Annotated in this window: 49 protein-coding genes and 1 riboswitch (1 of these 50 cut by a window edge); of the genes, 24 read left to right on the top strand and 25 right to left on the bottom strand. The window is 62.3% G+C overall.

The features are described 5' to 3' along the window. Window positions 1-480 precede the first annotated feature (480 nt). From ptsP to metZ, 6 genes are all read right to left on the bottom strand, one after another. Window positions 481-2,721, bottom strand: coding sequence for a phosphoenolpyruvate--protein phosphotransferase (ptsP, locus tag FGE21_RS01235; protein ID WP_139660966.1), 2,241 nt, complete (start codon window positions 2,719-2,721; stop codon window positions 481-483). Between the two features lie 397 nt (window positions 2,722-3,118). After that, window positions 3,119-4,357 carry an aspartate kinase gene (locus FGE21_RS01230; RefSeq protein ID WP_139660965.1) on the bottom strand — a complete coding sequence of 413 codons (1,239 nt, stop codon included), beginning with the start codon at window positions 4,355-4,357 and terminating at the stop codon, window positions 3,119-3,121. A 138-nt stretch (window positions 4,358-4,495) separates the two neighbouring features. Further along, window positions 4,496-5,944 carry a TrkH family potassium uptake protein gene (locus FGE21_RS01225; RefSeq protein WP_139660963.1) on the bottom strand — a complete coding sequence of 483 codons (1,449 nt, stop codon included), beginning with the start codon at window positions 5,942-5,944 and terminating at the stop codon, window positions 4,496-4,498. Window positions 5,945-5,990: 46 nt separating this feature from the next. Further along, on the bottom strand, window positions 5,991-6,935 hold the full coding sequence (locus FGE21_RS01220; RefSeq protein WP_139660961.1) for a hypothetical protein: 945 nt from the start codon (window positions 6,933-6,935) through the stop codon (window positions 5,991-5,993). Window positions 6,936-7,170: 235 nt separating this feature from the next. After that, window positions 7,171-8,274, bottom strand: coding sequence for a GTP cyclohydrolase FolE2 (folE2, locus tag FGE21_RS01215; protein WP_139660959.1), 1,104 nt, complete (start codon window positions 8,272-8,274; stop codon window positions 7,171-7,173). 147 nt (window positions 8,275-8,421) lie between these two features. After that, a complete protein-coding gene (gene metZ, locus FGE21_RS01210; RefSeq protein WP_139661052.1) occupies window positions 8,422-9,609 on the bottom strand; it encodes an O-succinylhomoserine sulfhydrylase in 1,188 nt (395 codons plus the stop codon). A gap of 66 nt (window positions 9,610-9,675) precedes the next feature. Then, window positions 9,676-9,753, bottom strand: a riboswitch (SAM riboswitch). 401 nt (window positions 9,754-10,154) lie between these two features. On the opposite strand from metZ, the gene FGE21_RS01205 reads away from it, so the two are divergent. After that, a complete protein-coding gene (locus tag FGE21_RS01205) occupies window positions 10,155-11,090 on the top strand; it encodes an alpha/beta hydrolase (protein WP_139660957.1) in 936 nt (311 codons plus the stop codon). Between the two features lie 59 nt (window positions 11,091-11,149). Here FGE21_RS01205 and FGE21_RS01200 read toward each other — a convergent pair whose 3' ends face one another. Beyond that, window positions 11,150-11,806 carry an inner membrane-spanning protein YciB gene (locus FGE21_RS01200; RefSeq protein WP_139660956.1) on the bottom strand — a complete coding sequence of 219 codons (657 nt, stop codon included), beginning with the start codon at window positions 11,804-11,806 and terminating at the stop codon, window positions 11,150-11,152. Window positions 11,807-11,878: 72 nt separating this feature from the next. After that, the gene (locus FGE21_RS01195; protein ID WP_139661050.1) at window positions 11,879-12,784 is read right to left on the bottom strand and encodes a DMT family transporter; all 906 of its coding nucleotides are present in this window, start codon (window positions 12,782-12,784) and stop codon (window positions 11,879-11,881) included. A 95-nt stretch (window positions 12,785-12,879) separates the two neighbouring features. On the opposite strand from FGE21_RS01195, the gene FGE21_RS01190 reads away from it, so the two are divergent. Further along, window positions 12,880-13,371 carry an MgtC/SapB family protein gene (locus FGE21_RS01190; RefSeq protein ID WP_139660955.1) on the top strand — a complete coding sequence of 164 codons (492 nt, stop codon included), beginning with the start codon at window positions 12,880-12,882 and terminating at the stop codon, window positions 13,369-13,371. Window positions 13,372-13,374: 3 nt separating this feature from the next. Here the strand turns inward: FGE21_RS01190 and ftsY are convergent, their stop codons facing one another. Continuing rightward, on the bottom strand, window positions 13,375-14,454 hold the full coding sequence (gene ftsY, locus FGE21_RS01185) for a signal recognition particle-docking protein FtsY (protein ID WP_139660953.1): 1,080 nt from the start codon (window positions 14,452-14,454) through the stop codon (window positions 13,375-13,377). 165 nt (window positions 14,455-14,619) lie between these two features. On the opposite strand from ftsY, the gene FGE21_RS01180 reads away from it, so the two are divergent. Further along, window positions 14,620-15,084, top strand: a complete 465-nt coding sequence (locus FGE21_RS01180; RefSeq protein WP_255731209.1) for a hypothetical protein — start codon at window positions 14,620-14,622, stop codon at window positions 15,082-15,084. A 38-nt stretch (window positions 15,085-15,122) separates the two neighbouring features. Here the strand turns inward: FGE21_RS01180 and xseA are convergent, their stop codons facing one another. Beyond that, entirely contained in the window at window positions 15,123-16,715 is a 1,593-nt protein-coding gene (xseA, locus tag FGE21_RS01175; RefSeq protein WP_139660952.1) for an exodeoxyribonuclease VII large subunit, read from the bottom strand. 123 nt (window positions 16,716-16,838) lie between these two features. Here xseA and purD point away from each other — a divergent pair, with 123 nt between their 5' ends. Continuing rightward, entirely contained in the window at window positions 16,839-18,101 is a 1,263-nt protein-coding gene (gene purD, locus FGE21_RS01170; protein WP_139660950.1) for a phosphoribosylamine--glycine ligase, read from the top strand. Window positions 18,102-18,119: 18 nt separating this feature from the next. Further along, window positions 18,120-18,599 (top strand): N-acetyltransferase, encoded by a 480-nt coding sequence (locus FGE21_RS01165; RefSeq protein WP_139660949.1) that lies wholly within the window; start codon window positions 18,120-18,122, stop codon window positions 18,597-18,599. A 119-nt stretch (window positions 18,600-18,718) separates the two neighbouring features. Here the strand turns inward: FGE21_RS01165 and FGE21_RS01160 are convergent, their stop codons facing one another. Both FGE21_RS01160 and FGE21_RS01155 read right to left on the bottom strand, forming a co-directional pair. Further along, a complete protein-coding gene (locus FGE21_RS01160; RefSeq protein WP_255731207.1) occupies window positions 18,719-19,543 on the bottom strand; it encodes a VCBS repeat-containing protein in 825 nt (274 codons plus the stop codon). A gap of 14 nt (window positions 19,544-19,557) precedes the next feature. Beyond that, a complete protein-coding gene (locus tag FGE21_RS01155; RefSeq protein ID WP_139660945.1) occupies window positions 19,558-19,881 on the bottom strand; it encodes a 2Fe-2S iron-sulfur cluster-binding protein in 324 nt (107 codons plus the stop codon). Window positions 19,882-20,155: 274 nt separating this feature from the next. Between FGE21_RS01155 and FGE21_RS01150 the strand changes: the two genes are divergently transcribed. From FGE21_RS01150 to FGE21_RS01140, 3 genes are all read left to right on the top strand, one after another. Further along, entirely contained in the window at window positions 20,156-20,572 is a 417-nt protein-coding gene (locus FGE21_RS01150; RefSeq protein WP_255731220.1) for an OB-fold nucleic acid binding domain-containing protein, read from the top strand. 67 nt (window positions 20,573-20,639) lie between these two features. Then, complete coding sequence (locus FGE21_RS01145) at window positions 20,640-21,359, top strand: peptidoglycan-binding protein (protein WP_255731206.1); 720 nt, start codon at window positions 20,640-20,642, stop codon at window positions 21,357-21,359. A gap of 287 nt (window positions 21,360-21,646) precedes the next feature. Then, the gene (locus tag FGE21_RS01140) at window positions 21,647-22,318 is read left to right on the top strand and encodes a Crp/Fnr family transcriptional regulator (RefSeq protein ID WP_139660942.1); all 672 of its coding nucleotides are present in this window, start codon (window positions 21,647-21,649) and stop codon (window positions 22,316-22,318) included. A 542-nt stretch (window positions 22,319-22,860) separates the two neighbouring features. On the opposite strand, the gene FGE21_RS01135 is transcribed toward FGE21_RS01140, so the two are convergent. The 5 genes from FGE21_RS01135 to rpiA form a co-directional block, all read right to left on the bottom strand. Next, a complete protein-coding gene (locus FGE21_RS01135) occupies window positions 22,861-24,357 on the bottom strand; it encodes a Do family serine endopeptidase (protein ID WP_139660940.1) in 1,497 nt (498 codons plus the stop codon). A 458-nt stretch (window positions 24,358-24,815) separates the two neighbouring features. Beyond that, a complete protein-coding gene (gene hflC, locus FGE21_RS01130) occupies window positions 24,816-25,712 on the bottom strand; it encodes a protease modulator HflC (RefSeq protein WP_139660939.1) in 897 nt (298 codons plus the stop codon). Beyond that, a complete protein-coding gene (gene hflK / locus FGE21_RS01125; protein WP_139660937.1) occupies window positions 25,712-26,860 on the bottom strand; it encodes an FtsH protease activity modulator HflK in 1,149 nt (382 codons plus the stop codon). Before hflK ends, hflC begins: the two co-directional genes overlap by 1 nt. Before the next feature lie 108 nt (window positions 26,861-26,968). Further along, window positions 26,969-28,324, bottom strand: a complete 1,356-nt coding sequence (gene gor, locus FGE21_RS01120; RefSeq protein ID WP_139660935.1) for a glutathione-disulfide reductase — start codon at window positions 28,322-28,324, stop codon at window positions 26,969-26,971. A gap of 296 nt (window positions 28,325-28,620) precedes the next feature. After that, window positions 28,621-29,409 (bottom strand): ribose-5-phosphate isomerase RpiA, encoded by a 789-nt coding sequence (gene rpiA / locus FGE21_RS01115; protein WP_139660933.1) that lies wholly within the window; start codon window positions 29,407-29,409, stop codon window positions 28,621-28,623. Window positions 29,410-29,678: 269 nt separating this feature from the next. Between rpiA and FGE21_RS01110 the strand changes: the two genes are divergently transcribed. The 3 genes from FGE21_RS01110 to FGE21_RS01100 all read left to right on the top strand — a co-directional run bounded on the left by FGE21_RS01110 (window position 29,679) and on the right by FGE21_RS01100 (window position 33,081). After that, entirely contained in the window at window positions 29,679-30,425 is a 747-nt protein-coding gene (locus FGE21_RS01110; RefSeq protein ID WP_139660932.1) for a glutathione S-transferase family protein, read from the top strand. Next, the gene (locus FGE21_RS01105) at window positions 30,426-31,811 is read left to right on the top strand and encodes an L-serine ammonia-lyase (protein ID WP_139660930.1); all 1,386 of its coding nucleotides are present in this window, start codon (window positions 30,426-30,428) and stop codon (window positions 31,809-31,811) included. 301 nt (window positions 31,812-32,112) lie between these two features. Next, entirely contained in the window at window positions 32,113-33,081 is a 969-nt protein-coding gene (locus tag FGE21_RS01100; protein ID WP_139660928.1) for a DMT family transporter, read from the top strand. Here FGE21_RS01100 and FGE21_RS01095 read toward each other — a convergent pair. Continuing rightward, window positions 33,023-33,718: a thiamine diphosphokinase gene (locus FGE21_RS01095; RefSeq protein ID WP_139660927.1), complete on the bottom strand. Its 696-nt coding sequence runs from the start codon at window positions 33,716-33,718 to the stop codon at window positions 33,023-33,025. The genes FGE21_RS01100 and FGE21_RS01095 overlap by 59 nt on opposite strands. Before the next feature lie 222 nt (window positions 33,719-33,940). On the opposite strand from FGE21_RS01095, the gene FGE21_RS01090 reads away from it, so the two are divergent. Continuing rightward, on the top strand, window positions 33,941-36,355 hold the full coding sequence (locus FGE21_RS01090; protein WP_255731204.1) for a chemotaxis protein CheA: 2,415 nt from the start codon (window positions 33,941-33,943) through the stop codon (window positions 36,353-36,355). 352 nt (window positions 36,356-36,707) lie between these two features. Here FGE21_RS01090 and FGE21_RS01085 read toward each other — a convergent pair whose 3' ends face one another. Together FGE21_RS01085 and FGE21_RS01080 are read right to left on the bottom strand one after the other, a co-directional pair. Further along, window positions 36,708-36,956: a DUF2842 domain-containing protein gene (locus FGE21_RS01085; RefSeq protein WP_139660924.1), complete on the bottom strand. Its 249-nt coding sequence runs from the start codon at window positions 36,954-36,956 to the stop codon at window positions 36,708-36,710. Continuing rightward, the gene (locus tag FGE21_RS01080) at window positions 36,956-38,251 is read right to left on the bottom strand and encodes an adenylosuccinate synthase (RefSeq protein ID WP_139660922.1); all 1,296 of its coding nucleotides are present in this window, start codon (window positions 38,249-38,251) and stop codon (window positions 36,956-36,958) included. Before FGE21_RS01080 ends, FGE21_RS01085 begins: the two co-directional genes overlap by 1 nt. Window positions 38,252-38,504: 253 nt before the next feature. Here FGE21_RS01080 and FGE21_RS01075 point away from each other — a divergent pair, with 253 nt between their 5' ends. From FGE21_RS01075 to FGE21_RS01055, 5 genes are all read left to right on the top strand, one after another. Then, complete coding sequence (locus FGE21_RS01075; RefSeq protein WP_139660921.1) at window positions 38,505-39,071, top strand: hypothetical protein; 567 nt, start codon at window positions 38,505-38,507, stop codon at window positions 39,069-39,071. A gap of 201 nt (window positions 39,072-39,272) precedes the next feature. Then, window positions 39,273-39,638 carry a preprotein translocase subunit SecG gene (gene secG / locus FGE21_RS01070; RefSeq protein WP_139660919.1) on the top strand — a complete coding sequence of 122 codons (366 nt, stop codon included), beginning with the start codon at window positions 39,273-39,275 and terminating at the stop codon, window positions 39,636-39,638. Between the two features lie 198 nt (window positions 39,639-39,836). After that, on the top strand, window positions 39,837-41,480 hold the full coding sequence (locus tag FGE21_RS01065; protein WP_139660918.1) for a CTP synthase: 1,644 nt from the start codon (window positions 39,837-39,839) through the stop codon (window positions 41,478-41,480). A 291-nt stretch (window positions 41,481-41,771) separates the two neighbouring features. Beyond that, entirely contained in the window at window positions 41,772-42,197 is a 426-nt protein-coding gene (locus FGE21_RS01060) for a hypothetical protein (RefSeq protein WP_139660916.1), read from the top strand. 356 nt (window positions 42,198-42,553) lie between these two features. Further along, on the top strand, window positions 42,554-43,456 hold the full coding sequence (locus FGE21_RS01055; protein WP_139660914.1) for a fructose bisphosphate aldolase: 903 nt from the start codon (window positions 42,554-42,556) through the stop codon (window positions 43,454-43,456). A 221-nt stretch (window positions 43,457-43,677) separates the two neighbouring features. On the opposite strand, the gene FGE21_RS01050 is transcribed toward FGE21_RS01055, so the two are convergent. Then, entirely contained in the window at window positions 43,678-44,499 is an 822-nt protein-coding gene (locus tag FGE21_RS01050) for a crotonase/enoyl-CoA hydratase family protein (protein WP_139660912.1), read from the bottom strand. Between the two features lie 135 nt (window positions 44,500-44,634). Between FGE21_RS01050 and FGE21_RS01045 the strand changes: the two genes are divergently transcribed. Beyond that, window positions 44,635-45,747, top strand: a complete 1,113-nt coding sequence (locus FGE21_RS01045; RefSeq protein ID WP_139660910.1) for a pyridoxal phosphate-dependent aminotransferase — start codon at window positions 44,635-44,637, stop codon at window positions 45,745-45,747. 112 nt (window positions 45,748-45,859) lie between these two features. Beyond that, the gene (locus FGE21_RS01040) at window positions 45,860-46,072 is read left to right on the top strand and encodes a hypothetical protein (RefSeq protein ID WP_139660909.1); all 213 of its coding nucleotides are present in this window, start codon (window positions 45,860-45,862) and stop codon (window positions 46,070-46,072) included. A gap of 344 nt (window positions 46,073-46,416) precedes the next feature. Here the strand turns inward: FGE21_RS01040 and FGE21_RS01035 are convergent, their stop codons facing one another. After that, on the bottom strand, window positions 46,417-47,634 hold the full coding sequence (locus FGE21_RS01035; RefSeq protein ID WP_139660907.1) for an alanine--glyoxylate aminotransferase family protein: 1,218 nt from the start codon (window positions 47,632-47,634) through the stop codon (window positions 46,417-46,419). A 234-nt stretch (window positions 47,635-47,868) separates the two neighbouring features. Here FGE21_RS01035 and FGE21_RS01030 point away from each other — a divergent pair, with 234 nt between their 5' ends. The 3 genes from FGE21_RS01030 (at window position 47,869) to FGE21_RS01020 (ending at window position 51,348) form a co-directional block, all read left to right on the top strand. Next, window positions 47,869-49,731 (top strand): ABC transporter ATP-binding protein, encoded by a 1,863-nt coding sequence (locus FGE21_RS01030; RefSeq protein WP_139660906.1) that lies wholly within the window; start codon window positions 47,869-47,871, stop codon window positions 49,729-49,731. A 135-nt stretch (window positions 49,732-49,866) separates the two neighbouring features. Then, window positions 49,867-50,643, top strand: coding sequence for a folate-binding protein YgfZ (locus FGE21_RS01025; RefSeq protein WP_139660904.1), 777 nt, complete (start codon window positions 49,867-49,869; stop codon window positions 50,641-50,643). A 144-nt stretch (window positions 50,644-50,787) separates the two neighbouring features. Next, a complete protein-coding gene (locus FGE21_RS01020) occupies window positions 50,788-51,348 on the top strand; it encodes a hypothetical protein (protein ID WP_255731202.1) in 561 nt (186 codons plus the stop codon). A gap of 313 nt (window positions 51,349-51,661) precedes the next feature. Here FGE21_RS01020 and efp read toward each other — a convergent pair whose 3' ends face one another. Continuing rightward, on the bottom strand, window positions 51,662-52,225 hold the full coding sequence (efp, locus tag FGE21_RS01015) for an elongation factor P (protein WP_139660901.1): 564 nt from the start codon (window positions 52,223-52,225) through the stop codon (window positions 51,662-51,664). Between the two features lie 227 nt (window positions 52,226-52,452). Here efp and FGE21_RS01010 point away from each other — a divergent pair, with 227 nt between their 5' ends. Together FGE21_RS01010 and FGE21_RS01005 are read left to right on the top strand one after the other, a co-directional pair. Beyond that, entirely contained in the window at window positions 52,453-52,770 is a 318-nt protein-coding gene (locus FGE21_RS01010; RefSeq protein WP_068242366.1) for a DUF6280 family protein, read from the top strand. A gap of 244 nt (window positions 52,771-53,014) precedes the next feature. Beyond that, the gene (locus FGE21_RS01005; RefSeq protein ID WP_139660899.1) at window positions 53,015-54,469 is read left to right on the top strand and encodes a cobyric acid synthase; all 1,455 of its coding nucleotides are present in this window, start codon (window positions 53,015-53,017) and stop codon (window positions 54,467-54,469) included. A gap of 238 nt (window positions 54,470-54,707) precedes the next feature. Here FGE21_RS01005 and FGE21_RS01000 read toward each other — a convergent pair whose 3' ends face one another. Both FGE21_RS01000 and FGE21_RS00995 read right to left on the bottom strand, forming a co-directional pair. After that, window positions 54,708-55,382, bottom strand: coding sequence for a hypothetical protein (locus tag FGE21_RS01000; protein ID WP_139660898.1), 675 nt, complete (start codon window positions 55,380-55,382; stop codon window positions 54,708-54,710). A gap of 615 nt (window positions 55,383-55,997) precedes the next feature. Next, on the bottom strand, window positions 55,998-56,994 hold the 3' portion of the coding sequence (locus FGE21_RS00995; protein WP_139660896.1) for a TolC family outer membrane protein. Its footprint extends 425 nt past the window's final position; only the last 997 of its 1,422 coding nucleotides appear in the window; the start codon falls outside the window, past its right edge; it ends in the stop codon at window positions 55,998-56,000.

Below are 56,994 nucleotides of genomic sequence, written 5' to 3'. Positions count from 1 at the left end.
ATGCCCTCTCTGATCGCATATTGGGCCATTCCCTCAATGTGGATAAGTCAGAGTGTTTCAGTCGACTGCAGGCCGGGAGCCATCTGGGCGCGGACCGCGCCAGATCAAAACCGCTTTTGCCGCGATTGCAACGCGATCTCTGTGTTTCGCGCCACGTCGTCGCCATGTCGCAGTGCGCAGCCTGCCGCGAATATCTCGATGAAGCGGCTCTTGGCGAGCTCCGGGCTGGTGAGAACCCCACAACATGAAAAATCCGGGAAATGTACGCATATCTAAATTTTTTATCCCATTAATTGATATTTGTTCTCATTTTTATTGCTTATCTTACACTCCAACATCACTGATATCTCAGCCATTTGTGAAGGAAATGTCCCACTAGGCAAAGCCACGCCCGCGAAAAAGGCGATGCCAAAGTGACATCGCCGTTCCCCTCAACGCCGGAAAGGTTCAAAAGCACCGGTAAGGTTCAGAACGCTTGAATTAGATCTCGCGCAGGTACTCCATAACGGCAGCCCTCACGCTTTGATCGCCGCGGTGACGCGCGTCGGCAATGATCTTGCGGACCTCGCCCAAATCCACTCTCATTAACAATGACTTAACAGGCCCAATTGAAGCAGGGCGCATCGAAAGGGTTCGAATGCCCATGGCCGCAAGACACACAGCCTCGATCGGTCGGCCTGCATCTTCACCACAGAAACTCAGCGGCGTGCCGGACATATCGCAACGTTCAACAATGCGCTCGATGAAGCTCAGAAAGCTCACATTCAACGTGTCATACCGCTGGCGCACCCGCTCGTTTTCCCGATCAGCAGCAAAAAAGAACTGCTTCAGATCATTGCCGCCGATGGAGAGAAAATCCACCTCCTCAAAGAACTTCAGCGGCGCGAAGCCAAGCGATGGCGTCTCCAGCATCGCGCCGATTTCAAGACTGGAGGGCAGCGCATGGCCCAGGCGTTTTTCCCGCTCGATGGTTTTGTTCACCTCCTCACGCGCCTGTCGGTATTCCTCGAACTGGGCCACGAAGGGGAACATGACGCTGAGCGGTCCGCCATTTGCCGCCCGGATCAAGGCCTGCAACTGCATGCGCATCACGCCCGGCTTGTCGAGCCCAACCCGGATCGCCCGCCAGCCGAGCGCCGGGTTCGGCTCATCCGTTGGCTTCATATAGGGCAGCACCTTGTCTGATCCGATGTCCAGCGTCCGGAACACCACCCGTTTCCCCCGCGACGCTTCCAGCACCCGCTGATAGAGCACCACCAGTTCAGATCGCTTTGGCATCTTGTTGTGGATCAGGAATTGCAGCTCTGTCCGAAACAGCCCCACCCCCTCGGCGCCGGAATTCTGCAGCGACGGGAGATCCGCCATCAGACCGGCGTTCATCATGAGATTTACCCTTTGCCCATCCATAGTTATGGCGGGTTTCTCACGGATCGAAGTATAGCGCTCCTGGGCGTGGGCCTGCATGGCAATCTTGTCGCGGAACGCGTTGACGACGGGATCATCCGGCCGCAAATGCACCACGCCCTGATCCCCGTCCACCAACACATGATCACCATTCAGCCCTTCGGTGGTGATCCGGCTGGCGCGGACCACCAAGGGGATCGCCAGCGCCCGCGCCACGATTGCCGCATGCGAGCCGACAGAGCCCTCCTCCAGAATGATCCCCTTCAGCTTGCGGCCATACTCCAGCAACTCGGCGGGGCCGATGTTGCGCGCCACCAGAATCGGGTCATCCGGAAGCTCTGCCCCGGTGTCACGCCCCTGCCCTGTCAGAATGCGCAGCAAGCGATTGGACAGATCGTCCAGATCGCTCAACCGTTCACGCAGATAGGCATCCTGCACCTGAGCCATACGCCCACGGGCCAGGGACTGCTCTTTTTCCACTGCCGCCTCGGCGCTGAGGCCGCGGGCAATGTCTTCTTCCATACGCCGCATCCAGCCTTTGGAATTTGCGAACATACGATAGGTTTCAAGGACTTGCGCCTGCTCCTTGTCGCCGCCAGACGACACCTCAAGCATTTTATCAACGCCCACACGCAATTCTTCCACGGCTTCCTGCAGCCGTTCCAACTCGCGATGTGGATCATCGGCGATCGGGTTTGTCACGACCACGCGGGGCTCATGCAGCCAGATATGGCCCTCCGCGGCCCCTTCCTGCGCCATTGTCCCCTTCAGCAGCACGGATTGCTGGTGAAGCGGCGACATCGCCGAGCCTTCGCCGACAAAAGCGCCCAGCTCGGTCATCTCGGCAATGACCATCGCCACCACTTCCAGGGCGTAAACCGCATCGGAGGAATAATCCCGGGTTTCCTTGGACTGCACCACCAAAACGCCAAGCACTTCGCCAAGGCGCTGAATGGGAATGCCGAGGAAGGACGTATAACGCTCTTCTCCGGTCTCCGGCATATAGCGGAACCCGCGCGCACTCGGAGCATCAGCGGCGTTGATCAGCTTGCCAGTCCGGGCCACACGCCCCACCAGCCCCTCGCCGATACGCATGCGCGTCTGGTGGACGGATTCGCGGTTCAGCCCTTCGGTGGCACATAGCTCCAGCGTTTCTTCGTCGCGAAACAGATAGATAGAGCAGACCTCGGTCCCCATGCTGTCCGCGATGAGTTGGGTGATCTTATCGAGCCGCGCCTGTCCGGCGACATCCCCTGCCATCGCCTCACGCAGACGACCCAGCAGCTTTCTGCTCTCGGATTCCGTGTTCTCAACCATGTCGGCCCTTTCCCGGGTTGCGCGTCCGACCGGACCAGCCGTCAGAGACTGACATCTGGCCGGGGCCCTGCATGTAGGGATAAGCCTGACGCTGTTTCGCATCAACCCCCATATGCCGAAACCCGAAGTCAAGGCAATGTGTAGACTGCTGCGGGCTCTTGCAAGGGCTTTTACGGCAATTGCGCATTCGGTTTTTGCCGGTGCAATGTGCTGTCGCGCGCAGGAAACGGGCTGGCGCAGGTCCGTCTGGGCGGGTCGGTCTGGATATTGGTAGCGCCCGACGGACCGATCCCCGCCCCACGCACCGATCCCCGATGGAGCGAATTGGGGCTAGGCACGGACAACAGGCCCGGACCGACCAGACCGGAATACGTCCCGACCGGTCCGGGCCGAGGTATCAGCTCGCTTTGTCCAATTCAAAAGCGTCATGCAACGCCTGAACCGCGAGTTCCATGTATTTGCGATCAATCAGCACCGAAATCTTGATCTCGGAGGTTGTGATGACCTTGATATTGACGCCTTCATCCGACAGCACGCGGAACATCTTGGCAGCAACGCCGGACTGTGACCGCATGCCAATTCCAACGACGGACACTTTGGCGACACCGGTGTCGGCAACCAGCTCTCCGAAATTCAGATCGCCCTTGTCCTTGCACCCGTTCAGCGCCACCTCAGCGCGTTTCACCTGATCGGTCGGGCAAGAGAATGTCATATCCGTGCGCCCGTCTTCCGAGATGTTCTGCACGATCATGTCCACATTGACGCCTGCATCTGACAGGCAGGTAAAGATGGTTGCCGCGATACCCGGACGGTCCGCAACGGACAGGCAGGTCAGTTTGGCCTCATCCCGGGAGTAGGCGACGCCGTTGACAACATTGGATTCCATGATTTCCTCCTCGTCGCAGACCAGAGTTCCGGCCTCGTCGGATTGTTCTTCAAAGCTCGACAGGACGCGCAGCTTGACTTTGTAGCGCATCGCCAGCTCGACAGAGCGGGTCTGCAGTACCTTGGCGCCGAGCGATGCCAGCTCCAGCATTTCCTCATAGGCGATCTTGTCCAGCTTGCGCGCCTTGTCACAGATACGGGGATCCGTGGTGTAGACCCCGTCTACATCCGTGTAGATATCGCAACGCTCCGCCCCGAAGGCCGCAGCAAAGGCAACCGCGGTGGTATCGGAGCCGCCGCGGCCAAGCGTGGTGACCCGCCCTTCCGGGCTGATCCCCTGAAAGCCCGCAACAACCGCCACGCGCATGCCCTCGCCGAATTTGGCATTGATCGCTTCGGTCCCGATTTCCTCGATCCGCGCCTGACTATGCGCCGAGTTGGTCCTGAGCGGCACTTGCCAGCCCTGCCAGCTGCGCGCGGGCACATCCATCTCCTGCAGCGTCAGTGCCATCAACCCGGCGGTCACGATCTCTCCGGAGGAAACCACAGCGTCATATTCGCGGGCATCATACAGCGGCGAGGTTTCATTCACCCAGCCCACCAACTCATTGGTCTTGCCGGACATTGCCGATACGATGACGATGACGTCATAGCCCTTGGCCACTTCGACACCAACACGCTTGGCAGCGCGGCGAATGCGGTCGAGGTTGGCGACAGATGTGCCGCCGAATTTCATCACAAGTAGGGGCATAAGGGGTGTGGTCTCCCTCCGCTTGCGGGGTTTCAGGTTCGCGCGTTCTTAGGCGAGCCCCACCGCAAGAGCAAGACGGAGCGGCGGCTTTATTTCCGCTACAGTGAATTTTGCGCAAGGAATGCGAGGCGGAGCGCGTCAACTGCGCCAGAAACGAACCGTCAGGATCGCATAGACCGCCATCAGCTCCAGCCGGCCAATCAGCATGGCGATGGAAAGGATCCATTTTGCCGTGTCGTTGAGCGGTGCAAAATTCCCTGCTGGTCCAATGGTCCCCCCCAGTCCCGGCCCGATATTTGCCACCGCCGTTGCCGCCCCGGAAATCGCGGTGATGAAATCCAGCCCCGTCAAGGCCAGCGCCCAGGCGACGATGCCAAGGGTGATGACAAAGAACATGAAGAAAGAGATCACGGAACTGAGCACATCCGGGGTCACCGCGCGCCCTTCGTACCGGGGAATGAACACCCCATGCGGCGAGCGGATGCGCTGCACCTGCACCCGGATCGAGGCAAACAGCAACTGGTAGCGAAAGATCTTCACCGAACAGGCCGTGGAGCCCGCACAGCCTCCGATCAGCCCGATAAAGAAGAAGATCATGATCAGGAACGGTCCCCATTGCATGTAATCGACACTGGCATAGCCGGTGCCCGACATGATCGAGACAATGTTGAACAGCGCTTCTCGCACGGCCTGTTCCGGATGGTGCGGAAAGATACTGACCAGAACGGCGGCGGTGATCAGCACCAGCACGGCGATCGTGGCGAGGAACGTACGCACCTGGCTGTCGCGAAACAAGGGCAGGGTCTTGCCGTTGACCATCTGCACGTAACGGACAAATGGCAGCGCGGCGGCCACCATGAAGAACGAGGCCGCATATTCCGCCGGGCCGGAAAACGTTCCAAAGGACGCATCGTAATTTGAGAAACCACCGGTCGATGTGGTGGTCATCGCATGCACAAGCGCATCGAAGGGCCCCATTCCCAATACCGTGTAGACCAACGCACAGACCAGGGTCAGGACCAGATATATGACCGAGATCTGCTTGGCGATCTCCTGCGCCCGGGGAAGAATTTTCCCCATGGTATCAAATGCTTCTGATTTGAAGATCTGCATCCCGCCGACCCGGAGCTCAGGCAGGAAGACCATGGCCACCACAATGATCCCGATGCCGCCCAGCCATTGCAGAATGGCGCGCCACAACAATAGCCCCCTCGGCAGATCATCCAGGCCGGTGATCACAGTGGAGCCGGTGGTGGTCAGCCCCGACATCGCCTCAAAGAACGCATCGGTAAAGCTCAACTCGGTGGCGCCCAGCATCAGGGGAATGGCGCCAAAGAACGGCAGGGCCACCCAGACCAGTGTCGTCAGCAAGAAGGTCTGCCGGATCGACAGGCCCCGCCCGACTCCGTTGGCACAACTCAGCGCCAGCAGCCCCCCGGCCAGAAGGCACAGGATGGCGCCTTCCAGAAAAACCGGCCACTCCCCCTTGCCGTCGTAGAGGTCAAGAAGAAGCGGAAAGACCATCGTGCCGCCCAGAATGGTGACAAGCAGGCCAATGACATATCCAACGGGGCGCAAATCCAACATGATTGCAGCGTTGGCAAGCCGCGATCAGAGTGTCAAGCCAAAGCCGTCAATCCTCCGTTTTCGATCCTTTCGAGGCCCCGGCAGGTGCGGGCATCGCCGGGGGGCTTGAGGGAGTCCTTGGCCGGCGACGTGGCGCGGATTTGCGCGCGGCGGGCGCGTTGCCCGAACCCTCCTCTGGGGCCGCATCGCTGCCGCTTGCCTCTGACCCGGCGCTCTGGGCTCTCGCCTGCGACGCCGAAGCAGCGGAACCGGTTGGGCCCGATTTGGACTGGCTGGTTTTGGGCGGGTTGGTTTTGGACTGGTTGGTTTTGGACTGGCCGGATTGGGGCTGGCCGACGTTGCCGGTCTGCGCTTTTGCAGGGGGGGCCTTTGACCCCTGAGGGTCGACGACCGCGCGATCAGCAGCGTTCTCAGCACCAACAGGCGAGACAGACGCCCGCTTTGCAGCCTTTGCGGCGGTTGCCGCGGATTGGGCAGCCGGTTTGGCAGCCGGTTTGGCAGCCTTGGTCTCGGTCAGATTCGGCTTCGACACTTCAGCCTTGGGGGGCGCGGCTGCTTCAGACGCCTGTTTGGCGACTGCTGTCTTTGCGGGGGCCGGAGCTCGGGTCGGCGTTCGGGCAGACGTCCGGGCCTGTGCCTTGCGCGGCGCCGTCGGCTTGCTCCGGGTCTTGGAAGCGCTCTTGGTCGCGGCCTTCGCAGGTGGCGCGGCGGCGGGCTGCGTAGAGGCCTCGGCCGCCCCGGAGACGGCCACCGAAGCACGGGGCGCAACCGACGGCGCCGGCACCTGTGCGCTTGTCGCTGCACTGTGCAGGCCGTCCACCCATTCCTGCTGCATCTTCACCATCATCTGCGCCATATGCAGCTGTCTCTTGGGCGCCTGCGCCGCAAGCGCGGCCACCGAGCGCATCATCTTCAATTGCCGCCCCATGGCAAAACCGGCCCAGGCCTGCGGGGTGGTAGGGTAGTCCTTGAAACTTTCAAACCGGATCATGGGATCTCCTCTGGTTCGATCTGTCACTGCGACAAGGGCAGACCGCGAACGCGTCGCGCCACCCTTACCTGCAAGAATAGCACGGTTTCACCTCGCACCGGCAGAAAAAATGCCGCAATGCGGCAAAGTGCGCATCCCGCCTGCGGGTTTCCGCCTCTCTCCCATTCAGCTTTTCAAAAATACCTCGGGGAGCGCGAGGGGCTGGCCCCTCGCATCTGCCGCCGCAAAAAGCGCATCAGCCGCGATGTATCAGCGAGGCGAACAAGTGCGGGTCAAGGCTCCGGCTGGCAAACATCGTCCCCTGCGTCAGAACCGAAACCGCATCGTGGCTGTGCAGGCTCTCCTGATGACTGGCGACCACCCGGAAATCACCGATCCGCGGATCCCCTTGCATCGCCTCGCAAAACAGCCGCGCTGCGTCTTCGACGAAAATGGGATTGGCAGCGTTCAGCTCCGCAAAAGCCTGCTCGTCTTCACGTTTCACCATGACCTGGGTTTCCGTAGGCACAGCGTCCCGGCAATGGTCAATCATATCCTCGAACCACAGGCACGGCGCCTCAGGCTCCACCTGCACCGAGATCCGCGCCACTGAGCGCTGCGAATGCGGCGTCGCCAACTGTCCCCGCTGCTGACGGGCGTGTTCGGACAGCTCCAGCGAACAGGGGCAGGTCGACGAATAGACATAGTCCAGATGAACAATCTTATGCCGCTGACCTGCGCTCTGCACCAGCTCCAGTGCCACGTCGTAATATTGATAGCCCATCAACCCGGACCGCAGGCTCTCAACCCTGATCGGAAAGGAAAACCGCATTTGCAACCGGGCATCGCCGCTGTCCAGATCCGACAGGTAGTCTTCCAGCGCGGCTTCCATAACCTCGAAAGAAAACACCTTCTCCGCATGTCGGTAAAAGGACCGGATGATGCGGGACATGTTGATGCCTTTTTTCTCCGCATCGAGGCTGACAGTGCCGGTCACACTCGTCTCAAGGGCGAGATCACCGCCATCGCGGGTGTGAAACCGGATCGGCAGCCGGAAGTTCGATATACCCACATGCTGGATCTGCTCCTTTGCCCCCCGGATCAGACTGGAGGGGCCGTTCTGCAAATCCGGCAGACCAGCCCGGTAATCGGCGCTGACTTCAAACCCGTCGGGGTATTGGCGGGTCAGATCCGGATAATTCTGCACGTCCCGCCCCGGCAGCAACCGGGCAATAGCGGGGTCGAGCTGAGCCACTTCCGTCTCGCTGGCATGCCCGGCCCACCGTCGCAGGACGGCCAGCGCCTCCTCGGCCTCCGACCGGTCAGGTGTGTCGCTCACATTGCCAGAGTGGATGTTCATGGTCTCGTACTCCTGTACTTGCAGCGGAACGGCTGCACATTTCATCTAGGACACTACGACAACAAAAACAAAACAGATCAGCATAAATCGCCAGGAAAGGTCACCTAGCTGACTTTTTTTGTCAACTTCAGATCCACCCTCAATCCCTCAGCTCAGCGGCAAGAGCGCCTGCTTGAGATCCGCGATCAGATCCTCCGCATCCTCCAGCCCGACCGAAAGCCGCACCAACCCATCCGAGATACCAAGATCCGCTCTCTGGCTGTCGGACAAACGCTGGTGGGTTGTCGTCGCCGGATGGGTGGCAATGGATTTCGCATCGCCAAGATTGTTGGAAATCACCGGAATTGTCAGCGCATCCAGAAATGCAAAAGCCGCATCCTTGCCGCCCTTCAGATCCAGAGAGAGCACCGTGCCCCCTTTGCCATTCAACTGGCGTTCGACGAGTTCGCGTTGGGCATGGCTGGCGAGACCCGGATAGATTGTGCGGGCCAGTGCAGGATGGCCCTCCAGCGCCTCGGCAAGTTTCAGCGCGCTGTCAGCCTGCGCATTCACCCGCAGATCGATTGTTTCCAGCCCCTTGACGAACATCCAGGCATGAAACGGGCTCAGGCTGCCGCCGGTGTGCTTCATGTAGGGCTCCAGAGTACCGCGAATGTACTCCTTGGAGCCCAGAACCACGCCGCCCAGCGCCCGACCCTGGCCGTCGATATGCTTGGTCGCGGAATAGACCACCACATCGGCGCCCTGCGCGATTGCATTGGAAAAGACCGGCGTGGAAAACACGTTGTCGACAACAACGGTCGCACCCACCGCATGCGCAATCGCGGCAACCGCCTCGATGTCGATCACTTCCAGCGTCGGGTTTGACATGCTCTCAAAGAACACGGCCTTGGTGTCGGGACGCATCGCCGCTTGCCATTGTGCAAGATCGGTTCCGTCGACAAAGGTCACCTCGACCCCGTAGCGGGTCAGAACGTTTTCCAGAATATACAGGCAGGACCCAAAGAGCGCCTTGGCCGAAACCACGTGATCGCCAGCCTGCAGCAAGGAAGTCAGCGCACCGTTCACCGCCGCCATACCGGAGGCGGTCGCAAAGGCATCCTCTGCCCCCTCAAGCGCCGCGATGCGGTCCTCGAACATGGCAACGGTGGGGTTGCCGTAGCGTGCGTAGATGAATTCGTCCGGGCCGGTCTCGATAAACCGGGCCTCCGCCTGGGCCGCATTTTCATACACAAAGCCCTGCGTCATGAAGATCGCTTCGCTGACCTCGTTATACTGGCTGCGGCGGGTGCCACCATGCACCAGTTTCGTCCGTTTGTTCCAGGTCTCTGTCATCGTCTCGCCTCCGGCGCAGGTCTTGTCCTGCATATAAAAAACTCCCGTCCGGCCAAGCGAAAGGGAGCCCTTTTCGTCCTGACCTCTTTAGCGGCTTGTTTAAAGTGGCCCGCAATCCGGTAACAAATCGCCACAAGGGCAGTACGCCCCCCTATTTTCACCAAGTCAAGCGCCTCTGGCCCCTTCCCCTTGCCTGCAATATTGCCCCTGCGGCACCCGCTTTCGTCTTGCAGGTCGCCTCTCCGGGTTGCTTGCCGAGCGCGGGCCGCAAGTCCCAAGCGGACCTGTGGAGCAAGCTGGCGAGCGTCATCCCACAGGCTTCGGTGATGGCGCGCAGCGTCCTGACGAACGCAGGCTGTATAAGGCGCAAATCAGTCCAAAGCGCAAGAGTGAAACACCCCCCGAACACGCCCCCTGGGGACTGCTGCGCCGCACTTGCGCCCTGTTGCGGCCCCGCCGCGTCACCGCAGCGTTACGTCCGCGTCACGCCCCTGTCACCTGAACCGGCTAGCGCATTGAAAAACACGTGGTTCGGGGATCCGGAGATGGCCATCATACGTATCAATGCTGTCGGCGATTCGCCGGTCTTGCATGCTCGGCACAGCGACTTTGAAACCGGTATCCGGGCTATGCCGCCGCAGGCGGGGCCGACGGTTGTCATGGTCCACGGCTATAAATATCAGCCGGGAAACCCGGATCACTGCCCACATCGCCATATCCTGTCGCTGGATCCCCAGCACCTGCCATGGCGGGCCCCGTCCTGGCCGCGTCAGCTGGGATTTGGCCTGGGGCGACGGGACGAAGGCCGCGCCGTGGCCTTTGGCTGGGACGCCCGCGCCAGCCTCGGGCAGGCCCAGAGCCGGGCTGTGCAGGCCGGACGGGCGCTGGCGCGTGTGGTGCGCCGGATCCGTCAGGTGGATCCGGAGCGTGACATTCACATCCTCTGCCATTCGCTGGGCAGTGAAGTGGCGCTCGAGGCTCTGCACCACCTGCCCGCAGGCGCGGTGCAGCGTTTGATCTCACTCACCGGCGCCTCCTATCAAAGTCGCGCCTATCAGGCGCTGTTGACCCCGGCCGGACGCGCTGCAGAGTTTTTCAACGTGACCAGCCGTGAAAACGATGCCTTTGATTTCATGTTCGAGACCCTGACCCGCTCGCCCGGGGTCGGTGACCGCGCCATTGGCCAGGGACTTGTGGCACCGAACGCCGTGACCCTGCAGCTCGACTGTCTCGACACCCTCGACCGCCTGAGCCAGATGGGACATTCCATCGGCCTGCCGGAACGCCGGATTTGCCACTGGTCAGCCTACACGCGCCCCGGCGCCCTGCGGTATTATCAACGTCTGATCCGCCAGCCGGAGCGCACCCCCCTGCATCTGATGCAGCAGCTCCTGCCCGCCGTTCCCGCCCGGCGATGGTCGCGGTTGCTGTCGCTGCGCCCCCTCCCCGGCCCGATGCCGATCTGGCAGCGCATCCAGTGACCGGCACCGCCCCCCTTGCGCAGTGTCGCGGGTGGGAGGGCCCTGCCCAGCAGCGAGGTTCAGTCCTCGGCTTCGGCCTCCTCAACGCCGTGAAGCTGAAACAGTTTCGCCTGGCTCATGAAGAACACAAACATCGCCACCGTCAGGCCGAACGTCTTGAAATAGACCCAGGTTTCGGTGTCCAGGCTGCGCCAGATGACTTCATTGGCCACCGCAAGCGCCAGGAAGAACGCACAGAGCCGTCGGGTCAGGATCATCCAGCCCTCTTCGGTCAATGGCATCATCTCTGACATCACCACCCGCAGGTAGCTCTGCCCACGCAGCAGGCCAAACCCGAGCAGACCGCCGAATATCAGATAGATCAGCGTCGGCTTCATCTTGAAAAACCGCTCGTCGTTGAACCAGACCGACAAGCCGCCGAACACCACGATCAGCACCAGGGTCAGAACCTGCATCTTCGACAGTTTCCCGGTCAGCTTCCACAAGGCCAGCGTCGACAGGATCATCAAGGGCACAAAGCCGGCCGTCACGACGATGAAGCCATCATAGCTGGTGCCCGCGATGTCAAAGCTCTGCTCTTTCAACCGCAGATAGGCGATAAAAAACAGCGCAATCGGCCCGTATTCCAGCAGGCCCTTGAGCCAGGGATTGGTCTTTTTCTCCGCGGTGCTCTCATCCTTGCCTGCCGGTCCGGTCATATTGCTCTGCTCGGTCATTGTGTCTGCTGTGTCCTTGGTTCTTTCGCGGGCTTGGGTCTTTCGCGCGGGCCTGCGCTACAGATGCGTCTTTCAGCCGCCCATTTCAACGATAACCGCGCCGAGCGCGATCAGGGCCATCAAGGCGATCCGGCGCGGGCCTACGGTTTCCTTCAGCACCAACCACCCGATGAGCGCCGCGAATACGGTAGAGGTCTCCCGCAGAACGGCCGCCTCGCCGACCTTGTCCAGCCGGGTGGCCAGCATGATCGAGCCAAACGACGCGAATGCAACCAGACCGCCCAGAAAGCCGCGTATCATCAACGGACCAACCGTCGGGCGGTCCTCGCCCATGCGACGCCACCGCCAATAGGCATAGGGCGGCATCGTCAGGCCATCAATCATGAAAAACCACGCCAGAAAGGTGAACGGGTCCGCCGTTGCCCGAATTCCGAATGCGTCATAGGTGGTATAGAGCGCCACGAACAGCCCGGTCGCCACCGCAAGCACCAGCGCAATGCCCAGCGTCTCTCTGGCGGTGACCAGAAACACAAAATTGTAGACCGCCAGGCCGAAGATCCCCGCCAGCAAGACGCCAACGCCCAGCCACTGGACCACCGTGAAGGTCTCACCGAACAGAAAATAGGCGCCAATGACGGCAAACAGCGGCCCGGTGCCGCGAACCACCGGATAGACGACCGTGTAGGCCCCTTTGGTATAGGCCATGGCCTGCAGCACCTTGTAGATCACATGGATGATCCAGACGCCCGCAAAGATCAGCCACATATGGGGCTCTGGCCAGGGCACGACAAACAGCGCGAACGGGGCCGCCATCAGGCCATAGGACGCATCGATCGCCCCCCGCGACAGCCAGGGATCGTGGCGTCCCTTTTGCATGGCGCCAAAAATCGCGTGCAGGATCGCGGCTGACACCGCAAGGATCAACGCCACCTGGTGCCCCGCCTCGGTGCCTTCAAGTGAGATCAGCCAGTCACTCAACATCTGTTTTCCCTTGTGTGCGGCCCGATGTGACTGAGGAGGGAACGTCGCGCCTGCTTCTGCGTTGGGTCCATGTACCAGCACCCGGAGGCCCCATGTTCGACGTCCCCCTGCAACAGATCACCGACGAGCTCACCCGAACCTTTTCCGTCATCCCCGCGCCCGTTGCCTTTGCCCGCCTGCTGGCGGCCAGCGTCCTGGCGGCGCTGATCGGTCTGGAGCGCGAATTCCTGGGCAAGCCGGCCGGTCTGAGGACGCATATCCTGGTGTCGGTTGCGGCCTGTCTGTTCATCATACTGGGGCGCGAAATCGCCGCCCTCGATTTCGGAGCGGAGGCGCAGCGCAATGACCCCCTGCGGATGATCGAAGCGGTGACCGCCGGTGTTGCCTTCCTGGCCGCCGGGTTGATCTTCACCTCGGGTGACCGGGTTCGCAATGTCACCACCGGCGCGTCGCTTTGGCTGGTGGGGGCAATCGGGCTTGGCTGCGGCGCCGGTCAGATGCCGCTGGCCGCAATGGCCACGGTTCTGGTGCTGATGGTGCTGTTTGTCCTGCGCCATGTTGAAAAGTGGATGGCGACGCATTGATCCTCAGTCCCCGAGACCGGTGAGAGCGGCTGCAAATTCTTCCGGGTCAAAGGGCGCCAGATCCTCCAGTTGCTCACCGACCCCGATGGCGTGGATCGGCAGGCCGAATTTATCGGCAAGCGCCACCAGAACACCGCCCTTGGCCGTGCCGTCCAGCTTGGTCATCACCAGCCCCGATACATTTGCCAGCTCCCGGAAGGTCTCCACCTGGCGCAGGGCGTTCTGGCCGGTGGTCGCGTCCAGCACCAGCAGGGTATTATGCGGCGCATCGGGGTCTTTCTTGCGGATCACCCGCACGATCTTGGCCAGCTCTTCCATCAGGTCAGACCGGTTCTGCAGGCGGCCGGCCGTGTCGATCATCAACAGATCCGCCCCGTCGGCCTCGGCCTTGGTCATCGCGTCGAAGGCGAGGCTTGCTGGATCCGATCCCTCCGGCGCGGTCAGCACCGGCACGCCCGCCCGGTCCCCCCAGACCTGAAGCTGTTCGACGGCCGCGGCGCGGAACGTGTCGCCCGCCGCAATGACGACCGATTTTCCGGCCGCGCGAAACTGGCTGGCGAGCTTGCCGATTGTGGTGGTTTTGCCCGACCCGTTCACCCCAACCACCAGCACCACCTGCGGCTTGCTGGGATAGAGCGGCAAGGGGCGCGCAACAGGCTCCATCACCCGGGCGATTTCCTGTGCCAGCAGTTCCCGGATCTCGCGCCCCGACACACGCCGCCCCATGCGGCCCTCGGCGATATTGGCCGTCACCCGCAACGCCGTATCCACCCCCATGTCAGAGGCGATCAGCATTTCTTCGAGGCTCTCCAGCATATCGTCATCCAGAACCCGACGCGGTTCTGCATCGCTGCTGCGCCCCATCAACCGACCCAACAGGCCCGGTTTACGCGCCTCCGCCTGCACTGCAGGGGCGGATGGTACGATGGCCTCAGGCGCGCCACCCGACGCCCCTGCCACCGGGGGCTCCAAGGTGGCCGCCCCACTGACGGAGGCCCCCTCTTCCACAATCGCGTCCACCTCCTTGCCGAGGCGGGACGAGGATTTCAGCAACCGTTCCTTGAGCTTCGAGAAAAGCGCCATCTGGGTCTCCGCAGGGTCGTTTTATCCTCACCTAATGCTGTTTGGCGGAGGTTGCAAAGCGCAAGTGGCCCTGCTGCGGATCCAATGGCCTAAAAAGGCAGGCTCTGCGGCCATGCACGGACCTTGGCCCTTGGCGTCAGCCCGCAGATCCGCCATGCTGACCTCATGTCCCGCCTCATCGCCCTCGCCCCGTTTTGCCGCAGATCGGATACCGTCACGGCCCGTGCCCTGATCGCTCTTTTCACCGGCGTTTGCCTGACCAGCATCCCCGCACCGTCGCTGGCCGCCGATGCGCAGGACTTCCGGCGCTATACCGAGGGCCGCGTGATCCTGTTTGACTGGCAAGGCCTCGCCTATGGCGCCGAGCGCTACCTGCCCGGGCAAAGGGTGATCTGGTCCTTTCTCGACGGGCGTTGCATCGAGGGCGAGTGGTTTGCACAGGATGGCGCCGACGGGACTGAAATCTGTTTCCTCTACGAAAACCGGCAGACGGCCCAGTGCTGGAGCTTTCAGATCGACACCTCCGGCCTCAGCGTCACCATGGATCAGGACGGGCCTCCCCTGACCCTGACCGAACGGCATGGGCCGCAAGAAGAGATGGTCTGCCTCGGCCCCGAAGTCGGCGTCTAGGCCCCGTCCGGACCCGCGCTCCTCCGGTCGGCAGGACGTCAGAACAACGACCCCTGCCCACCGGATGACTTTGGCGGTTTGGGCTTTGACGCGGCCGCCTTGGATTTGACGGGTTCAGCAGGCGCCGCAGAAGACGCAGGCGCGCCCCGGGTGCCAAGAGCACCCCGAGCGCCCTGAGCGCCCGGAGTTCCCTGAGCGGCAGCCTCCCCACCTCTGATCGCCACCTGACCGTCGGCAAATTCGACAATGAGCGCCGCCGCCGCCTGCGCTGCGGATTTACTGGTGATCAACCGTTCTCCGTCACGCACCACCGCATAGCCCCGCCGCAGCGTTGCCTTGTAACTGAGGATATCAAGCTGCCGCCCGGTCGCCAAAAGACGGTCCCGCTGGCGGCTGACCCGCGCGGTCTGGACAGTCGCAAGACGTGTGGTGAGGGCGGTCAGCCGTTCGCGTTTGCGCTCCGTTTCCTGTTCGATGGGACGCAGGCTGAGGCGGGAGGAGAGGTTCTTCAGACGGTCCCGGCGCCGCTCGACAAGGTTGCGCAGCGTTGCGGGGCGCAGGGATGCGGCCCTTTCGCTGAGGATCAGTTTGCGCCGCTGCACACCGGAAATCAGCGCATTCGGCAACCTGTCGGATACCCGGTCCAACCGTTGCCGGGGGGTGTCCAGCAGGCTGTCCGGCCGTGGCAGCGCCCGTGCCAGATCACCCAGCCGCTGTCGCCTTTGCTGCACCGCCCGGCCACTGGCCTGGGCCATTCTCGCGCCCAGCCCCTCCACATGCGCCAACAGATCGAGCCGCACAGGAACCGCATGTTCGGCAGCAGCGGTGGGGGTCGGGGCCCGCAGGTCGGAAACATAGTCGATCAGGGTCGTATCCGTCTCATGACCCACGGCAGAGATCAGGGGAATGTCACTGGCGGCAACCGCGCGGGCAACGATTTCCTCGTTGAACCCCCAAAGATCCTCGATCGAGCCGCCACCGCGGGCAACGATGATCAGATCCGGCCGCGGCAGGGCGCCGCCCCGGCTGAGTTGATTGAACCCTTCAATGGCACGGGCCACTTCCGTCGCACAATTGCTGCCCTGAACCGCAACCGGCCAGACCAGCACCTTGCGCGGGAACCGGTCCCGCAGCCGGTGAAGAATGTCGCGGATCACCGCACCTGACGGCGAGGTCACCACCCCGATGATCTGCGGCAGATAGGGCAGCGGCTTTTTCCGCTCAGGCGCAAACAGCCCTTCGGCCTGCAGCTGTGCCTTGCGCTTTTCCAAGAGCGCCATCAGTGCGCCCTGCCCCGCGACCGCGACCTCTTCGACATTCATGTTGTATTTCGACTGGGCGCCAAAGGCCGTCAGGCGCCCGGTCACCACCACCTCCAGCCCTTCTTCGGGCACCACGGCCAGCTTGCTGATCTGCCCTTTCCAGGTGGTGCAGGCCAGCACCGAGCGGTCATCCTTGATATCGTAGTACAGATGTCCCGAGCGGGCCTTGAACACCCGGCCGACCTCGCCCCGGACCCGGATCCGGCCAAAGGTGCCCTCCAGCGTGCGCTTGACCTCGCCCGACAGCTCGGAGACGGAAAACTCTGGTGCGTTCTGGCCCGGTGCGGGATCGTCGAGGAGGTCGGACATGGAGAGTTCTGTTGCCTTCTGTCTGCGCTGAAGTTCCGCGGCGGTCACGGGCGTTCTTGTTTTGATGTCGCGGGCAGCATAGAACGCGCGACAACAGAGGCCAAGCAGATCGGAGTACGGCTCATGAATATCCTCATCCTTGGTGGCGGCGGGCGCGAACACAGCCTGGCATGGGCCGTGATGCAGAACCCGAAATGCGACAAGTTGATTGTGGCGCCGGGCAATGCGGGGATTGCCCAGATCGCGGAATGCGCCAGCCTCAACGCCGAGGACGGTGGTGCCGTGGTGACATTTGCCGAGGAAAACGCCATCGATTTCGTCATCGTCGGCCCCGAGGCCCCGCTGGCGGCGGGGGTTGCCGACCGGCTGCGTGCGGCGGGGATTTTGGTATTTGGCCCCTCGGAGGCGGCGGCCCGGCTGGAGGCCTCGAAAAGCTTCACCAAAGAGGTCTGCGATGCCGCACAGGCCCCCACTGCGGGCTACGGCCATTTCACCGATGCCGAGGCCGCCAGGGCGCATGTGCGTGAAAACGGCGCCCCGATTGTGGTCAAGGCCGACGGGCTCGCGGCCGGCAAGGGGGTGATTGTCGCGATGGACGAGGACACCGCGCTGGCGGCGATCGATGACATGTTCGGCGGCGCCTTTGGCGGTGCCGGCGCCGAGGTGGTGATCGAGGAATTCATGGAAGGCGAAGAGGCCTCGCTCTTTGTGCTCTGCGACGGCGAAGACATCCTGTCGATCGGCAGCGCACAGGATCACAAACGCGTCGGCGAGGGCGATACCGGCCCCAACACCGGTGGCATGGGGGCCTATTCGCCGGCTCCGGTGCTCAGCCCCGAGATCGAAGCCCGCGCAATGGAGCAGATCGTGAAGCCCACCATGCGGGTGATGGCCGAACGGGGCACGCCCTATCAGGGGGTTCTCTATGTCGGTCTGATGATCAAGGACGGCCAGCCCCGGCTGGTGGAATACAACGTCCGCTTTGGCGATCCGGAATGCCAGGTGCTGATGATGCGGCTCGGGGCACAGGCGCTGGATCTGATGCAGGCCGCAGCCGAAGGACGCCTGAAAGAGGCACAGGTGAACTGGGCCGATGATCATGCCATTACCGTTGTCATGGCGGCCGCAGGCTATCCGGGTGACTATGCCAAGGGATCAGAGATCAAGGGCCTTGCGGCTCTGCCCGAGGACAGCATGAACATGGTCTTTCACGCCGGAACCAAGGCAGACGGGGACAGGATCCTCGCCAACGGCGGGCGGGTTCTCAACGTCACGGCCCGTGGGCAAAACCTCCAGGAGGCCCGCGACCGCGCCTATGCAATGGTCGATCAGATCGACTGGCCCGAAGGCTTTGTCCGCCGCGACATTGGCTGGCGCGCGCTCTAGGCCAGCAGGCTGACGTCGATGAGCAGCACCCCCTATCGACTGGCGCCCGACAGCCCCGCGCTGCCACAGGTGCTCGCTGTGATGCAGGAGGCCTTCGCTTCCATGGAGGGGCGGATCGATCCGCCCTCTTCCCTCCATCGGTTGACCCTTGCGGATCTCGTGAGCCAAGCCGAAACCAAAGAGATCTGGTGCATCGGCGCGCCGCCTCAGGCCTGTGTGATCCTGACCGCCAGCGACGACGCCATCTACATCGGCAAACTCGCGGTCGCCGTCTCGCGGCGCGGGACGGGCCTCGGGCGGCGGTTGGTTGATCTGGCGGCGGAGCGTGCCCGGGCACTCGGGCTGTCGGCACTGGAGCTGCAGGTGCGGGTCGAACTGGTTGAGAATCACGTGGCCTTCGCCAGGATGGGATTCGCGACGACAGAGCGCACCGCGCACCCGGGGTATGATCGCGCGACCTCACTGACCATGCGTCGGCCTGTCAGCCCCCGGATCTGAGCCCCGCAGCAGGGCGAGGCAAAGCGCGGCGCGAAGTGGGACCTGAATGCGGTCATCGTCGCGTCGCGGCCCATGCTGCGCACCGGTGGCGCCCTGAGGCTGCTGACACAGCTGCCGCATCACTGTGATCGACAGGCCAGCACCGCCGTCAGCCTCAGATGCGGATCGAAGGCGCCGATATCGTGGCTCCGGATCTCACCCTTGACCAGCCGCGAGGCGACCACCCTGGACCAGTTGCCATTGACCGTGACGATCTCAGGCCCCTGCCCGCAATCGCGGATGCCGGACGTTATGACTGCTTCGCCAATTTTGTGATTGGTCAGTCCCGTGGCCGACGCAATCTGTTGCAACTGCCCGTCCCGGACCCGCCAGATCCGCAGAACCCGGGCGAGATGTGGCCGGTCGATATAGGCGATCTCGATGAAACCATCCCCGTCGAGATCCGCAGCCCCGATCGGAGCCAGCCAGCGGTGGCTCCGGCCGATGTGTGGTGTTGCGGCGAATTTGCCTCCATCGGCGGAATAGATGGCCAGCTGAGCCCCGGCCGCGAGGTCGGTCTCGATCACTACGACTTCAGGCAGAGCATCGCCCGTCACGTCCCACAAACGCGGCGCGAGGTCTTCAAACACCCGCGATGGCGGCAGGGTGACCGAAAGGGTCGTTCGCGACACCGCAGCCGCCGCGCTGGCGCCGGTGTTTTCCACATGGATCAGAAGCCTGCCGAATTCCACGGCATCGCCCAGCACACCATGGTCATAGCGCCGTGTCGGTGAGGTGAATTCGGCGCCAACGATACGGGTCTCGCCCGGTGCGGCCCCAGCCAGAGCCACCCCGCCGAAGCCCATCAGACACAGGCACAGGCACCCGATCTGCCACAGGCACCCGATCTGCGCGGCGCGGCGTGCGCAAGGTCGCAAGGCACGCAACGGCCGTCGCCGCGCCATGCCCCGCAGGCCCATCAGATTTGTTTTTCCGGCAGGTGAACGATCAGGCCATCCAGCGCGTCAGTGACCTTGATCTGACAGGTCAGACGCGACCGCGCCGGATCCGGCTCATAGGCGAAATCGAGCATATCTTCTTCCATATCATCCATCTTGGGCAATTTCTCGACCCAGTCCGGCGCGATATAGACATGGCAGGTCGAACAGGCACAGGCACCGCCACAATCCGCCTCGATGCCCGGAATATTATTGTCGCGCGCACCTTCCATCACGGTTAGTCCGCTGGCTACGTCGACCACATGTTCGGTCCCGTTATGCTCGATGTAGGTGATTTTTGCCATGATCCGTCTTCCCTTTTTCGGTACTACGTCCTGTGTGTAACCACCGCGCCGGAGCCGTGCCAGCCCCATTTGCGACATCCCCGGCGCCGCTTGCCATTTCAAAAGCAACGTTCTACATTTGTTCCAGGCATATGCCTCCGCCGCGACCCCACACAGAGCCCGGTTTCCGATCATGCCTTTCATTGCATCCCCCCCACCTCCGGTTCCTGCGGCGCTGGCACAGCCCGCTTCTTCCCGCCGCTCCGCTGACAGCGCGACAGGCCGATCCACCAACCTGGGTCACGGCGAGACGCCCGCGTTCAGGCCAGGACCGACGGCCTGGCCGCGCCCGCCCGCCTGCCTGCCTGCCGCGCTGCTGGACCGCCCGCCCAGCGAGGCCCGCGTCACCGTCGCCGGGCTGGTGATCCTGCGCCAGCGGCCCGGAACCGCCAAAGGCGTGATCTTCCTCACCCTGGAGGATGAAACAGGCGTCGTGAACATTATCGTCTGGCGCAAGATCTATGAACGGTTTCGCCGCGCGGTCATCGCAGGCCGCCTGCTGCGTGTGACGGGCAAATTGCAACGGGCTGATGGGGTGATCCATGTGATCGCCGAGCAGATCGAGGATATATCGCCAATGCTGGATTTGCTGCTCGCAGAGCAAAGCCGCGAAGATGATCCAGCCTTTGCGCCGCCCCCGGATATGGGCTAGCATTCCGGATAACCGGGGCTGCCGAAGGATCCCGGAGATTGCATTTTCGAGGGATCTGTCAGAGCCAATGGACGTCTTGCCGCCCCTGCCATCCGGCCAGCCCAGATCCGGAGGCCGCATCCGGTCTGCCTTTCGCATCCGCGGCCACCAACCGCCACACTCCCCGCCCAACTTTTCGCCCTACGCCCCGGTCGAACGCCTCACCAAGCATCTCACCAAACATGCGGACAACCGTCTGGCCGCATATACGGCCAAAAGTCCGGAGAAAGGCCTGCGTCCCCCCTGCATGAGCCTCGCCCGCTTGCTTGTGATTGCGCTCCCGCTTCTCACTCTGGCCTGCACAGGCCAGCCCCCCTTTGAACGGGTCGGCCGCGCCGCGCCCCCCGGCGCGCCGCCCGGAACCTGTTGGGATACCATCATCATTCCGGCCCGGGTAGAAACTGTCACAGAGCAGGTGATGATTGCCCCACCAGTCAAATCCACCGACGGGCAAGTGCTGGAACCCGCAGTTTTCGCCAGTGAAACCCGACAGCAAATCACCCGCCCCCGCGAGGAAAGCTATTTCGAAACCCCCTGCCCGGAGGCCATGACAGCAGAGTATATCGCCTCTCTGCAGCGGGCGCTGGCCGCGCGCGGGGCCTATGGCGGGGCCATCACCGGCCTTCTCGGCGCGGACACACGTGCTGCGATCCGCGCCTACCAGCTGCCTCTTGGCATAGACAGCACCACCCTGTCGTTACGCGCGGCCCGGGATTTGGGACTGAGCGCCGTCCACCTGCCCACCTGACCGGCTGGCGCGCCCGACCGGCTGGCGCGCCTGTCATTGCGGCGCCCTCAAGTCGAAAGGAATGCCCACTCGGCCGCTCTCCTTTGCTGCCCAACAAATACCCAGACCCGGCGCGATTGCGGCCATTTCGCATCGCATAGATCCCGCAAGTCCTCCGCAAGGTTGCGCCCAAACGGACATCAGCCTAGAACCTCGCAAACCACATCTGTGCACCACGTTGGTCGCGAGCCCGCCGCGCCCAGCGACGCACCAGCCGCTCACCTGCCGCCCCTGCCGGAGAATACCCGATGGCCACAGCGCCCCTCCTTCCCGCCTCCAGCTTTCTCTCCGGAGCGTCGGACCGGCTCCGGGCGATGCTGGACAGCCAGGCCACCGACGTGCGGCTCGATACCGGCGAGGTATTGTTCGAGCGCGGTGACGAAGGCGATGCGCTCTACGCGATCATATCCGGCGCGCTGGAGATCTCCACCCTGTCGGCGGCCGGGCGCAAGCTGTCGCTCGACATGATGCGTCCCGGTGCAATCTTTGGCGAGATCGCAATGTTCGATCCGGGCGAGCGCACCGCCACTGCCACCGCGGCAGAGCCAAGCCATTTGCGCCGTCTGCGGCACCGGGACGTGCTGGCCCAACTGACCCGCCATCCGGAACTCGCCGGCGACATGCTGAAGCTCGCGGGCCAACGAATGCGCTGGATGAACACTCAGCTCAACGAACAGGTGTTTCTGCCGATGCCTGTGAGGCTGGCGCGAAAATTGCTCTACCTCACCCCGGCAGACGGCAACGGCCAGCTGAGCCTGTCGCAATCAGAGCTCGCCGAATTTGTCGGCGCCACACGGGAAGCGGTTTCAAAGACCCTGTCGAACTGGCGCAAGGCCGGGCTGATTGAAATCAGCCGGGGCGGGTTGCTGCTGAAGGATCGGGGCGGGCTGGCCGTTCTGGCTGACCCCGAAGGGATCTGAGGTCTGGCGTCTCCGCTTTGACCGGGCCAGTGCAGGCGAAGATGGCCAGCTCCTCCACCTGCGCCCCCGCCTGCCCGTCCCGTACAGCCCGCCCCGTACAGCCCGTCCCGTACAGCCCGCGCGCGCGAGGGATCCGACAGACTGATGGGCGGCCTGACTGATGGGCGAACTGACTGATTGACGGACCAACTATTTTCACGCCCGCACACAAAACTTCACTCGAATGTGACCTCCTTCACAGTCGGCGGCGCCGGGGACTGACATAAGCGGGGCAAGGCGATCATTCTCCTATCCATCCCAATGATCGTCCGTCCCATCGTGAGCCATGTGTCCGCCCGACACATGGCTCTTTGGGGTCCGCCCCCCCGTGTTTTCAGCCCGCGTCCAGCCCCTCGCCCAAACCGAGCAGGACCGAAACAGCCGAGCCGCCCGCGCGCCCAAAGCCGCCTCATGTCAGGCAAATTACCGGCACACTACCGGCACATAAAAGAGGCCGACCCCAACCAAGGGACCGGCCTCTGGCAACCCGCGAATGGTCGGGATTACTCGTCGAGGTTCAGGGCCACAAACCGCGGCTCTCCGCCCCGGCGCACCATCAGGAAGATCGATTTTCTACCTGCGTCCCGCGCGGCCGAGATCTGATCCTCCAGATCCGAGATGGAGCCGAGCTTGGTCTGCCCCGCTTCGGTGATCACATCACCCGCGCGCAGACCCTTTTCCCAGGCCCCGGATGTCTCATCTACAGACAGGATCACCAGACCTTTGGTCCCCGCATCGAGGTTCAGTTCCTCGCGCATGTCATCGCGCACCGCACCCACCGTCAGCCCGAGCAGTTCCTTCTCGGTTTCATCCGGTGCCACATTGCCACCCTCAGATGATGAGGCATCCGCACCGACCGCATCTTCGCGCCGTCCGAGCGTCACCCGCAACGTCTCGGTCTTGCCATCGCGGAAGACAACGACACGCACCGTCTTGCCGACCTCTGTGTCGCCCACGCGCCGCACCAGTTCACGGGTATCCGCAACCTCGAACCCGTCGAAACTGGTGATCACATCACGGGCCAGCAAGCCTGCCTCTTTGGCCGGGCCTTCGGGCACATCGGTGATCAGCACGCCTTCGCTGTTGGCCATGCCGATTGCCTCGGCCAGATCATCGGTCACGTCCTGAATGCGCACCCCGAGCCAACCGCGACGGGTCTCGCCGAATTCCTTCAGCTGCCCGACCACTTTGGTCACAACATTCGACGCCATGGAGAAGCCGATGCCGATGGAGCCACCGTTGGGCGAGAGGATCGCCGTGTTCACGCCGACAACGTCACCGTCCATGTTGAACAATGGCCCGCCGGAGTTGCCGCGGTTGATCGCCGCATCCGTCTGGATGTAGTCGTCATAGCTGCCCGACAACGCCCGGTTGCGCGCCGATACGATCCCTGCCGAGAGCGAAAACCCCTGCCCCAGCGGATTGCCCATCGCCACGACCCAGTCCCCCACACGGGCAGTGTCGCTGTCGCCGAATTTCACAAAGGTCAGCGGCATCGGGGCCTCCACCTTCAAAAGTGCGATATCCGTGTTGGGGTCCGTGCCCACAACAACCGCCGGCAGCAGGTCCTGTGGCTGGCCATCGCCGGGGAAAAACTCGATCTCAATCTCGTCGGCGCCCTCGATCACGTGATTGTTGGTGACAATATAGCCATCTTCAGAGATCACAAATCCGGAGCCCAGCGCAGAAGAGCGGCGCGGCCGGTTCCCGCCCCGGTTGCGATCCTGAAACTCGCGGAAAAAATCCTCAAACGGCGAGCCTTCAGGGACGATGCCCTGCGGTTCCGTCCGGCCTTCGACCATGGTCGACGTGGTGATGTTGACCACGGCGGGGCTGACTTTTTCAGCCAGCGGCGCGAGGCTTTCGGGCCGGGCAGCGGCTGCCAGCGACTGCACAACCAGAAAAGCGGTCCCGAGGACCACCATCCAGAACAGGCGCCAGCCGGCCTGCGCAGGGTTCTGAGCCACTGCTTTGGTAGTTGAGATTGGATGCACGGACATACTCCTTGAATTGGCCTGTCAACTCTGTCTCCGTCCTGCCCGCCTGCAAAGCGGAATAGAACGACTTCGTGCCTCAGGCGCCGTAGCACGGAGATCCGTGGCCCCGGCACCTTGGGGTTCGGAAACTGTGCATTCAATGTAGTGTTTGCGTCGAAGGCCGCAATGGGCGTTGCAGTCATCTCAAATTGACGTGATGTCCGGTGAAGGCTTTGCGACTGCGCCCCTGGCGCAACAGGCGAAAACCCGCCCATGCCAGGCCGCAGAGTAGCGCAGATACGCCGGGGTTTCATTCTTGCCCCCTCCGGAGCAAAAACGAGGGCAAACGGCGACAGCAAAAGGCCGCCCCAACCGGAGCGGCCCTTCATTTTGTTCACCGTATCGCGTGGCCTTCAGGAATGACGGGAACGGCTGGCGTTTTGGCCTGACCACCCTGCGCCTTGCCCTGACCGAAGCGGCGGTTACTGACCTTCGGACTGGCCTTCGCTATGCTTGCCGTCAGAGGACTTCAGATAGTTGAAGAACTCGCTGTCGGGCGACAACACCAAGGAGGAATTGCCCGCCTGCAGAGAGCGCGAATAGGCCGTGAGACTGCGGTAGAATTCAAAGAATTCAGGGTCGCGGCCATAGGCCTCGGCAAAGATGTTGTTGCGTTCGGCATCTGCCTCACCCCGGATCACCTCGGCTTCGCGTTCCGCTTCGGAGACCAGCTCCACTTCGGTCCGGTCCGCCTGAGCACGCACCCGCTGGGCCGCTTCGTCACCGCGAGCGATCTCGTCCGCAGCTTCGCGTTCGCGTTCTGCCCGCATCCGCGCAAAGGTCGCCTCAAGGTTGGCCTGCGGCAGATCGGTGCGTTTCAACCGCACGTCAATGACCTCGAGCCCGAGCGCCTGAGCCTGGGTGATGGCGCCATTGCGAATCCGCAGCATCAGGGCCGCGCGGTCCGACGACAGGATATCGTTGGAGCTGACGGTACCCAGCACCTCGCGCGTCTGGTCGCGCATGATGTTGTCGAGCCGCGATTCGGCTGCGGCAACATTGCCCGCACCAACCGCCTCGCGGAAGCGACGCACGTCAACGATCCGGTAGCGCGCGAAGGCATCGACCACCAGACGGCGGTCATCCAGCGGTGTGACCTCCAGCGGCCCCACTTCGAGGCTGAGGATACGGTCATCGTATTTCACGACGTCGTCAATGAACGGCAGCTTGAAGGCGAGACCGGGATCTTCCTGCACGTTGACAACACGGCCAAAGCGCATCACCAGCGCCTTTTCACGCTCATCGACGATGAACAAAGAGGACAGGCCCGCGACGATCAGCGCGGCCAGAACAACCAAGGAAATGATGTTACGGTTCATCAGTTGTCTCCCGAACGGCGAATTTCATTGAGCGGCAGATATGGCACCACGCCCTGTCCGCTAACGCCACCGGCGGTGCTGTCCAGAATGATCTTGTCAACGCGGCCCAGCACCTCTTCCATGGTTTCGAGATAGAGCCGTTTGCGCGTCACTTCCGGTGCTTTTTCGTATTCGGTCAGAACCGCGGCAAAGCGCGAGGCCTCACCCTGCGCCTGGTTCACGACCTGCGCCCGGTAGCCTTCGGCCTCTTCCAGCGTCTGGGCGGCCTGACCGCGTGCGGATGCCAGTTTGCGGTTGGCATAGGCATCGGCCTGTTTCTCCAGACGGTCCCGTTCCTGACCGGCGGATTGCACTTCGCGGAAGGCATCCTTGACCGGTTCTGGCGGATCGGCACCGTCAAAGTTGATCCGTACCACGTTGACACCGGAGTTGTAGCTGTCGAGGGTCGATTGGATCAGCTCCTCAAGGCGCTGCGAGATGACGCCACGGTCCCGGTTCAGGATCGGCGCCAGCTCGGACTGCGCGATGATCTCGCGCATGGCCGACTCGGACACGGCCTGAATGGTGGCCTTGGGATCGCGCAGGTTGAAGAGGTATTGATCAGGGGCCGTGATGTTCCAGACCACCTGGAAGTCCACATCGATGATGTTTTCATCCCCCGTCAGCATCAGGCCCGCATCGGAGCCCCGCGCGCCGGTGCCGATGCTCTCGGTCTGCTCGACGCTGACCGGCACCACCTCATAGGTCACCAGAGGCCAGGGCGCAAAATTCAGACCCGAGTCGCCCACTGCAGAGAATTCACCGAGGAACAGTTCCACCGATTTTTCTTCGGTCTTGACGGTGTAGAAGCTGGCATAGCCCCACAGCAGCGCCGCGACCACCGCACCAATGGCCACACCGCCCCTGGTGAACAACGGGTTGCCGCCACCGGCGCCGCCGCCCGAAGAGCCACGACCGCCGCCCTTGCCGCCGCGTCCTCCCATCAGGACCCGCAACTGCTCCTGGCCCTTTTTCATCAGCTCGTCGATTTCGGGGATCTGGTTGTCATCCGGACGACGACCGCCGCCCCCGCCACCATTGTTTCCCTTGTTTCCTCCGCCGCCGGAGGAACCGCCGCCCCCCCAGGGGCCACCACTGTTCCCAGACATAAGTCTCCTATCCATCTTCCTCCGCCCATCCGGCGGGTGTTGCTTACTAACCTGTGATCTGAGCGCCCGAATTCAAGCGCCTGACCCCGATTGACGGCAGCGGACGCCTCAGAGCGTCCGTACCGGGGATTTCAGCGTGACCAATTCTTCCGACATGGTCGGATGAACTGCAACAGTGCGATCGAAATCTTCTTTTGTCGCACCCATTTTTACGGCGATGCCCACCAGCTGGATCATCTCACCCGCGCCCGGGGCAACGATATGACATCCCAGCACCTTGCGGGTCGCCTGGCTGACGATCAGTTTCATCAGCACCCGCTGCGCCCGTCCCGCAAAGGCCTGTTGCATCGGTTTGAAAGAGGTCGAATAGACCTCGATCGTTTCCTGTTCTGCGGCCCGCTCTTCCGACAGACCAATGGTGCCCATCTCCGGTTGGGTAAAGATCGCGGTCGGGATCAGCTCGTGATCTGGGCTGGTCGGGTTGCCATTGAACACCGTCTCGACAAAGGCCATGCCTTCGCGGATCGCAACCGGCGTCAGGTTCACCCGGTCCGTCACATCACCGATGGCATAGACCGACGGCACAGCGGTCTGGCTGTATTGGTCCACAACGATCTCGCCACCGCGGCCGCGCTCGATGCCCAGCGCCTCAAGGCCAAGATCGTCGGCATTGGGCTTGCGCCCGGTGGCAAACATCACCTGATCAAAGAGGCTCTCGTCACCATTGCTCGCCTTGACCCGGATCTTGTCACCCTCGCGGTGCATCTCCAGCACATTGGTGCCCAGCTTCAGGTCGATCCCCGACTGGATCATTTCCTCGGCCACCAATCCGCGCGCTTCGTCGTCAAAGCCCCGCAGGATCTGGGCGCCGCGATAGTATTGCGCCGTCTTCACCCCGAGACCATTCATGATGCCCGCAAATTCAGAGGCGATATAGCCACCGCCGACGATCAGGATGCTTTCAGGGAGCTTGTCGAGATGAAAGATCTCGTTCGAGGTGATCGCCAGCTCCGCGCCGGTGAACTCCGGCACCCATGGACGCCCACCGGTGGCGATCAGGATGTGCTTGGCGGTTTTGGTGGAGCCGTCAGACAGCGTCACCGTATGCGGGTCGGCCAGCGTGGCACGCGCATCAAAGCTCTCGACGCCCGCGTTTTTCAGCAGGTTGCGATAGATCCCTTCCAGCCGGTCCAGTTCAGAATGGAGCTTGGTCTTGAAGTGATCCCAGTCAAAGCCTTTGTTTTCCAGGTCCCAGCCATAGGCGCGGGCGTCATCCGCCATCTCCGCATATTCGGAGGCGAACACCATCAGCTTTTTCGGCACACAGCCCCGGATCACGCAGGTGCCGCCGTAGCGGTCTTCCTCAGCCAGAGCCACCTTCGCTCCGCCAGCCGCCGCGACACGCGCCGCGCGAACCCCACCGGAACCGCCGCCGATGACAAAGAGATCATAGTCAAAGCTCATATCCGTCGCCCTATCTTTGGTCTTGCGCGAGGTATCACACAGCGCGCTTTGAATTGCCAGTCTCGCAGGTGGTGGCAGAGCCTCCGGATTGAAACGCCCCCGGTGGTTTTGTCGCGAAAGCGTGAAGAGGAGGTGAAGGGCCGATCACGACCGGATACCGGACAGGCAGACAGGCAGGCACACACACGGGCATGCGGCACCAACCGGTTGCGGCAGAGGACAGACCGGCCCGAAGATTGGGCGGATACTGGGCAGTTATTGACCAGTTATTGGGCGGAGACGCGGCCCGCCGAAGGTTATTCGCTCAGGTCCTTGAAAAGATTGTCACTTTCGACAAAATCGATCCGGTCCGTTTCAATCGTGCCCTCATTGATATCGCGAACTTCGACCTTGCCATCCCCGTAGCCGATCACCACGGTATCGCACATATCGATAAAGAGACCGTTTTCCACAACGCCCGGGATCTGATTGACCACCAGCCCCAGCTGCCGGGGGTTGCCGATGCGCCTGAGGTGCAGATCGAGGATATGGTTCCCCTCATCGGTAATATAGGGGCGGGCCCCATCCATCCGCACTGTCACCGTGCGGCCCAGCACATCCATCGAGATCAGCGTTTCCTCCACCAGCGACTGGGTGGTCTGCCAGCCGAAGGGGATCACCTCGATCGGCAAGGGAAAGGCCCCGAGCGATTCGACCTCCTTTGCCTTGTCGGCAATCACCACCATCTGGTCAGAGGCCGAGGCGACGATCTTTTCCTGCAGCAGCGCACCGCCGCCGCCCTTGATCAGGTTCAGCTCACCATCGAATTCATCCGCTCCGTCAATCGTGAGGTCGAGCCATTTTGCCTCGTCCAGCGACACGATCTCAATGCCGACCTCCCGGGCCAGCTCTGCCGTCCGGATCGATGTGGGAACCCCTGTGATTTTCAGACCGTCCTCGCGCACCATCTCACCGAGGCAGCGCACCAGCCAGGCCGCAGTCGATCCGGTACCGAGACCGACCCGCATGCCGTTCTCCACCATGTCAGCGGCGCGTCTGGCGGCCACGAATTTTGCTTTGTCTATGGGCGAAAGCTCTCCGCTCATGGGGGACTGTCTCCGTTTGCAGGAACAAGCATTTTGCCACAGCAGTCAGATACCACAGCATGTTATGCGGATACCATAGGCGGTTTGAGGGGCCCATGCGAGGGCCGAAACACGCCCAGTTTCGGCAGGCCTGCCCTCTCACGCCTGCCCCCTCACGCCCACCAGCTGCCGCTCGGCAATCCGCCAAACAGCGCAGCCAGTGCGCGTTTCCTATCGGAAACGTCGGAAACGAACCTGTCCAAGACAGGCAGGAGCGATAGGATCGGACCATGACAGCCTCTCTTCGCCTTCACTACGCCCCGGACAATGCCTCGCTGATCGTGCGTCTGGCGCTGGAAGAGCTGCGCCTGCCTTATGTGACCCTGCTGGTGGACAGGCAGGCGCGTGCGCAGCAATCGCCGGAGTATCTGCGCCTCAATCCCAACGGAACCATCCCGGTGCTGGAAACCCCTCATGGTGTATTGTTTGAAACGGCAGCCATTCTGCTGTGGCTGGCGGACACAACCGGAAAGCTGGCCCCCAAACCACAGGATCCCTTGCGCGGCCCGTTCCTGAAGTGGCTGTTCTGGACCTCCAACACGCTGCACACGGATCTGCGCAGCTACTTCTATCCCGAAAAATTCATTGGCCCGAATCCGGCGGATCAATCACAACTGCGCCGCATATACCGAGACCGCCTTCGCGCCGACCTCCATATTCTCGAAGACGGTTTGCAACACACTCCGGGTCTTGCCGGCGCTGCAGAGCCCGGGCTTCTTGACCTCTATCTGCCCTGCCTGATGAGGTGGTGCCATCTCTATGCCAACCCGAATCCGCAACGCGTCCCCGACATCGCGCAGGATCCGGCCGACACAAAGCCGTGGTTCGACCTGACCGCCTTTCCCGTGCTCTTTGCCCTCTGCCGCAGGGCCGAAAGCCGCGCCAGCACCAAACGCGCCCAAATTGCCGAGGGTCTCGGCCCGACACCGTTCACTGCCCCCATCCTAGCCCTGCCTCCAGAAGGATCCGCGACCTAAATGTTTCTCTCCGTCTTCGATATGTTCAAGGTGGGTATTGGCCCGTCCTCCTCCCATACCATGGGGCCTATGGTGGCAGCCGCGCGTTTTCTGGACATGATGCGCGCCGCCCCGTTTGACTTTCGGGGGGTGCGGGCCTCGCTGCACGGATCGCTTGCCTTTACCGGCGTCGGCCATGCGACTGACCGTGCGACGATCCTCGGTCTGGCAGGGTTCAGGCCGGAAAGCTACGATGGCGAAAAAGCCGAGGCCACATTGGCCGCGATCCACGCCAGCAAGACCATTGTCCATGACGGCTCCCCTGACGATCTGGGATCTCTGACCTTCGACCCTGCAGCCGATATGATCTTTGACTACGATCATGTGCTGCCCGGTCACGCCAACGGCATGACCCTGATGGCCACGGATGCGCAGGGGGACGTCATGCTCCGCCAGGTGTTCTATTCGGTTGGCGGCGGGTTTGTGCTGACGGAAGAAGAACTCGCGCAGGGCAAGGCCACCGACGATGGTCCCCCGGTTCCCTTTCCGTTCAAATCTGCCGTGGAAATGCTGGAAATGGCGCAGCGCTCCGGGCTGAGCATTGCCCAGATGAAGCGCGCCAATGAAGTTGCACGCGGCTGCGAAGAGAGCCTCGCCCGGGGCACTGCCCGACTGTGGCAGGTGATGAACGACTGTATCAACCGCGGGCTGGAGCGCGACGGCATCCTTCCCGGTGGCCTCAACGTGCGCAGGCGCGCCAAGGGGATTTACGATGCGCTCATGGCTGAACGCGGCCTCAACCAATCCGCGCCGCATACCATCAACGACTGGATGAGTGTCTATGCCATGGCTGTGAATGAGGAAAATGCCGCCGGTGGCCAGGTGGTGACGGCACCGACCAATGGCGCCGCCGGTGTGCTGCCCGCAGTGCTGCGATACTATCTCGATCATGTGCCCGGCGCGTCAGAAAAACAGATCGAGGATTTCCTGTTGACCGCGGCCGCTATCGGCGGATTGGTGAAGTACAACGCCTCCATCTCCGGCGCCGAGGCCGGCTGCCAGGCAGAAGTGGGTTCTGCGGCTGCGATGGCTGCGGCGGGGCTCTGTGCGGTGATGGGCGGCAGCGTCGAGCAGGTGGAAAACGCAGCCGAGATCGCGCTCGAGCATCACCTCGGAATGACCTGCGATCCCGTCAAGGGATTGGTTCAGGTTCCCTGTATTGAGCGCAATGGCCTGGGTGCGATCAAGGCGGTTTCGGCCGCATCACTGGCCCTGCGCGGAGACGGCCAGCATTTTGTGCCACTGGACGCGGTCATAGAAACCATGCGGCAAACCGGCGCAGACATGCACGAGAAATACAAAGAAACCTCGCTTGGCGGCCTCGCTGTCAACGTGCCCAATTGCTGACGTCCGGGCGATCAGGCGATCAGCTCAGGCAACCAGAACACCACATCTTTGCTCTCGCGACTGAGGCCAACTATTGGCCTTCGGGTCTGCTCCCGCCCGTTTGCTCCGCTTTGCAAAAGCGGCCCCTCCGGTTGGGCCGGGCGCCGCGCGCGCCCCGACAGGGGCGCGCGCGGCGCTGGTCGCTTCGGGCATGGCCCGAAGCGAAACACCTCCGGTATTTGCATGGTACCCGTTGAACCCGATCGATTTGTGACCCTATCGCCCACTTGCCAAGATCAAAGGTGGACCCTAGCGTCCTCTCATGAGCCAAGCCTATCGACATGATACGGACCGTCCGCTTCTTGGCATCGCTTTGATGCTGGGGTTTTGCGCGGTTATCCCTCTGGGCGATGCCGTCGCCAAAATCCTGTCGAGCCGCATTCCAGTCGGACAAATCGTCTTCGCGCGCTTTGCTGTTCAGGCTGTGATCCTGTTTCCAGTTGCCCTGATCCTACGCATCCCGCTCCGCTTGGATCCGAAGCTCCTGCCCCTGGTCATTCTGCGCACATTGCTTCAGATGGCGGGGATCACATCGATGTTCATGGCGCTCAGGTTTCTCCCCCTGGCCGACGCCGTCGCGATCGCCTTCGTAATGCCTTTTATCATGTTGCTGCTCGGGAAATATGTGCTGCAGGAAGACGTGGGACTACGCCGCCTCGGCGCCTGCGTCATTGGCTTCACGGGCACGCTTCTGGTGATCCAGCCCAGCTTTTCCCAAGTCGGCGCCAACGCCCTTTGGCCCCTTGCCGTCGCCGTTATCTTCGCGCTGTTCATGCTGGTGACACGCAAGATTGCCCGAGACATTGACCCGATTGCGCTTCAGGCCCTCTCCGGCGGATTTGCCTGTACCGGGATGATCGCGCTGTTCCTCCTGGGCGTAGGCCTTTCCCTCACCGATTTCGACAGCGCTTCTCTGCCGCCGCCAGGGGACATGGATCTGCTGATCCTCGTCGGCATTCTTGGAACGGGCGCCCATCTGATGATGACCTGGTCCCTGCGCTATGCGCCGACCAGCACATTGGCCTCCATGCAGTATCTGGAAATCCCGGTCGCGGTCCTGGTCGGCTGGCTGTTCTTTTCTGAATTCCCCAATACCACATCCGCCTGCGGCATTGCGCTGACCACGGGTGCGGGCCTCTATGCAGTCCTGCGGGAACGACAGGCCAGCCGCGTCACGGGATCTGTTGGGCCGTCTCCAACCGCGACCGGCGCGCCAGCATCGCCGCAATAACCATGCCAAGGCTGTGGCGCGGCAAAATCGCGAGCAGCCCCGGGCCGTCGGTCTCAATCCGGATGGGGCCTGTGGCCCGGTTGGAGGTTCCGATCCGCGTCATCGGCGACAAAACAAGCCCGTCTACCGGCCATTCCAACCCTTGAGAGCGGCCCGTGACCACAGACAATGGAAACAAGGACACCACCGCACCGGGCTCCAAATCCACCTCCAGCGGTTCTACGACGTGGATCACGACCTCATTGGCGCCAATCAGGATGCAAGGAGGGACATGCGGTTGCGCCAACACATGCAAAGCCGCCAATTGGTGATCAAGCCGCGCGCCAAGAAAGCCGATCGCCAGCACCAGCGGTGCCTGTATCGCTCTCAGCGCCTTGTCGAAATCCGTGGTTTCCTGCTCCGCAACCAAATGCAGCAGACTCTGCGACAGGGTTGACCGGGCCTGCTCCGATATGGAGTCGAAATCGCCGATGACCGCCCTAGGTTGAGAGCCGAGGTAAAGAGCCCTGTCAGCGCCACCGTCCGCAGCAATCAGCATCGGCGCAAGCGAGAGGGCCTCCCTCAGGTCGGACACCGCCACCTCGCCGCCCCCGATCAGCGTCACCGGGGCTGTCTCATGAACAATCACCTTTTCCATGGGGGGATATCTCGCAGAAATGGAAACAAGCCACAATCTAAACACAAAATTATACGAACAATTGCTAGAATTGGGACCGAATTTGACCTTTCCACCCTTAAGTTAAACGGTACGACTCTGGTGAGGACGAACTGACCGATGGTGCAGAATAACAAAGTTTTAACCGTTTCTTACGGAACGTTTTCATGCACGCTAGAGGGGTTCGAGGACTCGTTTGGCACAATGAAGGCGATCGCGGAGTATTTTCGGGATCTTGCGGCAGACGACCGCTACTTCGGCGCGGAACCCCCGCAGCCGGACGCGGATATGCTGGCCCGGATCGCGCAACGTGAAATTGCCCGTCAGGTCGAGGCACGCAGCAGCGACGGTGGCATTCACCTGCGGGCGGCTGCCGCCGACGCCCCTGACATGGCGTCGGCTCATGCGGCTGATGCGCCAACTTCTGCACCTGTCCTGACGGCGCCCGCGCTGGGGTCTGCAGGCTCTTCCCACCCGGAGGAAGTGTCCCCGGTTACGATTTCAAACCCTGCTGCCCCCTCCCCCGTCGAAGCGCCCCCCTCAGCGGCACCTGCAGAGCCTGAACCTGGTCCAGCGATCCCTGCAGATCAAACGGCCGAGCGGAACGCGAAAGATCAAAGGGCCGAGCGGGACCCGGCAGATGAACAGCCTAGGCCGACAAAGTCCGACAGCATTCTCTGGGGCGTGCACACGAACCTCACGCCGACCACTGCGCCCGCCACGGCCGCGCCTGCTGCGGATTTGGGCGCCCCAGATATGCAGCATGCGGACTCCGTTGCTGCTGCTGCCGAGCGACCAGCCGCCGAGAGCATCGCCGCAAAACTACAGCGCATCCGGGCGGTGGTGGCCAAGACTCCGGTCGAGGATGAGGATTTTACCGAAGACGAACATGCCGACAGCTTTTCAGGCGACGAAAAATCCACCCTGGATGAGGTTCTGGCGCTGGATAGTCCGACCGAGGGCGGCTCACCGGATCCGGAAGAGATTGCGCATGACAATGAGGATTCGATCAGCGCAATGCTCGACCGGCTGAGCCTCCAGACCGAGGCTGAACCGGTTGCCCCGAAGACGGCAGATCGAAATGACACTGCCCGGCACTCCGGTCCGGATCAAAGGGCGTCGGGCACGGCATCAGGCGCCGAAGCGGCTCAACAGGACGTCGATGGCGATGTTGAGGCCGACAGCCAGACGGACCCTGCAACAGTCGGGGCAACAGTCGGGGCAACAGTCGAGACGGAGTCAGCTCCGGATGCCGATGCCGTTCCTTCCCCCGGCAATGAGCACCGCGCGACACAGACGCGCCCTGCTGCGTTGGCCGACACCACTGACAGCGTGGAGGCTCCGGCGATCACCAAGCCGGTCACCCCGAGACGGCCCGTAAAAGGTCGCATCATCCGTGTCAAACGTGCGCCGGTCGACAGCCCGGTGATCGACTCGACGGCGAAGGACGTGTCGGATCCAACCGCCGCCGCCATGCCCGTCTCCGAGACAGGCCCCGGGACAGCCCCCGAGCCTCCCGCCGTGGCCGCGACCGACCCGCCCAGACCCAGGCGCCCCCGTCCGCGCCCCGCTCCGCCGCCAAGCAGCCTGTCCGCGGACGACGAGGCCGAATTGCTGGCTGAGTTGGCGGCCGTGGAAGCGGAGCTTGTCGCGTCATCCGCCGCGTCACAGAGCGACGATGTGGACGATGCGGACGACGATACCGCAAGTGACATGCAAAGTGACATCGACGCGGCCGAAACCGATGGCGCGTTCCAGGCCGACGACATGCCCCTGAAATCGGGGCAGATCGCATCGACTGAGGCCGTCACCAGACCGGCTGTCCCGCAGTCTGACCAAAGCGCACGCGCGCGTCTGATCTCGGCCGACAGCTCCCCGGACGGAGACCTGTCGCGCCTGATGGCCACCGCCAATGACCGGCTGAGCGACGAACAAGCCGCGACCTCGCGCGCGACATACAATCAGTTGCGAGCGGCCGTCGCGGCCGCACAAGCAGACCAGGACGGCGGTGACGATGCCCGCCGCGAGGCCCGGGCGCGGGCGTTTCGCGAAGATCTGGCCAGCGTGGTGCAGCCCCACCGATCCCCGCGCCCCGAGGCCACAACGCGCAGCTCCCCGGACGGCACCGACCAAGGATCCCGCCTCGCTCCGCTGAAATTGGTTGCAGAACAGCGCATTGATGCCGCGACCGCCGAGGAGGTCTCTGTTTCACCTCCCGCACAGACCGAGGTGGTCAACGCGCCGAGCGCCTCTCCGGTGCGCCCGCGGCGTGTCTCCAGCACGATCCTGAAAGGCGATGAAGCGGAGGTCCCGCAGCAGCGATCCCAAGATGGCGCCTTTGCCAGATACGCCTCGGAAAACGGCGCCGTGGAATTACAGGAATTACTGGAAGCTGCGGCATCCTACATGAGCTTTGTCGAAGGGCGCGAGAGCTTTTCCCGTCCGCAACTGATCAACAAGGTGAGGATGCTGGAAGGCCAGGATGACTTCAATCGTGAGGACAGCCTGCGCTCGTTCGGGCAGCTTTTGCGCGAAGGAAAACTGAAGAAAGCGTCGAACGGCCGGTTTTCCGTATCCTCGCAAATCGGCTTTCGTCCCGGCAACCGGGCCGCCGGATAGGCCTGCGCCCCGGTGCGCCGCGTCCCGATCCGCCGCCTCCCGATCCGCTATGGGTCGCGCCGCGCCCCAGAACGCAGCCCTTGCGGGGCGGCGGCGTTCTGCGTGGGCAGAGGCCCCGCCCCGCCCGTCGGCCGCCGGTCAGAGCCGTCTCCGTCCCGTCAGAGCCGTCTCGGTGCCGAGTGCAAATCCAAGCCCACCACTCCACGACATTGCTATCATTGAGGGTTTTCGCTTTGGGCAAAGCCCAAAGCGACCGGCGCGGCGCCCCTGAAAGGGGCGCCGCGCCGGGCCCAACAAAGGGGATCAGTCCCATCGGGGCTGGGAGCCTTGGCGGGAGCCCCTCCCCGCGCGCCTATTTCCGATGCTCGTCATGCAGGGCATCCGGATCTTCCTTGCCGACCCCGCGGAACACAAATTTGAAGGGCAGGACCCAGATCACCCCCAGCGCCACATAGATCAATAGCTCCAACCACAAGGGCGGGCGATCAAGAAAGCTCAGAACCGTCACCGCCGCGACAATATAGAGCGGCATCCCGACCAGCAGGATAACCAACGCCCAGATCCTGCGGGCGCGATAGCTCAGCCCCTCAGACTCGGCCATCAGTCAGCAAACGGGTCGGTCACGAGAATCGTGTCGTCCCGCTCCGGGCTGGTGGACAGCAGGGCAACGGGGCACTCGATCAGCTCCTCGACGCGCCGCACATATTTGATCGCATTGGCCGGCAGTTCCGCCCAGGATCGCGCCCCTTCCGTCGACTCGCTCCACCCGTCCATCTCTTCGTAGATCGGGGTACAGCGCGCCTGCTGGTCGGCCGCCGTCGGCAGATAGTCCAGCCGTTCGCCGTCCAGCTCATAGCCGGTGCAAATCTTCAGCGTTTCAAATCCGTCAAGAACATCAAGCTTGGTCAGCGAAATGCCGTTGATCCCGGACGTCGCGCAGGTCTGACGCACCAGGCAGGCATCGAACCAGCCACAGCGGCGCTTGCGCCCGGTTGTGGTGCCAAATTCATGACCCCGCGTCCCAAGGCGGTTGCCATCCTCATCTTCCAGCTCGGTCGGAAACGGCCCCTCCCCCACACGTGTGGTATAGGCCTTCACGATCCCAAGCACGTAGTCGATGGAATTCGGGCCGATGCCCACCCCGGTTGCGGCCTGGCCCGCGATCACATTCGATGACGTCACATAGGGATAGGTGCCAAAATCGATGTCCAGCAACGCGCCCTGCGCGCCTTCGAACAGGATGCGCTTCCCAGCCTTGCGTTTCTCGTTCATCACCTTCCAGACAGGTGCCGCGAACGGAAGAATTTCAGTGGCGATCTCTTTCAGCAGGGCAATCAGAGCGTCGCGGTCGATCGCCTCAACGCCCAACCCCTTGCGCAGCGGGTCGTGATGCTGCAGCGCACGGTCCACGCGTGCCTCCAATGTGGCGTGATCGGCCAGATCCGCGACACGGATCGCACGGCGCCCCACCTTATCTTCATAGGCCGGGCCAATACCGCGACCGGTGGTGCCGATCTTGGTGCCCTTGGACGCGGCCTCTTCACGCGCGCGGTCCAATTCGCCATGAAACGGCATGATCAGGGGCGTGTTTTCCGCAATCATCAGGGTTTCGGGCGTGATCTCCACCCCCTGCGCGCGCACCGTCGCGATCTCCTTCAGCAGATGCCACGGGTCAAGGACCACACCATTGCCGATCACCGACAGCTTTCCCCCGCGCACCACACCGGAGGGCAGCGCGTGCAGCTTGTAGACCTTGCCATCGATAACGAGCGTGTGGCCCGCATTGTGACCGCCCTGAAACCGCGCGATTACATCTGCACGTTCGCTGAGCCAGTCAACGATCTTGCCTTTTCCCTCATCGCCCCATTGGGCGCCGACAACGACAACATTGGCCATATCCGGTCCTTTGCATGCGGGTTCAAATCCAGAGCCCCGTATAACGAGGCCCTTCGTGCGATGAAACAGCAATTTAGCCTCACCGCCAGTTTGCCCGAGGCAAAGCCGGTGGTTCAGGGTCCGCGTCCCCGGCTTCCCGGGCGCGAGATTTCACGGAATTATCCCTTGCCCGGCCCTTTGGCCTCGCGCAGAGTTTTCCCCATATCAGTCCCGGACCCCAGATTACTGTCCCATTTTGACCGGAGCTTTTACGATGCCGATATCCATAGACGATTATTTTCAACGGGAAATCATCAAGAATGCCCGCGCCGCTCAGCAAGCGATCAGGGAGATCAGCGACATGCCGCGCGCCCTGGTCAAATCAGAAATGCACGCGCTGAACGACAAGCTCCACAAGATGAGCCACCCGATCACGCACCTCCATCTGAAAAAGAGCATCAACGGTGGCGGCACTTTGACCCATGCGGCGACGTCAAAGGCCGCTGCCGCCATCCTGAACGCCCGCGAGTTTCGCAGTTTCGCAGCAAAACAGGTGAATTCCTGTTTCAAATCGCGCTTGTTGTTCAAATCGAATCCCGATCTGGCCCGCGCCTTCTATGAGGCCACCCTCACCGGGGAAATCTCCCGACAGGGCAAAAAACTGATGGCCAAGGGCGAGCTCGTGGACAAATTTGACTTTCGGTTCGACTGGCTTCCGAAGGATCTGACGGTGCGTGGCGCCAAGCTGCGGCTGGCCGGCAATATCGCCTGGGTGGCGCAGGAAATGGGCCTGTTGAAACCCGTGAAGCTCAAGGTCGTGTTTGTCGGCCCGGTCAAATAGCCCCCGCTTTCGCCCATCCCCCTTTCGCCCGGTTCGCGGCGTTGGCCGACACCGCCTGTGGACATATCCTGTGACGGGTCCTGTGGCCGTTCCTGCGCCGGTCGGTGGCCGCCGCAGGCCGTGGTTGCAACTCCGCCCTTGCCCCGCCCGGCAATCTTGCCTATGAACCGCCCGATACTCAGCCAACAGCCGCAGGGTCCTATGCAAAACGTCGTTCTCATCATCCATCTTCTTCTGGCGCTCGGCATCATTGCCGTTGTTCTGCTGCAACGCTCGGAGGGCGGTGGCCTTGGCATGGGTGGTGGCGGTGGTGGCGGAGCCATGACCGGGCGCGCGGCCGCAACCGCGCTGAGCAAGATCACCTGGTTTCTGGCCATTGCCTTCATCGGCACGTCGATTACGCTGACGGTTCTTGCCGCACGCAATTCTGCCGGATCGTCGATCACCGACAGCCTGACAGTCCCGACCGCCGATGGCACACCTGCCGCGCCGACCTCGCCTTTGGGCAGCGACCTTTTGCCGCCGAGCCAGAGCGAAAACGCGCCCTTGGTGCCCAGCGCCGACTAACCCACAAAACCTAGACAAGCTTTCGGGAACCGTAACAGCATCTTGCGGTTCCCTTGCGCATGCGTTGCGAATCTGATAGCTGTGAAGCCCCGTGATGCTGCGGTTTTTTGAACCGCCGGGCAGCTCATCGATCCGGGAGTCCGGATCGTATCTGAACCGACTTGGACCTGACACGATCTCACGGGGGCAGCCGAAAACATGGCGCGTTTCATTTTTATCACTGGCGGTGTTGTTTCATCACTGGGCAAGGGGCTGGCGTCTGCCGCTCTTGGCGCGCTGCTGCAGGCCCGGGGCTACTCCGTGCGATTGCGAAAGCTGGATCCCTATCTGAACGTCGATCCCGGCACCATGAGCCCCTTTGAACACGGCGAGGTCTTTGTCACCGACGATGGTGCTGAAACCGATCTCGACCTTGGTCACTACGAGCGGTTCACCGGCGTGCCGGCGCGCAATACGGATTCCATCTCGTCGGGGCGAATCTACACCAACGTGCTGGAAAAGGAACGCCGCGGCGACTACCTCGGGAAAACCATTCAGGTGATCCCCCATGTCACCAATGAGATCAAAGACTTCATCTCCATCGGAGAGGATGAGGTCGATTTCATGCTGTGTGAGATCGGCGGCACCGTGGGCGATATCGAAGGTCTGCCCTTCTTTGAGGCCATCCGCCAGTTTTCGCAGGACAAGCCCCGTGGCCAGTGTATCTTCATGCATCTGACGCTGCTGCCCTACATCAAGGCGTCGGGCGAGCTGAAGACGAAACCGACACAGCACTCGGTGAAGGAGCTCCGCTCGATCGGCCTGGCGCCCGATATCCTCGTGTGCCGCTCCGAAGGTCCGATTCCCGTCAAGGAGCGCGAAAAGCTGGCGCTGTTCTGCAACGTACGCGCCGACAGCGTGATTGCCGCGCAGGATCTGAAATCGATCTACGAGGCACCGCTGGCCTATCACCGCGAGGGTCTTGATCAGGCGGTGCTGGACGCGTTTGGCATAGCCCCTGCCCCGCGCCCGGTTCTGGACCGCTGGGAGGATGTGGCAGACCGCATCTACAACCCCGAAGGCGAGGTCAAGATCGCCATTGTCGGCAAGTACATCCAGCTCGAGGACGCCTATAAATCCATCGCCGAGGCCTTGACCCATGGCGGCATGGCAAATCGGGTGAAGGTGCGCATCGAATGGGTCGATGCAGAGCTGTTCGACAAGGAAGACGCCACTCCGCACCTCCAAGGGTTTCATGCGATCCTGGTGCCCGGCGGCTTTGGCGAACGCGGCACCGAGGGCAAGATCAAGGCGGCGCAATACGCCCGCGAGCACAAGGTGCCCTATCTGGGTATTTGCCTCGGCATGCAGATGGCGGTCATCGAAGCCGCGCGCAATGTTGCAGGAATCGCCGAGGCCGGTTCGGAGGAATTCGACCACGAGGCCGGCAAGAAGCGGTTCGAACCGGTGGTCTATCACCTCAAGGAATGGGTGCAGGGCAACCACAAGGTCAACCGCAGCGCCGAGGACGACAAGGGCGGCACCATGCGCCTTGGTGCGTATGATGCGACCCTGACCGAAGGCTCGAAGGTGGCAGAGGTCTATGGCACCACCGCGATCGAGGAGCGTCACCGTCATCGCTATGAAGTGGACATCGCCTACCGCGAAAAGCTTGAGGCCTGCGGTCTCAAGTTCACCGGAATGAGCCCCGATGGCAGCCTGCCGGAAATCGTCGAATGGACAGATCATCCTTGGTTCATTGGTGTTCAGTTCCACCCGGAGCTGAAATCCAAACCGCTGGACCCGCATCCCTTGTTCAAGGATTTTGTCCGCGCGGCCAAGGAAACATCCCGTCTGGTCTGACCCGCGCAGGCCATGGCCCGTGACACACAGCATCCGCCGACCGAGATCGGCTGCAATCTCGCTGCAATACAGCTGGGCGCCCCATCGAGGGCGCCCTTTTCTGTTCACGAGAGACGGCCTGATCATCCCTCCGTCCTGCGGCTTTCGCCGAGGTCCCCCTGGGATCTCGGCAATTGCGTGGCATTTTGCGTTGTTCTTGTTCCCGTTAGCAATTTGGCAGTTCATTTTCTCTAGGGTCCGATTCAAGACGACCACCGAAGCCAGGCCAGGACGGCCAGTGGAGACGACGATATGCCAGAAACCGGCAAGGAGCCTCGGGAGGAATTCCCGGTCATCGGAACAGAAGAAGTTCCGGCAGTGTTCTTTGACGGAGACACGCTCTTGCTGTGTTACGAAATCGCCCCGATTTCCGGCGGCGGGCTGGCCATTCTCGAATTTTCCGAAGTGTTGGAGTTCAGGGTCGATCCAATGAATGTGGACGAACTCTCCGACTCTCCCTATCCGGTGTCCGCCTGGAACGTGACCGAGATCTGCGGCAGCGAAAAAGCCGCGCGATGGGCCGCCATGGATGCGCGATACTGGAGCCTGTCGTTCACGGATATGACCATCACGGTGTTGTTCGACACTGTCCGCCTCGCAGGGCGCACCCGTGAAACGCGATCCCCTCACTCGGCCCTGCGGCACTTTATCGGCTCGGCGGCATGCGCGGCTGCCTGACGGCAATCTGCGCCCGATTGTCCAGCCCCCCTCTGGCACCCCGATCTTTGTGACACGGCGATCTCTGTGACACGGCGGGAGGGCCAGCCCTGCATGCGGTCTCCCACCGCCCGGCAAAGCCTCTGTTGTCGCCCAATCGCCTGGCCCGTGGATGCCATTGCCAGCCCCTCCGGAGATCGCCTGCGGCTTTACTGGTGTCACCGAAACCAGCAGGCAGTGACGCCAAATCCCTCTTTCCGCACCATACCCCCTCACGTTAGCGCAACCATCTGAATACATTTGTTGTTTCTGTCACAAGCGCCGGTATAGAAGAGGCGACAATACTACTTTTTTATTTCCGAAGGAGGCCGCGCGTCATGGTCAAAGACACCGCAACCCATGAGCAACAGTTCGACCGGATCGCAAACGGAAAGGGGTTCATTGCCGCGCTGGATCAATCCGGCGGCTCCACCCCCAAAGCCCTGCGTCTTTATGGCGTGCCGGAGGATGCCTATTCCGGCGATGAGGAAATGTTCGCCGAGATCCAGAAGATGCGGACCCGGATCATCACCTCTCCGGATTTCAACGGCGACAAGATCCTTGGCGCGATTCTATTCGAGAAAACAATGGACGCCGCCATCGATGGCACCCCGGTTCCCCAGTTTCTGTGGGACAATTGTGGCGTCGTGCCCTTTCTGAAGGTCGACAAGGGCCTGGAGGATGAGGCCGACGGTGTCCAACTGATGAAGCCGATTGCCGGTCTTGACACGCTCCTTGATCGCGCGATCGCGGCCGGGGTCTTCGGGACCAAGATGCGCTCTGTGATCAAGGAGGCCAACGCGGTCGGCATCAAACGCATCGTCGCTCAACAATTCGAGATCGGACTGCAGATTGCTCAGGCAGGTCTGGTGCCGATCATCGAACCCGAAGTCGACATTCACTCCGCCACCAAGGCGGATTGCGAGACCATCCTGAAGGCCGAAATCGAAGCTCAGCTGGATGCTTTGCCCGCAGGCACCAAAGTGGCGCTGAAGCTGACCATCCCCACCGTTCCCGAACTCTATGACAGCCTTGCCGAGCACGATGCGGTCGTGCGCGTGGTTGCGCTCTCGGGCGGATATTCGACGGATGAGGCCTGCGCGCTCCTGTCCAAGAACAAAGCGATGATCGCGTCCTTCAGCCGCGCCCTGACCGAAGGGCTCAACGCCGCGATGTCCGATGCACAATACCACGCGGCCCTTGGCTCAAACATCGACAAGATCTATCGCGCCTCGCTGTGAGCGCGACAATCGGGCGGTGACCCGGTGTGAGAAGGGGCCGCCCCGCCAGGCTTGGCCCCTCTTTCCGTCCCCCGCCGCTGCCGTTCTTGGGTTCGCGCGCGCCCGTGTTCAGCTCCCCGTGATCAACTCCCCTGTAATCAGCGCCCCGTGATCAGCGCCCGTTGACTGTCGTCGCCACAGGTCGGCGCGCCCCGGTGGCGCCGACCTGAACCGAATGCCCCCTACTCAAAGACGGGCCGCCGGTTCTGCATATTGGCCATGACAACTTCGGTCTGCTCCGGCTTTCCGATCAGCTCCGCCTGTTCCGCACTCTCCCGCAACAGCACCTCGGCCTCCGATGCGCCGCTTTCTGCATAGCTGATCAATCTCTTGGCGGCGCGGATCGCCCTTGGCCCTTTGGATGCGATCTCCAGCGCGAGCGCCTCAGCCCGCGCGAGGGGAGCGTCGTGGATCTCCGTCACCAGCCCCCAGAGGGCAGCCTGCTCCGCCGCGACGGGCGTGGCGGTATATGTCAGCTGGCGCAGCACATCAGAGCGCAGCAATCGTGGCAGCAGCGCCATGCCGCCCATATCGGGAACCAGCCCCCATTTCATCTCCATGATGGCCAGTCGCGCATCCGGCGCTGCGATGCGGATATCCGCCCCCAGCGCGATCTGCAGACCGGCGCCATAGACCGCCCCCTGCAAGGCCGCGATCACCGGGATTTCCAGATTGCGCCAGATCATCGCAACGGCCTGAAAATCATTGGAGTCGCCTTCGGTACGTTGAAGGATCCAGTCGTTGTCCCGCATCTGCCCCATAGCCGCAAAGCTCATGACATCAAGGCCCGCGCAAAAGCTCTTGCCCGCTCCGGACAGCACCACCGCACGGGCATCGGAGGCCGCAACCGACTTGCCCGCGGCAATGATCGCCTTCAGCATTTCACCGTCGACCGCATTCATTTTATCGGCGCGGGTCAGCATGACATGCGCCACGTGATCGCGAAATTCGACAGAAACGCGGCCCTCGCCCTGCGTGTCGTCGGGATTTGAGTTCTCTGCCATGGGTGCGTCTCCTCCGAAATCGCATGGGTCCGGGCAGCTTGCCGCGCTTCGCGATGCCTTTCCAGCCTGACGCGAGGGCATGACGATGATTGTGGCCCCTTGCCCGCCGCTGCGCCGCCGGATAGGTCTTGGCGCATGACTGATATGCGCCAAACCCCGCTCGCCCAATCCCTGCCCGCATCGGTTCCATTCGTGGGACCCGAAACCCATGAGAGGGAACGTGGAAAGCCGTTTGATGCACGTCTCGGTGCCAACGAGAACCTCTTTGGTCCCTCGCCCAAGGCGATAGCCGCAATGGCGGCCTCTGCAGGCGAGATCTGGAAATATGGCGATGCGGAAAGCCACGATCTGCGACAGGCGCTCTCCGCACTGCATGACGTAGCGCCCGCTCATATCATGGTTGGCGAGGGGATTGATGGGCTCCTCGGCTATCTGGTCCGGCTCTATGTCAGTGCGGGCGACGCGGTCGTGACCTCGCTCGGCGCCTACCCGACCTTCAACTACCACGTGGCCGGTTTTGGCGGGGTGCTGCACACAGTGCCCTACCGCGAGGATCACGAAGATATTGCGGCACTGATGACCCGTGCGCAGGAGGTCGGCGCGAAATTGGTATATCTCGCCAATCCCGACAACCCTATGGGAAGCTGGCATCGCGGTGCCGATATCGTGGCCGCACTGGACGATTTGCCCGAGGGCAGCCTGCTGGTACTGGATGAGGCCTATGTGGAATGCGCCCCCGAGGGCACTGCAGCGCCAGTCGCGATCACCGACCCACGCGTGATCCGCATGCGCACCCTGTCAAAGGCCTACGGCATGGCTGGCGCGCGCGTCGGATACGCCCTTGGCGCGCAAGAGGTCATCGAAGGCTTCCACAAGGTGCGCAATCATTTCGGAATGAACCGTACGGCGCAGATTGGCGCGACCGAAGCGATCAAGGACCAGAGCTGGCTCGCCCATATCCAGGCAGAGATCTCAACGGCCCGCGATGAAATTGCACGGATCGCGCGGGAGAACGGCCTGCGGCCTCTGCCTTCCGCGACAAACTTTATCGCCATCGATTGTGGCAGTGACGGCGCCTTTGCCAAGGCGGTACTGGATCAGCTGGTCACCCGTGGCGTCTTTGTCCGGATGCCATTTGCCGCGCCGCAGAATCGCTGCATTCGCGTCAGCTGCGGCCCGAAGGCCGCACGGGAGAAGTTCGAAGCCGTGCTCCCGGTCGCACTTGCAGCGGCCAGATCGCAAAGGTGACGGAAAATATCTGGTTTCCGGGGGAAAAATTCTCCGGAGATTGGACGGGATTTACCGGTGCTTTACCTCTCCGCATATAGCGTGGCGCCAACTGCCTGGCTGGAGGGGAGATATGAAGAACATCAATGGACAACGGGATTATACTGAAGCCCTCAGTGCCACGCTCAGCTTTCTCGCCGTGAACCTGCTTTGGATCTTCTTTGCGGTTTGGCTGCTCTACGGAATCGTACCCGTCCTGCTGTTCGCGATTGTGATGAACCACATGATAAACCGGCTTGAGGCGCGCCTGCTGGTTGCAGAGCGCCGGGTCGACCGAAAAATCTAGACAGAAGCGGCCAGACGGCGAGTCCAGGACACAGGCCTGTCACAATCGGGCATGAGATCCGGCGGTCTCAGATGCTCGCGGGGTGATCACTGCTTCCGCTTTGGGATCGCTCGTCCTTGTTGACCGCCCATCCTTGTTGACCGCGCCTGCTTGACCGCTCGCCTACTTGATCGTGCACCTTCTTGATCGTGCACCTTCTTGACCACGCTCAACGGACAAACGACAGGCGGCAACACAGGGGAAAACACAGGGGAAAACACAGCGGGAAACCTGGACGAACCGACCACTCCACACGCACGAGATGGCCAAAGCTTCGGAGCATGGCCACCTCGATCTGTCAGCCCCTAGCGCGCATGGACGCCCGACAACACATTGGACGCCGCATCCAGCGCCCCCCGGCCATGTGGCAGGTTCAGCGCCTTCAATCCGGTATCGATCCCGCCCAAAAGGCCCATGATCATGTGGCCATTGACATGCCCCATGTGGCCAAGGCGGAAAAACCCGTGCCATTCCGGCGTGTTCGGGTCTGCCATGCCGAGACCTATTCCCAATGTCAGACCAAGGTTGTCTTCGAGCCAGCTGCGCAGGTCGGTCGCGCCGGGGGACGGCAGCCTGAGGGCCGTTACCGCATGCGAGCGCAAGCCGGGATCCGCGACATTCATGGCCAGCGCCCCGCCGTCCGCCCAGACATCACAGGCGGCCCAGATCGCGCGCGCCAGAATTTCATGACGGGCCCAGACCTGCTCTATTCCCTCGGCATGGATCAGATCGAGCGCCGCGCGCAGCCCGTATAGATGGTGCGTCGGTGCCGTGCCGCCAAAAAACTGATAGAACCATTCCGGATGCGCCCGCGGGACCCAATCCCAATACCGGCTGACGCGGGACAGACCGGATCGCGCCTCTGCCGCCTTGTCATTGAAGAACACAAACGAGATCCCCGCAGGCACCATCAGCCCCTTCTGACAACCGGTCACCATCACATCCACGCCCCAGGCGTCCATTTCGAACCGGTCACAGCCCAGCGAGGCGATACAATCCGCCATCAACAATGCAGGGTGTCCCGCCGCATCCATAGCGTCGCGCAATGCACTGATATCGTTACGGATAGAGGTCGATGTATCCACATGAACGCCCAGAACGGCCTTGATCTGATGGCCGGTATCCGCGCGCAGCCGGTCTGACACGCGGGCCATATCGAAGGGCGCCTGCATGCCAAAATCGAGCACTTCGATTTCGACCCCCAAGGCCTGGGCCATCTCGCTCCAGCCAAAGGCAAACCGCCCCGATGCCGGAACCAGGACCTTGTCACCTTCCTGCAGCGTGTTCGACAGCGCCGCCTCCCAGGCGCCGTGCCCATTGGCGATATAGATCGCCACGTGATGCTCCGTGCGCGCCACCCTGCGCAAATCACCCGGCAGGGTGTTGGTCATGTCGACCAGTTCACCTGCGTAAATATTGGGCGACGCACGGTGCATGGCCTGCAGAACCTGATCGGGCATCACCGAAGGCCCCGGAATCGCCAGATATGACCGCCCAGACGAGAGTTTCACAGAATCGCGCATATTCGAATGTCCTGACAAGACCCCATACAGGCAAGCCACGGGCAGGTGCGCCCGGCCTTTCCCCGCATGGGATAAGTTCAAAGTCCGCGCAGACTACCGAAGCGCGGGCCAAGGTCAATCACCCCGCAGGCCTCCAACCCGTTGCTTGCACCCGGCGAAGGAGCTGCTTAAATGTCGGAACTTGTCGCATAAATTACGATCACACAGCACCAGACGGCACCGGGGACACCAGCAATGAGCACTGAATACACCTCCTCCCGCGTGTTGATGCGTTGGCTCTGGCGCGGATATCTGCGCCACCACATCGGGCTTTTGTCGATCGCCCTTGTCTTCATGCTGATGGAAGGTGCCTCCGTTGGTGCGCTCAGCTACATGATGCAGCCGATGTTCGATTTGGTGTTCGTCGATGGCAGCAGTACCGCGCTGGTCTGGGTCAGCCTGGCGTTTTTCGGCATTTTTCTGCTCCGCGGGATCAGCTCCGTCACCCAGAAAGTGATCCTTGCAACCATCAACCAGCGCTCCGAGGCCCATATGCGGACCGATATGCTGGACCGGCTGATCCATCAGGACGCGAGCTTTCACCAAAACCATCCGCCCGGATTTCTGATCCAACGGGTTCAGACCGATGTGGCGGCCATCAATCAGGTCTGGCAGGCGCTGATCACCGGCTCTGGCCGCGACGTGGCACAGTTGGTGGCGGTTCTCGGGGTCGCGATCAGCGTGGACTGGCGCTGGACCGCGATCATGCTGGTTGGGGTCCCGGCACTGGTGCTGCCGCTGTCCATCGTACAGCGCTACGTGCGCAAAAAAGCCAGCCAGGCCCGCGACCTCGGAGCGGTGCAGGCCACGCGGCTGGACGAGGTGTTCCATGGCATCGTCCCGATCAAGCTGAACCGCCTCGAAACCTATCAGACCGGCCGCTACCGGGCCGCCACATCGGCCTTTGTGCGCGCGCAGATCCGGGCGGCCTTCGGGGCCTCCTCGACCTCGGGCCTGGTGGACCTGATGGCGGGGGTCGGGGTCATGTGTGTGATCCTGTTCGGGGGCCGTGAAATCATCGAAGGGGAAAAGACCGTCGGCGAATTCATGAGCTTTTTCACGGCCATCGGTCTCGCCTTTGACCCGATGCGCCGCCTGGCCTCCATCATGGGGATCTGGCAGGCCGCCGCCGCCGCCATGGAACGGATCAAGGAGCTGATGGAAGCGCCAATCACTCTGCTGTCCCCGCCTGATCCGAAACCGACGCCACAGGGCCTGCCGGACATCCGCCTGTCCGGGGTGAACCTGTCCTATGGGGAAGCGCAGATCCTGCAGGATCTGTCCCTGCACGCCGAAGCGGGCCAGACAACCGCGCTGGTCGGCGCATCGGGGGCCGGGAAATCCACGATTTTCAACTTGTTGACCCGGCTTGTCGACCCTCAGGAGGGGTCGATCACCCTGAACGGCGTCGAAGTGCGCGACATCGATCTCGGCGAGCTGCGGGATCTGTTTTCCGTCGTCACCCAAGATGCGCTGCTGTTTGACGAAACGCTGAAGGAAAACATCCTTCTGGGCCGAACGGATGTCACCGAGGACCGGCTGCGCGAGGTGCTGGATGCGGCTCATGTCTCCGATTTCCTGCACAAGATGCCAGAGGGGTTGGAAACCCGGGTCGGCCCACGTGGCTCTGCTCTGTCCGGCGGCCAGAGGCAACGGGTGGTGATCGCGCGGGCAATCCTGCGCGACACGCCGATCCTGCTGCTGGATGAAGCGACCTCGGCCCTCGATGCCCAATCAGAAACGGTGGTGCAGAAGGCGCTGGAAAAATTGTCGGGCGGCCGCACTACGCTGGTGATCGCGCACCGCCTGTCCACAATCCGCTCCGCCGACAAGATCATTGTCATGGAACGTGGCAGGGTGATGGACGAGGGCCGCCACGAGGAGCTTCTGTCCCGGGGCGGCATATACGCCGATCTCTACCGGTTGCAGTTTCAGGACGGCAAGACCCTGGTCGATACCGACGGCGTTCAGGCGCAGGTCGCACGCGGGAGAGGGTCACAGCCGGACGGGGAACAGCCGGGCCTGCTGCGCCGCTTTGCCCGTCGCATGTTTGGCTGACCGTCTCGCTCACACCTGGCTTGCAGTTTGGGGGACTGCTTGCTCAGATGAGCGCTTGAACTTTGCCGGGCCCGGAGTCACATCTTGGTCACATCTTGGGTCCGACACCCTGTCCGATCCGAAAGGGAGAGCAAAATGTCCGACCGCCGCATCCTTCGCCTCAGTGGCCCCGACAGTCACACGTTTCTGCAGGGCTTGGTCACGAATGATGTCAAAAAGCTGGATCAAGGTCTCGTCTACGCTGCCCTTCTGACGCCGCAGGGAAAATATCTGGCGGATTTCTTTCTGGTTCCCTGCGCGGACAGCGACGCGGTGCTGCTGGATGTCGCGGAGGACCTCGGGGATGGGGTGCAGAAACGGCTCTCCATGTACCGTCTGCGGGCCGATGTCACGATCGAGGCCACCGGCCTTAAGCTGCGTCGGGGCACGGGTGCGCCACCGGAGGGGGCCTTTGCCGATCCGCGCCACGCGGCGCTCGGTTGGCGGCTCTATGGCGATGAGTCTGGCGATGACGGAAGCGACTGGGACGCCATACGCGTGGCCCATTGCATCCCGGAAACAGGGGTGGAATTGACGCCCGACAGCTACATCCTCGAGGCGGGCTTTGAACGGCTCCATGGGGTGGATTTCCGCAAGGGCTGCTATGTCGGTCAGGAAGTGACCGCCCGGATGAAGCACAAGACAGAGCTCCGCAAAGGGCTGCAGCAGGTCAAAATCGACGGCCCCACAGAGGACGGTCACACAGAGGACGGTCACACAGAGGTCGGGGCCGAGATCACGGCAAATGGCAAGGCGGCAGGCACGCTGTACACCCAGTCCGGTGGAGCGGCGATTGCCTATCTGCGCTACGATCGGGCAAAAGGCCCGATGAAGGCCGGAGCGGCGACCGTGACATGGCCAAATCCCGGCTAGGCGGCTGTCTGTGCCTTTGTGCTGCGAGGGGGCGACCGGCGTTGTGACCTGTCCTCTGATAGCGATTTGTTCAAGCCTCAGCGCTAGTGTCTGCATATTCGCCCGAATCTGGGCAGAATGAGTTCGGACACGAGGGATAGATTCATGATTTTGCGCGCAATGGCATTTGCCGCCATTCTGGCCCTGACCGGTTTTCAGGCCGGAGCAGATGAATATTGGGAATACGGCGATTGGCGGGTCAATATTTCCGACCAGAGAACCGACGGTGGCTATCGGCGGTATTGCCGCGCCAGCACCGGCGGCGATGGCATGCCGGTGATTTGGCTGGAAATCAGTGACGGGGACGCAGGCCCCCCGCATGACTACCCCGCCCCCACCTACGCCACATCCGCCCCGCGCGGCTATCGCACGCAGATTGGCAATGCGCAGGGGGTGGCCTTCGTGTTTGATCAGCAGGGTGTGTTCTTTGGCGTTGCCGATGGCGGGATCGACAGCGAGGGCATCGCCTGGGCCAACGCCAGCCCGCGGTGGCAGGACGTCAGAAATATGCTGCTGTGGATGCGGGTTGCTGACCATATGGAAGTGCGGGGGCTCGACGCGTTTCATGCCAGTACCCAGGTCTATGTCGCCTCCATGCGCGGCTTCACGGCGTCCTACGGCAAAATGATGGACAGCTGCGGCCATTCGATCGAAATCCCCCGGTAGCGTCGCCATCCGCCTGCAACACCCTGGGCCTGCCGGATCACATGACACATGACGCCCGGCCTCGCCTGAGCGGGGGGCTCCCGCCCGTCTTCGAGGCCGTTCCGGCCACTCATCCCGTTGGGCCGAGCGCCGCTGACGCGGCGTGCGCCCGCGTAGCCGCTACCCTGCCAGACAGAGCAGCGGCAGGAACATGCGGCGGCCTGGTGGCCCATTTGTCACCGGAGGGGGCGGGTTTTGACAAGATAACCCCGGCACCGAAGTGTCGGGGTCTGGAAAAGATACCCTACAGCGGGGCTGTATACGCGGGTCCGGATCAGGCGCGCTCGGAATATTCCATGGTCTCGGTATTCACCACGATCATCTCATCCTGTCCGACAAAGGGCGGCACCATGACCTTCACCCCATTGTCGAGGATGGCGGGCTTGAAGGAATTCGCAGCCGTCTGCCCCTTCACCACCGGTTCGGTCTCCACGATCTTGCAGGTGACCTTCTGGGGGACCGTCGCGTTCAGCGCCTCGGCATCATAGAATTCGACGACAATCGTCATCCCGTCCTGAAGGAACGGCCGCCGGTCACCGAGCAGATCCGCCGGCAGCTCGATCTGCTCATAGGTTTCGGTATCCATGAACACTAACATGCCGTCGCTCTCATAGAGGAACTGCTGATCCTTCTGCTCCAGGCGCACACGTTCGACCTTGTCGGCAGAGCGAAAGCGTTCGTTCAGCTTGGAGCCGTTTCGCAAATTCCGCATCTCGACCTGCGCAAAGGCACCGCCCTTGCCGGGTTTCACATGGTCGACCTTGACCGCGGCCCAAAGTCCGTCGTTGTGCTCCAGAACGTTACCGGGGCGGATCTCATTGCCATTGATCTTGGGCATGCAAAACTCTTTCGGGTGGTTGATGACAGCTTGAACACCCCTATATCCTTCGTAGGAAAGGCTGGCAAGATGACGATATGTCGTGTTTCAAGGCAGGTGTGACCACGAAATAGGCATGCACAAGATGCATAAATGATATGCATCAAAGGGCTACCCGAATCGTCACAGTTCCGTCATAAGGAGCGCCACGCCGAAATTGCAATAGCAAGAACAACAAAGGAAACGAGATGCGAGATTTCGTTGACGGCACCGCGTACAATAACGAGCAGGGCAACCGGGCCCGCAAACTTTTTGCGGCCGTGGTACTGGCTGCATTGGATGACGCCATTGCTGATGACAAGAAATACGGGAATGGTCCCGAACAGATTGCCCGCTGGGCACGGTCGCGCGACGGGCGCGAAGTGCTGTCCTGCGCGGGGATCGATCCGAATGAACGTGTGGTCGAAGGCCTGATGGGCTTTGTCGGCCGCGGTGTGCGGACGTCCGTCGCGCTGTCGCGCGAAGAAAGCGAACGCCGGACCGCTGCGCAGGCCGAGGCGGCCTGAGCGCATTAATCAAGCTGCCAAGCTGACAAAAGAAAAACGCGTCCTGGGGGGCGCGTTTTTCTGTTTTGGCCTGCGATTTTTCCATGTTGGCCCAGCTTCTTTCTGATTTCACCTACCTGCGGACGTGTTTGACCCAAGCCCCCGGCCCGCTCCCGCTCCGCCAGAGATCGTTTGCGCGATTGACCTTGGCCTCTGAGCGCTGCAACTGTCGCGCAATATCCAGCAGGCAGCGGAAGGAACAGCCATGGCGGCAAGAGCGATCATGATCCAAGGCACCGGCAGCAATGTCGGAAAATCGATGATCGTAGCCGGCCTTGCGCGGGCTTTGCTCAGGCGTGGCCTGTCCGTCGCGCCGTTCAAACCGCAGAACATGTCCAACAACGCTGCCGTCACCGCCGATGGCGGCGAGATCGGTCGCGCCCAGGCGCTACAGGCGCGGGCCGCAGGCCTCGCCCCTCACACCGACATGAACCCCGTCCTGCTCAAGCCGGAAACCGACACAGGCGCCCAGATCATCGTACAGGGCAAGCGCCGCGGCACCCGCGCGGCCGGATCCTTCATGCGCGACAAAGCCGGGCTTCTCGACGCTGTGCTGGAGAGTTTTCACAGGCTGGCAGCACAATACGACATCATCCTGATCGAAGGAGCAGGCTCCCCCGCCGAGACCAATCTTCGCCACGGCGACATTGCGAATATGGGGTTTGCCGAAGCAGCCGATGTCCCGGTCATTCTGATCGGCGACATCCACCGGGGCGGTGTCATCGCCCAGATCGTGGGCACCCATACGGTTTTGGATGCGGCTGACCGCGCCCGCATCCGGGGCTTCGCCGTCAATAGATTTCGCGGCGACCTGAGCCTCTTTGACAACGGCCGCGACGATATTGCGGCCCGGACCGGCTGGCCTTCGCTCGGTGTGATCCCGTGGTTCTGGGAGGCCTGGAAGCTGCCGGCGGAGGATATGATGGATATTGCCTCCCGCCCAGGCGGTGCGTGCAAAATTGTGGTGCCGCAACTGGAGCGCATGGCCAATTTCGACGATCTCGACCCGCTGGCGGCAGAGCCGGAGGTCTCGGTCGAGATCGTGCCTCCCGGACGCGCCCTGCCCGGCGATGCGGATCTCATCCTGATCCCCGGATCAAAATCCACCATTGGCGATCTGGCCTATCTGCGGGCCCAGGGTTGGGACATCGATATCCTCGCCCATCACCGACGGGGCGGTCACATTCTTGGCCTGTGTGGCGGCTATCAGATGCTCGGAAAAACCATCGATGACCCCAAAGGTGTCGACGGACGCCCGGGCAAGGTCGAGGGCTTGGGGCTGCTCGACGTTCATACCGTCATGGGCGGCGACAAGCGTGTCACACTGAGTTCTGCGCGCACGATACAGGGTGATCTGCCGGTGGACGGCTACGAAATCCACATGGGGCAGACCACCGGCCCCGACTGCGCAGGTGCCTGGCTTACATTGGAGGGCCGCGACGAAGGCGCCGTCTCGGCGGACGGCCGGGTGCGCGGTTCATACCTCCATGGGCTTTTCACATCGGACGCCTTTCGCGCTGGTTTTCTGGCGGAGCTTGGGCACAAGGCCTCGGCGCAGTATGGCGCGGGCGTTGACGACACCCTCGACGCATTGGCCGATCACCTGGAACGCTACCTGGATATCGACCGCCTGCTGCAACTGGCCGAACCGCTCGCATAGGTCACAGGTCGCGTAGGCTCCGCCGCAGGTGTCAGGGCATCCGCGACCAGATCAGAAGCCGGGCGCAACTGGCAGCGGGCCTGCCCGCTGCCCGGCCCAACCGCAGGGCGGGCTTTCTGTGGAAAGCACGGCTCGTGGGCGGGAGAACACCCGGTGCGGATTGCAATCTATCAGTCGGAAAAACGGCGCAATTCCCATATCTTCGCCCGAAAGCACAGGGATATAGACGCAGCTGAGGTCAGATCAGATCCTGCGCGGCAAGTGCCCGTTGGATTTCGCGCCGCACCAGCTTGCGCACATTTCGGGTGATCCGCTCCCCCAGAGGCCCCTGCAGCTCCTCCCGGACAATATCTGCCACCAGATCCCGCAGGCTGTCCTCGTCGAGGAACCCATCCTCTGCGTCCAGTGCCTCAAGGGCAACATCTTCCGCCGCCTCTTGCGCGAGGGCCTGCGCATTTTCCAGCGTCTGGTCATCCTCTGCCACGGTTGCCGCAGCGCTGTCGCCAGCCGATACATGATCTTCCCACTGGATGGTCTCGACCGCAGGCCCGCTCGGCGGAACCGCTTCGATCTCATCCTCGTTCATCTCCGGCACCTTGGGCCCGACCGCTGGGTCAGCGCGCTGGCTCGCCTCGGCCCGTTCCGCCGTTTCCAGCTCGGCAATTCTACGCACGACAGCTGCCACACGGGACAGGCGTTCACGCGGTGCTTGTGCCTCTTCTTCTGCCTCCACAGTCGCCGCAGCGGAGACCGCCTGATCCCGGTCTTGCTGCGCGGCGTCGGCCTGAGCCGCCGCGGCGTCGGATTGCGCGGCATCATAGAGCCGCGCATTGGGGTCGCGCCACGGGGCCTCATCCGAGGCAATCCGATCTTCGTTGACCTCCAGCGGTTCGGGCGAGATCTGCCTCTCCACCGATTCAGACTGTTCTGGGGCGGACTGTGTCGGGGATGACTTTACTGAGGCGTGCAAATCATGAATTGTGGCAGCCTGCGGAGCATCCCTGCCCCGCGATCCGTGCGAAATCCGGGCATCAGACGCTGGCGACGTTTCAGGCACCAAGGGGGTCGTATCATCAGCGGCCGGGCTGCTGGCCAGGTCGTTTTCCGACGCCCCCGCAGGCCTCTTTGCCATCAAAGTCCGTGGCTTGCTTTGCGCTATAGACTCCGCAGCCTCCCCGGAGTTCTGCACAGAATTCTGCACAGAATCGAGCGGCCCTACCGCAGCTGCACGGGCTGCAGCAGCAGTCAGGTCTTTCTCTGGGGGCTCTGCCGTTTCGGAGATATCCTCCTGCGCCGGGACCCGCAGGGCCGGTGTCAGCACCAGGCGAGAGCTGGCGGAAGGCGAGGCTTTGGCCGCGCCGGTTTCGCCGTCAGACCGCCCTGTCTCACTCACGAGACGACGGATCGACGACAGGACGTCTTCGATTTCTGCATGTGTAACGGGTTCAGACATTTTTTATGGCCAAGCTCACCTCTTGCGGCAAGCTTAGCCAGCTTGCACCATTCACACAACAGTAACCTAGGATTATCAGTTCTTTCCCAGTGCCTTGAGCACACGATCCAGATCCTGACCCCGTTTGGTCACGAAGGCAGGGGCAGACCGTACCTGATTGTAATAGATTTCAGGGTCGTAGCGTTCGACCGCCAGATTGAGGTTCTCAGCCGTCAACAGCCCCTGCGCCTGCAGCAGATCATAGGCCGCCAGCGCCTGAGTTGCCCGCGCCTGCAGGCGTGCGGTCTGTGCGTCCAGCAGTTCTTGTTCGGCCTGCAAGACGTCCAATGTGGTCCGGGACCCCAGGGTTGCCTCTTCGCGGACCCCATCAAAAGCGACCTGCGCGGCCCGTACCCGTTCGTTCGACGACACCAGGCTCGCAGCCGAGGTCTCGAAGGCGGTATAGGCGCTTGCGGTGTTGCTGGTGATACTGCGCTGTGTGGACAACAAGGCCCCCCGTTCGGCATCGAGCCGCGCCAAGTCAATCCGACGGGCCGCCGCAAGCGCGCCGCCCGCATAAATGGTCTGGGACAATGTCAGGCCCAGATCAAAGTTGTCGCTCTCCGCATTGCTGCCGTGCACATCGCCATGCGATGCGCTGGCAGAAAAGCTGACCGAAGGCCCCATGTCCCGCAGCGCGCTATCAGCCGTCAACTGAGCCGCTTTGACCGCATGCTGCTGGGCCCGCAGGCTCGGATGACCGCGCAGCGCAAGTGCTTGAGCCGCATCAAGGTTTGCCGACCGGCGTGGCAGCGGTGGGTAGGCATTGACAGCACCGGGGGCGCGTCCGACCACTTCTTCATAGGTCGCCCGCGCCGCGAGCAGATCGCCCTGTGCGTCGGTCAGATTAGCACGTGCCTCGGCCACCTGGCTTTCGGCCAGCGCCACGTCCGTGCGGGTGACTTCCCCCACTTCGAACCGGTCGTTCGCGGCGCGCAGCTCTTCCTGCAGAAGACGCAGGTTATTCTGCCGCAAGGCCACCGTGTCCTGCTGTGTCAGCACGTTGACATAGGCCTGGACCGCGGCGAACAGA

The organism is Phaeobacter sp. B1627, from assembly GCF_006265095.1.
GTDB lineage: Bacteria > Pseudomonadota > Alphaproteobacteria > Rhodobacterales > Rhodobacteraceae > Epibacterium.
Note: the sequence above shows the minus strand (reverse complement) of the source record. Positions and strands in the feature narration are given on the sequence as shown.

Excerpts from the sequence above, each read along its gene's own strand:
- FGE21_RS01020 (WP_255731202.1), top strand. The coding sequence starts at position 50,788 with ATGATTTTGCGCGCAATGGCATTTGCCGCCATTCTGGCCCTGACCGGT.
- FGE21_RS01040 (WP_139660909.1), top strand. The coding sequence starts at position 45,860 with ATGAAGAACATCAATGGACAACGGGATTATACTGAAGCCCTCAGTGCC.
- efp (WP_139660901.1), bottom strand. The coding sequence starts at position 52,225 with ATGCCCAAGATCAATGGCAATGAGATCCGCCCCGGTAACGTTCTGGAG.
- hflC (WP_139660939.1), bottom strand. The coding sequence starts at position 25,712 with ATGAACCGTAACATCATTTCCTTGGTTGTTCTGGCCGCGCTGATCGTC.
- FGE21_RS01005 (WP_139660899.1), top strand. The coding sequence starts at position 53,015 with ATGGCGGCAAGAGCGATCATGATCCAAGGCACCGGCAGCAATGTCGGA.
- FGE21_RS01025 (WP_139660904.1), top strand. The coding sequence starts at position 49,867 with ATGTCCGACCGCCGCATCCTTCGCCTCAGTGGCCCCGACAGTCACACG.
- FGE21_RS01035 (WP_139660907.1), bottom strand. The coding sequence starts at position 47,634 with ATGCGCGATTCTGTGAAACTCTCGTCTGGGCGGTCATATCTGGCGATT.
- FGE21_RS01190 (WP_139660955.1), top strand. The coding sequence starts at position 12,880 with ATGTTCGACGTCCCCCTGCAACAGATCACCGACGAGCTCACCCGAACC.
- FGE21_RS01105 (WP_139660930.1), top strand. The coding sequence starts at position 30,426 with ATGTTTCTCTCCGTCTTCGATATGTTCAAGGTGGGTATTGGCCCGTCC.
- FGE21_RS01200 (WP_139660956.1), bottom strand. The coding sequence starts at position 11,806 with ATGACCGAGCAGAGCAATATGACCGGACCGGCAGGCAAGGATGAGAGC.
- xseA (WP_139660952.1), bottom strand. The coding sequence starts at position 16,715 with ATGTCCGACCTCCTCGACGATCCCGCACCGGGCCAGAACGCACCAGAG.
- FGE21_RS01060 (WP_139660916.1), top strand. The coding sequence starts at position 41,772 with ATGCCAGAAACCGGCAAGGAGCCTCGGGAGGAATTCCCGGTCATCGGA.
- FGE21_RS01095 (WP_139660927.1), bottom strand. The coding sequence starts at position 33,718 with ATGGAAAAGGTGATTGTTCATGAGACAGCCCCGGTGACGCTGATCGGG.
- FGE21_RS01055 (WP_139660914.1), top strand. The coding sequence starts at position 42,554 with ATGGTCAAAGACACCGCAACCCATGAGCAACAGTTCGACCGGATCGCA.
- gor (WP_139660935.1), bottom strand. The coding sequence starts at position 28,324 with ATGAGCTTTGACTATGATCTCTTTGTCATCGGCGGCGGTTCCGGTGGG.
- FGE21_RS01145 (WP_255731206.1), top strand. The coding sequence starts at position 20,640 with ATGGACGTCTTGCCGCCCCTGCCATCCGGCCAGCCCAGATCCGGAGGC.
- FGE21_RS01225 (WP_139660963.1), bottom strand. The coding sequence starts at position 5,944 with ATGTTGGATTTGCGCCCCGTTGGATATGTCATTGGCCTGCTTGTCACC.
- ftsY (WP_139660953.1), bottom strand. The coding sequence starts at position 14,454 with ATGGCGCTTTTCTCGAAGCTCAAGGAACGGTTGCTGAAATCCTCGTCC.
- FGE21_RS01045 (WP_139660910.1), top strand. The coding sequence starts at position 44,635 with ATGACTGATATGCGCCAAACCCCGCTCGCCCAATCCCTGCCCGCATCG.
- FGE21_RS01050 (WP_139660912.1), bottom strand. The coding sequence starts at position 44,499 with ATGGCAGAGAACTCAAATCCCGACGACACGCAGGGCGAGGGCCGCGTT.
- FGE21_RS01030 (WP_139660906.1), top strand. The coding sequence starts at position 47,869 with ATGAGCACTGAATACACCTCCTCCCGCGTGTTGATGCGTTGGCTCTGG.
- FGE21_RS01165 (WP_139660949.1), top strand. The coding sequence starts at position 18,120 with ATGAGCAGCACCCCCTATCGACTGGCGCCCGACAGCCCCGCGCTGCCA.
- secG (WP_139660919.1), top strand. The coding sequence starts at position 39,273 with ATGCAAAACGTCGTTCTCATCATCCATCTTCTTCTGGCGCTCGGCATC.
- FGE21_RS01110 (WP_139660932.1), top strand. The coding sequence starts at position 29,679 with ATGACAGCCTCTCTTCGCCTTCACTACGCCCCGGACAATGCCTCGCTG.
- FGE21_RS01085 (WP_139660924.1), bottom strand. The coding sequence starts at position 36,956 with ATGGCCGAGTCTGAGGGGCTGAGCTATCGCGCCCGCAGGATCTGGGCG.
- FGE21_RS01220 (WP_139660961.1), bottom strand. The coding sequence starts at position 6,935 with ATGATCCGGTTTGAAAGTTTCAAGGACTACCCTACCACCCCGCAGGCC.
- FGE21_RS01080 (WP_139660922.1), bottom strand. The coding sequence starts at position 38,251 with ATGGCCAATGTTGTCGTTGTCGGCGCCCAATGGGGCGATGAGGGAAAA.
- FGE21_RS01090 (WP_255731204.1), top strand. The coding sequence starts at position 33,941 with ATGAAGGCGATCGCGGAGTATTTTCGGGATCTTGCGGCAGACGACCGC.
- FGE21_RS01155 (WP_139660945.1), bottom strand. The coding sequence starts at position 19,881 with ATGGCAAAAATCACCTACATCGAGCATAACGGGACCGAACATGTGGTC.
- FGE21_RS01065 (WP_139660918.1), top strand. The coding sequence starts at position 39,837 with ATGGCGCGTTTCATTTTTATCACTGGCGGTGTTGTTTCATCACTGGGC.
- FGE21_RS01075 (WP_139660921.1), top strand. The coding sequence starts at position 38,505 with ATGCCGATATCCATAGACGATTATTTTCAACGGGAAATCATCAAGAAT.
- folE2 (WP_139660959.1), bottom strand. The coding sequence starts at position 8,274 with ATGAACATCCACTCTGGCAATGTGAGCGACACACCTGACCGGTCGGAG.
- rpiA (WP_139660933.1), bottom strand. The coding sequence starts at position 29,409 with ATGAGCGGAGAGCTTTCGCCCATAGACAAAGCAAAATTCGTGGCCGCC.
- FGE21_RS01135 (WP_139660940.1), bottom strand. The coding sequence starts at position 24,357 with ATGTCCGTGCATCCAATCTCAACTACCAAAGCAGTGGCTCAGAACCCT.
- FGE21_RS01230 (WP_139660965.1), bottom strand. The coding sequence starts at position 4,357 with ATGCCCCTACTTGTGATGAAATTCGGCGGCACATCTGTCGCCAACCTC.
- purD (WP_139660950.1), top strand. The coding sequence starts at position 16,839 with ATGAATATCCTCATCCTTGGTGGCGGCGGGCGCGAACACAGCCTGGCA.
- FGE21_RS01100 (WP_139660928.1), top strand. The coding sequence starts at position 32,113 with ATGAGCCAAGCCTATCGACATGATACGGACCGTCCGCTTCTTGGCATC.
- FGE21_RS01160 (WP_255731207.1), bottom strand. The coding sequence starts at position 19,543 with ATGGCGCGGCGACGGCCGTTGCGTGCCTTGCGACCTTGCGCACGCCGC.
- hflK (WP_139660937.1), bottom strand. The coding sequence starts at position 26,860 with ATGTCTGGGAACAGTGGTGGCCCCTGGGGGGGCGGCGGTTCCTCCGGC.
- metZ (WP_139661052.1), bottom strand. The coding sequence starts at position 9,609 with ATGACAGAGACCTGGAACAAACGGACGAAACTGGTGCATGGTGGCACC.
- FGE21_RS01010 (WP_068242366.1), top strand. The coding sequence starts at position 52,453 with ATGCGAGATTTCGTTGACGGCACCGCGTACAATAACGAGCAGGGCAAC.
- ptsP (WP_139660966.1), bottom strand. The coding sequence starts at position 2,721 with ATGGTTGAGAACACGGAATCCGAGAGCAGAAAGCTGCTGGGTCGTCTG.
- FGE21_RS01205 (WP_139660957.1), top strand. The coding sequence starts at position 10,155 with ATGGCCATCATACGTATCAATGCTGTCGGCGATTCGCCGGTCTTGCAT.
- FGE21_RS01180 (WP_255731209.1), top strand. The coding sequence starts at position 14,620 with ATGTCCCGCCTCATCGCCCTCGCCCCGTTTTGCCGCAGATCGGATACC.
- FGE21_RS01140 (WP_139660942.1), top strand. The coding sequence starts at position 21,647 with ATGGCCACAGCGCCCCTCCTTCCCGCCTCCAGCTTTCTCTCCGGAGCG.